The 56351-nt window shown below is 44.4% G+C and carries 62 protein-coding genes and 1 riboswitch (2 of these 63 cut by a window edge); of the genes, 41 read left to right on the forward strand and 21 right to left on the reverse strand.

Annotation, left to right across the window (positions count from 1 at the left end; all coding sequences use genetic code 11):
- Nucleotides 1–291 carry the 5' portion of a hypothetical protein gene (locus H9630_RS06955; protein WP_191714776.1) on the reverse strand. It extends 87 nt beyond the left edge of the window, so the window shows 291 of its 378 coding nt (coding positions 1–291); its start codon is at nt 289–291; the stop codon falls past the left edge of the window.
- Nucleotides 292–492: 201 nt separating this feature from the next.
- Here H9630_RS06955 and H9630_RS06960 point away from each other — a divergent pair, with 201 nt between their 5' ends.
- Nucleotides 493–897: a (deoxy)nucleoside triphosphate pyrophosphohydrolase gene (locus tag H9630_RS06960; RefSeq protein WP_191714777.1), complete on the forward strand. Its 405-nt coding sequence runs from the start codon at nt 493–495 to the stop codon at nt 895–897.
- Between the two features lie 33 nt (nt 898–930).
- Complete coding sequence (locus H9630_RS06965) at nt 931–3825, forward strand: DUF3427 domain-containing protein (RefSeq protein ID WP_191714778.1); 2895 nt, start codon at nt 931–933, stop codon at nt 3823–3825.
- Between the two features lie 109 nt (nt 3826–3934).
- Here H9630_RS06965 and H9630_RS06970 read toward each other — a convergent pair whose 3' ends face one another.
- Entirely contained in the window at nt 3935–4921 is a 987-nt protein-coding gene (locus tag H9630_RS06970; protein WP_191715082.1) for a YhdH/YhfP family quinone oxidoreductase, read from the reverse strand.
- 201 nt (nt 4922–5122) lie between these two features.
- Between H9630_RS06970 and H9630_RS06975 the strand changes: the two genes are divergently transcribed.
- Together H9630_RS06975 and H9630_RS06980 are read left to right on the forward strand one after the other, a co-directional pair.
- Complete coding sequence (locus H9630_RS06975) at nt 5123–5593, forward strand: peptide-methionine (S)-S-oxide reductase (RefSeq protein WP_191714779.1); 471 nt, start codon at nt 5123–5125, stop codon at nt 5591–5593.
- Between the two features lie 103 nt (nt 5594–5696).
- The gene (locus H9630_RS06980; RefSeq protein WP_191714780.1) at nt 5697–6413 is read left to right on the forward strand and encodes an FAD-dependent oxidoreductase; all 717 of its coding nucleotides are present in this window, start codon (nt 5697–5699) and stop codon (nt 6411–6413) included.
- Between the two features lie 76 nt (nt 6414–6489).
- Here H9630_RS06980 and H9630_RS06985 read toward each other — a convergent pair whose 3' ends face one another.
- A complete protein-coding gene (locus H9630_RS06985; protein WP_191714781.1) occupies nt 6490–7716 on the reverse strand; it encodes an AI-2E family transporter in 1227 nt (408 codons plus the stop codon).
- 353 nt (nt 7717–8069) lie between these two features.
- On the opposite strand from H9630_RS06985, the gene H9630_RS06990 reads away from it, so the two are divergent.
- On the forward strand, nt 8070–8435 hold the full coding sequence (locus tag H9630_RS06990; protein WP_191714782.1) for a DUF4181 domain-containing protein: 366 nt from the start codon (nt 8070–8072) through the stop codon (nt 8433–8435).
- 86 nt (nt 8436–8521) lie between these two features.
- On the opposite strand, the gene H9630_RS06995 is transcribed toward H9630_RS06990, so the two are convergent.
- Nucleotides 8522–9106 carry a TetR/AcrR family transcriptional regulator gene (locus H9630_RS06995; protein WP_191714783.1) on the reverse strand — a complete coding sequence of 195 codons (585 nt, stop codon included), beginning with the start codon at nt 9104–9106 and terminating at the stop codon, nt 8522–8524.
- 145 nt (nt 9107–9251) lie between these two features.
- On the opposite strand from H9630_RS06995, the gene H9630_RS07000 reads away from it, so the two are divergent.
- Nucleotides 9252–9986, forward strand: a complete 735-nt coding sequence (locus tag H9630_RS07000) for a glucose 1-dehydrogenase (protein ID WP_191714784.1) — start codon at nt 9252–9254, stop codon at nt 9984–9986.
- A 59-nt stretch (nt 9987–10045) separates the two neighbouring features.
- Here H9630_RS07000 and H9630_RS07005 read toward each other — a convergent pair whose 3' ends face one another.
- Nucleotides 10046–10570 carry a hypothetical protein gene (locus H9630_RS07005; protein ID WP_225218424.1) on the reverse strand — a complete coding sequence of 175 codons (525 nt, stop codon included), beginning with the start codon at nt 10568–10570 and terminating at the stop codon, nt 10046–10048.
- A gap of 319 nt (nt 10571–10889) precedes the next feature.
- Between H9630_RS07005 and H9630_RS07010 the strand changes: the two genes are divergently transcribed.
- Entirely contained in the window at nt 10890–11279 is a 390-nt protein-coding gene (locus H9630_RS07010) for a DUF4181 domain-containing protein (RefSeq protein WP_191714786.1), read from the forward strand.
- Between the two features lie 5 nt (nt 11280–11284).
- Nucleotides 11285–11677 carry an RDD family protein gene (locus tag H9630_RS07015; protein ID WP_191714787.1) on the forward strand — a complete coding sequence of 131 codons (393 nt, stop codon included), beginning with the start codon at nt 11285–11287 and terminating at the stop codon, nt 11675–11677.
- A 54-nt stretch (nt 11678–11731) separates the two neighbouring features.
- On the opposite strand, the gene H9630_RS07020 is transcribed toward H9630_RS07015, so the two are convergent.
- The 3 genes from H9630_RS07020 to H9630_RS07030 all read right to left on the reverse strand — a co-directional run bounded on the left by H9630_RS07020 (nt 11732) and on the right by H9630_RS07030 (nt 13705).
- A complete protein-coding gene (locus tag H9630_RS07020) occupies nt 11732–11959 on the reverse strand; it encodes a hypothetical protein (RefSeq protein WP_191714788.1) in 228 nt (75 codons plus the stop codon).
- Between the two features lie 79 nt (nt 11960–12038).
- The gene (locus H9630_RS07025) at nt 12039–13088 is read right to left on the reverse strand and encodes a beta-carotene 15,15'-monooxygenase (protein WP_191714789.1); all 1050 of its coding nucleotides are present in this window, start codon (nt 13086–13088) and stop codon (nt 12039–12041) included.
- A 5-nt stretch (nt 13089–13093) separates the two neighbouring features.
- Nucleotides 13094–13705 (reverse strand): hypothetical protein, encoded by a 612-nt coding sequence (locus H9630_RS07030; RefSeq protein ID WP_191714790.1) that lies wholly within the window; start codon nt 13703–13705, stop codon nt 13094–13096.
- A gap of 169 nt (nt 13706–13874) precedes the next feature.
- Between H9630_RS07030 and H9630_RS07035 the strand changes: the two genes are divergently transcribed.
- Nucleotides 13875–14600, forward strand: coding sequence for a class I SAM-dependent methyltransferase (locus H9630_RS07035; RefSeq protein WP_191714791.1), 726 nt, complete (start codon nt 13875–13877; stop codon nt 14598–14600).
- A 109-nt stretch (nt 14601–14709) separates the two neighbouring features.
- On the opposite strand, the gene H9630_RS07040 is transcribed toward H9630_RS07035, so the two are convergent.
- Together H9630_RS07040 and H9630_RS07045 are read right to left on the reverse strand one after the other, a co-directional pair.
- The gene (locus H9630_RS07040; RefSeq protein WP_191714792.1) at nt 14710–15381 is read right to left on the reverse strand and encodes an HAD family hydrolase; all 672 of its coding nucleotides are present in this window, start codon (nt 15379–15381) and stop codon (nt 14710–14712) included.
- A 103-nt stretch (nt 15382–15484) separates the two neighbouring features.
- Entirely contained in the window at nt 15485–16423 is a 939-nt protein-coding gene (locus H9630_RS07045; protein ID WP_191714793.1) for a Gfo/Idh/MocA family protein, read from the reverse strand.
- 185 nt (nt 16424–16608) lie between these two features.
- Between H9630_RS07045 and H9630_RS07050 the strand changes: the two genes are divergently transcribed.
- The 9 genes from H9630_RS07050 to H9630_RS07090 all read left to right on the forward strand — a co-directional run bounded on the left by H9630_RS07050 (nt 16609) and on the right by H9630_RS07090 (nt 25874).
- On the forward strand, nt 16609–16920 hold the full coding sequence (locus tag H9630_RS07050) for a PTS sugar transporter subunit IIB (RefSeq protein WP_191714794.1): 312 nt from the start codon (nt 16609–16611) through the stop codon (nt 16918–16920).
- A 19-nt stretch (nt 16921–16939) separates the two neighbouring features.
- Nucleotides 16940–18226 (forward strand): PTS cellobiose transporter subunit IIC, encoded by a 1287-nt coding sequence (gene celB / locus H9630_RS07055; RefSeq protein ID WP_191714795.1) that lies wholly within the window; start codon nt 16940–16942, stop codon nt 18224–18226.
- Between the two features lie 43 nt (nt 18227–18269).
- Nucleotides 18270–18575 (forward strand): PTS lactose/cellobiose transporter subunit IIA, encoded by a 306-nt coding sequence (locus tag H9630_RS07060; protein WP_191715083.1) that lies wholly within the window; start codon nt 18270–18272, stop codon nt 18573–18575.
- Between the two features lie 103 nt (nt 18576–18678).
- On the forward strand, nt 18679–20076 hold the full coding sequence (locus tag H9630_RS07065; protein ID WP_191714796.1) for a glycoside hydrolase family 1 protein: 1398 nt from the start codon (nt 18679–18681) through the stop codon (nt 20074–20076).
- An 18-nt stretch (nt 20077–20094) separates the two neighbouring features.
- Entirely contained in the window at nt 20095–21417 is a 1323-nt protein-coding gene (locus H9630_RS07070) for a 6-phospho-beta-glucosidase (protein WP_191714797.1), read from the forward strand.
- A gap of 176 nt (nt 21418–21593) precedes the next feature.
- On the forward strand, nt 21594–23525 hold the full coding sequence (locus H9630_RS07075; protein WP_191714798.1) for a BglG family transcription antiterminator: 1932 nt from the start codon (nt 21594–21596) through the stop codon (nt 23523–23525).
- A 70-nt stretch (nt 23526–23595) separates the two neighbouring features.
- Complete coding sequence (locus H9630_RS07080) at nt 23596–24519, forward strand: ROK family protein (RefSeq protein WP_191714799.1); 924 nt, start codon at nt 23596–23598, stop codon at nt 24517–24519.
- 22 nt (nt 24520–24541) lie between these two features.
- Entirely contained in the window at nt 24542–25495 is a 954-nt protein-coding gene (gene manA, locus H9630_RS07085; RefSeq protein WP_191714800.1) for a mannose-6-phosphate isomerase, class I, read from the forward strand.
- Nucleotides 25496–25607: 112 nt separating this feature from the next.
- A complete protein-coding gene (locus H9630_RS07090) occupies nt 25608–25874 on the forward strand; it encodes a phosphocarrier protein HPr (RefSeq protein ID WP_191714801.1) in 267 nt (88 codons plus the stop codon).
- A gap of 366 nt (nt 25875–26240) precedes the next feature.
- Here the strand turns inward: H9630_RS07090 and H9630_RS18870 are convergent, their stop codons facing one another.
- Nucleotides 26241–26372, reverse strand: coding sequence for a hypothetical protein (locus H9630_RS18870; RefSeq protein ID WP_263615945.1), 132 nt, complete (start codon nt 26370–26372; stop codon nt 26241–26243).
- 137 nt (nt 26373–26509) lie between these two features.
- On the opposite strand from H9630_RS18870, the gene H9630_RS07095 reads away from it, so the two are divergent.
- Entirely contained in the window at nt 26510–27226 is a 717-nt protein-coding gene (locus tag H9630_RS07095) for a GntR family transcriptional regulator (protein ID WP_112229723.1), read from the forward strand.
- 52 nt (nt 27227–27278) lie between these two features.
- Here the strand turns inward: H9630_RS07095 and H9630_RS07100 are convergent, their stop codons facing one another.
- Nucleotides 27279–28925, reverse strand: coding sequence for an SLC13 family permease (locus tag H9630_RS07100; protein WP_191714802.1), 1647 nt, complete (start codon nt 28923–28925; stop codon nt 27279–27281).
- 314 nt (nt 28926–29239) lie between these two features.
- Between H9630_RS07100 and H9630_RS07105 the strand changes: the two genes are divergently transcribed.
- The 3 genes from H9630_RS07105 (at nt 29240) to gap (ending at nt 32652) form a co-directional block, all read left to right on the forward strand.
- Complete coding sequence (locus tag H9630_RS07105) at nt 29240–30337, forward strand: tartrate dehydrogenase (protein ID WP_191714803.1); 1098 nt, start codon at nt 29240–29242, stop codon at nt 30335–30337.
- Nucleotides 30338–30408: 71 nt separating this feature from the next.
- Nucleotides 30409–31563 carry a glycerate kinase family protein gene (locus H9630_RS07110; RefSeq protein WP_191714804.1) on the forward strand — a complete coding sequence of 385 codons (1155 nt, stop codon included), beginning with the start codon at nt 30409–30411 and terminating at the stop codon, nt 31561–31563.
- A gap of 63 nt (nt 31564–31626) precedes the next feature.
- Nucleotides 31627–32652, forward strand: a complete 1026-nt coding sequence (gene gap, locus H9630_RS07115; protein ID WP_191714805.1) for a type I glyceraldehyde-3-phosphate dehydrogenase — start codon at nt 31627–31629, stop codon at nt 32650–32652.
- 272 nt (nt 32653–32924) lie between these two features.
- Here gap and H9630_RS07120 read toward each other — a convergent pair whose 3' ends face one another.
- A complete protein-coding gene (locus H9630_RS07120) occupies nt 32925–33617 on the reverse strand; it encodes a MerR family transcriptional regulator (protein WP_191714806.1) in 693 nt (230 codons plus the stop codon).
- Nucleotides 33618–33712: 95 nt separating this feature from the next.
- Nucleotides 33713–34573 carry an Hsp33 family molecular chaperone HslO gene (locus H9630_RS07125; RefSeq protein WP_191714807.1) on the reverse strand — a complete coding sequence of 287 codons (861 nt, stop codon included), beginning with the start codon at nt 34571–34573 and terminating at the stop codon, nt 33713–33715.
- A 493-nt stretch (nt 34574–35066) separates the two neighbouring features.
- Here H9630_RS07125 and H9630_RS07130 point away from each other — a divergent pair, with 493 nt between their 5' ends.
- The 5 genes from H9630_RS07130 to H9630_RS07150 all read left to right on the forward strand — a co-directional run bounded on the left by H9630_RS07130 (nt 35067) and on the right by H9630_RS07150 (nt 38305).
- Nucleotides 35067–35552 (forward strand): hypothetical protein, encoded by a 486-nt coding sequence (locus tag H9630_RS07130; RefSeq protein ID WP_191714808.1) that lies wholly within the window; start codon nt 35067–35069, stop codon nt 35550–35552.
- A 95-nt stretch (nt 35553–35647) separates the two neighbouring features.
- The gene (locus tag H9630_RS07135; RefSeq protein ID WP_191715084.1) at nt 35648–36316 is read left to right on the forward strand and encodes a DUF3885 domain-containing protein; all 669 of its coding nucleotides are present in this window, start codon (nt 35648–35650) and stop codon (nt 36314–36316) included.
- Nucleotides 36317–36833: 517 nt separating this feature from the next.
- Nucleotides 36834–37280: a DUF7878 domain-containing protein gene (locus H9630_RS07140; protein ID WP_191714809.1), complete on the forward strand. Its 447-nt coding sequence runs from the start codon at nt 36834–36836 to the stop codon at nt 37278–37280.
- Nucleotides 37281–37356: 76 nt separating this feature from the next.
- Nucleotides 37357–37821, forward strand: a complete 465-nt coding sequence (locus H9630_RS07145; RefSeq protein ID WP_191714810.1) for a hypothetical protein — start codon at nt 37357–37359, stop codon at nt 37819–37821.
- An 85-nt stretch (nt 37822–37906) separates the two neighbouring features.
- On the forward strand, nt 37907–38305 hold the full coding sequence (locus H9630_RS07150; RefSeq protein WP_191714811.1) for a hypothetical protein: 399 nt from the start codon (nt 37907–37909) through the stop codon (nt 38303–38305).
- A gap of 351 nt (nt 38306–38656) precedes the next feature.
- On the opposite strand, the gene H9630_RS07155 is transcribed toward H9630_RS07150, so the two are convergent.
- From H9630_RS07155 to H9630_RS07175, 5 genes are read right to left on the reverse strand one after another with little or no spacing between them, the layout of a single operon-like run.
- Entirely contained in the window at nt 38657–40210 is a 1554-nt protein-coding gene (locus tag H9630_RS07155) for a hypothetical protein (RefSeq protein ID WP_191714812.1), read from the reverse strand.
- Nucleotides 40203–40916: an ABC transporter ATP-binding protein gene (locus tag H9630_RS07160; protein WP_191714813.1), complete on the reverse strand. Its 714-nt coding sequence runs from the start codon at nt 40914–40916 to the stop codon at nt 40203–40205. Before H9630_RS07160 ends, H9630_RS07155 begins: the two co-directional genes overlap by 8 nt.
- 19 nt (nt 40917–40935) lie before the next feature.
- Nucleotides 40936–41703: an ABC transporter permease gene (locus H9630_RS07165; protein WP_154749360.1), complete on the reverse strand. Its 768-nt coding sequence runs from the start codon at nt 41701–41703 to the stop codon at nt 40936–40938.
- Nucleotides 41700–42590: an ABC transporter ATP-binding protein gene (locus tag H9630_RS07170; RefSeq protein ID WP_191714814.1), complete on the reverse strand. Its 891-nt coding sequence runs from the start codon at nt 42588–42590 to the stop codon at nt 41700–41702. Before H9630_RS07170 ends, H9630_RS07165 begins: the two co-directional genes overlap by 4 nt.
- The gene (locus tag H9630_RS07175; protein ID WP_154749358.1) at nt 42565–42816 is read right to left on the reverse strand and encodes a PLDc N-terminal domain-containing protein; all 252 of its coding nucleotides are present in this window, start codon (nt 42814–42816) and stop codon (nt 42565–42567) included. Before H9630_RS07175 ends, H9630_RS07170 begins: the two co-directional genes overlap by 26 nt.
- Before the next feature lie 212 nt (nt 42817–43028).
- Here H9630_RS07175 and H9630_RS07180 point away from each other — a divergent pair, with 212 nt between their 5' ends.
- Entirely contained in the window at nt 43029–43547 is a 519-nt protein-coding gene (locus H9630_RS07180; protein WP_154749357.1) for a helix-turn-helix domain-containing protein, read from the forward strand.
- A 225-nt stretch (nt 43548–43772) separates the two neighbouring features.
- Here H9630_RS07180 and H9630_RS07185 read toward each other — a convergent pair whose 3' ends face one another.
- The gene (locus H9630_RS07185; protein WP_191715085.1) at nt 43773–44435 is read right to left on the reverse strand and encodes a sulfite oxidase-like oxidoreductase; all 663 of its coding nucleotides are present in this window, start codon (nt 44433–44435) and stop codon (nt 43773–43775) included.
- Nucleotides 44436–44515: 80 nt separating this feature from the next.
- Nucleotides 44516–44626: riboswitch (SAM riboswitch) on the reverse strand.
- Nucleotides 44627–44794: 168 nt separating this feature from the next.
- On the opposite strand from H9630_RS07185, the gene modA reads away from it, so the two are divergent.
- The 5 genes from modA to H9630_RS07210 all read left to right on the forward strand — a co-directional run bounded on the left by modA (nt 44795) and on the right by H9630_RS07210 (nt 48534).
- Nucleotides 44795–45568, forward strand: a complete 774-nt coding sequence (gene modA, locus H9630_RS07190; protein WP_191714815.1) for a molybdate ABC transporter substrate-binding protein — start codon at nt 44795–44797, stop codon at nt 45566–45568.
- On the forward strand, nt 45565–46248 hold the full coding sequence (gene modB, locus H9630_RS07195; RefSeq protein WP_191714816.1) for a molybdate ABC transporter permease subunit: 684 nt from the start codon (nt 45565–45567) through the stop codon (nt 46246–46248). Before modA ends, modB begins: the two co-directional genes overlap by 4 nt.
- 4 nt (nt 46249–46252) lie before the next feature.
- Nucleotides 46253–46891 carry an ATP-binding cassette domain-containing protein gene (locus H9630_RS07200; RefSeq protein WP_191714817.1) on the forward strand — a complete coding sequence of 213 codons (639 nt, stop codon included), beginning with the start codon at nt 46253–46255 and terminating at the stop codon, nt 46889–46891.
- Nucleotides 46892–46981: 90 nt separating this feature from the next.
- Nucleotides 46982–48001: a ThiF family adenylyltransferase gene (locus H9630_RS07205; RefSeq protein ID WP_191714818.1), complete on the forward strand. Its 1020-nt coding sequence runs from the start codon at nt 46982–46984 to the stop codon at nt 47999–48001.
- A gap of 17 nt (nt 48002–48018) precedes the next feature.
- Nucleotides 48019–48534: a MogA/MoaB family molybdenum cofactor biosynthesis protein gene (locus H9630_RS07210; protein WP_191714819.1), complete on the forward strand. Its 516-nt coding sequence runs from the start codon at nt 48019–48021 to the stop codon at nt 48532–48534.
- Nucleotides 48535–48685: 151 nt separating this feature from the next.
- On the opposite strand, the gene moaC is transcribed toward H9630_RS07210, so the two are convergent.
- A complete protein-coding gene (gene moaC, locus H9630_RS07215; protein WP_191714820.1) occupies nt 48686–49174 on the reverse strand; it encodes a cyclic pyranopterin monophosphate synthase MoaC in 489 nt (162 codons plus the stop codon).
- Nucleotides 49175–49369: 195 nt separating this feature from the next.
- Between moaC and H9630_RS07220 the strand changes: the two genes are divergently transcribed.
- The 8 genes from H9630_RS07220 to dmpG form a co-directional block, all read left to right on the forward strand.
- A complete protein-coding gene (locus tag H9630_RS07220) occupies nt 49370–50002 on the forward strand; it encodes a GntR family transcriptional regulator (protein ID WP_191714821.1) in 633 nt (210 codons plus the stop codon).
- 345 nt (nt 50003–50347) lie between these two features.
- Entirely contained in the window at nt 50348–51205 is an 858-nt protein-coding gene (locus tag H9630_RS07225; RefSeq protein ID WP_191714822.1) for an alpha/beta fold hydrolase, read from the forward strand.
- A gap of 31 nt (nt 51206–51236) precedes the next feature.
- On the forward strand, nt 51237–52421 hold the full coding sequence (locus H9630_RS07230; protein ID WP_191715086.1) for an acyl-CoA dehydrogenase family protein: 1185 nt from the start codon (nt 51237–51239) through the stop codon (nt 52419–52421).
- A gap of 54 nt (nt 52422–52475) precedes the next feature.
- Nucleotides 52476–53429, forward strand: coding sequence for a VOC family protein (locus H9630_RS07235; protein ID WP_191714823.1), 954 nt, complete (start codon nt 52476–52478; stop codon nt 53427–53429).
- A gap of 82 nt (nt 53430–53511) precedes the next feature.
- Complete coding sequence (locus tag H9630_RS07240; protein WP_191714824.1) at nt 53512–53988, forward strand: flavin reductase family protein; 477 nt, start codon at nt 53512–53514, stop codon at nt 53986–53988.
- A gap of 16 nt (nt 53989–54004) precedes the next feature.
- Nucleotides 54005–54796 (forward strand): 2-keto-4-pentenoate hydratase, encoded by a 792-nt coding sequence (locus tag H9630_RS07245; RefSeq protein ID WP_191715087.1) that lies wholly within the window; start codon nt 54005–54007, stop codon nt 54794–54796.
- Nucleotides 54793–55671 carry an acetaldehyde dehydrogenase (acetylating) gene (locus tag H9630_RS07250; protein WP_191714825.1) on the forward strand — a complete coding sequence of 293 codons (879 nt, stop codon included), beginning with the start codon at nt 54793–54795 and terminating at the stop codon, nt 55669–55671. Before H9630_RS07245 ends, H9630_RS07250 begins: the two co-directional genes overlap by 4 nt.
- A gap of 12 nt (nt 55672–55683) precedes the next feature.
- Nucleotides 55684–56351 carry the 5' portion of a 4-hydroxy-2-oxovalerate aldolase gene (gene dmpG / locus H9630_RS07255; protein ID WP_191714826.1) on the forward strand. The gene runs 346 nt beyond the window's last position, so only the first 668 of its 1014 coding nucleotides appear in the window; the start codon lies at nt 55684–55686; the stop codon falls past the right edge of the window.

Below are 56351 nucleotides of genomic sequence, written 5' to 3' on the forward strand. Positions count from 1 at the left end.
AGGGTTTGTGAGCGAAATGCTGTTGCGGGATTCTCCGCCCAGTAATGTCAAGATGGCGAGCACAATCAACGGAACCACAATCATCAGAACAGGGAAGATAATCATGTAACGCTTCTTCTTTCGCTGCGGTTTAAGGGTCACGCCGCTCAGCACCACCATAAGTGCGATGACTGCGAAGAGAATCCACGGAGGTATGCCGAGCGCAGCCAGTGTTCCGGGAAAATAGTCATTGACCAAAAGAGTACATAAATTAACCAATAGGATGGCAACAACAAGCCAATAGATTTTCAAACTAAAAATCCTCTCGATGAAGGCATATTGGATCTGCCTTTTCTTAAGTGTACCAAAAAATATTGGCTAATACAGGTAATTGATTGATTGGAGCAAAATACAGTTTAGTTAATAATGGAAAGAAAATGATAGAATAAAGAAAATTGAGTGTTTAATTTTCAGGAATCACTTTAAATTTTGAGAAGCAGGTGAAGAGTTGTTATGAAGAAAAACATACGTGTAGTTGGAGCAGTAATTATAGATGGTGACAAAATTTTGTGTGCGCAGCGGGGAATGGAAAAAAGCTTGCCTGGCTTGTGGGAATTTCCTGGCGGGAAAATCGAAGAAACTGAAACGCCTCAATCAGCACTGCAAAGAGAAATTCAAGAAGAAATGCATTGTCGGGTGGAGATTGGCGAGCAGGTGGAACATACCGTGTACGAATACGATTTTGGTATCGTCCATTTGACCACATTTTATTGCCAACTAGTTGAAGGGACACCGGTGCTAACAGAACATATAGAAATTCAATGGTTGAAGGCGGATGAACTTGAACAATTGGAATGGGCGCCAGCAGACATACCGGCCATAGAGAAACTGAAACGGACATATCAAATTCAGAAATAAGAAGAGTAGTTAAAGGAAGAGCGGGGGACGGAAATGAACTTTCTGCAGAATTTAGAAGACTCTCTATACAAAGGTTTCATCGATCAAAGAAAACCAAGTGGTGGGCGCTTTAAACCCACTTTACTGATCAACAACACCAAGACAAATGAAACCGTATTGAATTCGATTATTGAGGAATTGGACAGCTGCCAATCATTTCTCTTTTCTGTAGCTTTCGTGACTGAAAGTGGCTTAGCGACTTTAAAAACGCATTTATCGGACCTTGAACGAAAAGGAATCAAAGGCAGAATTTTAACATCGACTTTTTTGAATTTCAATCAACCCAAAGTATTTAAAGAACTTATGAAAATCAATAATGTGGAAGTCCGATTATCAAGCATGAAAGGATTTCATTCAAAAGGCTATATTTTTTCGCATGAGACGCATCAAACCTTGATCGTGGGAAGTTCCAATTTAACGGCACAAGCTTTGAAAGTGAATTATGAGTGGAACGTCAAACTAAGCTCTCATGAAAATGGGGAATTGGTTTCTCATTTCTATCAGCAGTTCGAAGAGGTGTGGGAAAACGCGCAATCGCTGACTGAACAATGGATTACCAATTATGAGCAATCCTATGTTCCCATGGAATACCGAAAAGAATTAACCAATGTGGCTGAATTCCCGGAAGTGTACACAGAAAACCCATTAGAAGAAGCGGTCAACATCAAACCGAATAACATGCAAAAAGCCGCTTTGCAGGAAATCCAGGCGGTACGTGAATCAGGAAAGGACAAGGGGTTGGTTATTTCAGCGACAGGCACTGGGAAAACCTATCTATCTGCTTTTGATGTGCGGGACTTTGCGCCAAAAAGAATGCTGTTTATTGTTCATAGAGAACAAATTCTTCAAAAAGCGAAGTCTGATTTCATTCGAATTCTGGGTGGAATAGAAAAAGATTTTGGGATCTTGTCGGGCAACCTTCGCCAAACAGATGCACGTTATTTATTTGCGACAATCCAAACGATTTCAAAAGAAGAAACGCTCCAGCAATTAGACCCACAAGCGTTTGATTATATTTTGATTGATGAAGTGCATAAAGCGGGAGCCAAGTCGTATCAAAAAGTCATTGAGCATTTTCAGCCAAAGTTCCTAATGGGGATGACGGCAACGCCTGAACGGAGCGATGATTTTAATATCTACGAGTTATTCGATTATAATGTGGCTTATGAAATTCGCTTACAAGAAGCACTGGAAGAAGACATGCTTTGCCCATTTCATTATTTCGGGGTAACAGATGTTGAGTATGAAGAAGGTGTGATTGACGAAGCGACGGTTTTTACGAAGTTGATCACCGAAGAACGTGTGGATCACATTTTACAGAAAATCAATTATTATGGACATTCGGGTGACAAAGTGCGAGGCCTTATGTTTTGCAGCCGAAAAGAAGAAGCGATCAAACTTTCAGGAGAACTGAATCAGCGCGGATTAAAAACCGTTGCCTTGACTGGCCAACATTCGCAGGAAGAACGCGTTTTACAAGTAGACCGGTTAGAAAATGGCGTCATCGATTATATTTTGACTGTGGATATTTTCAATGAAGGCATCGATATTCCAAGCGTCAACCAAGTGGTCATGCTGAGACAAACGCAATCGAGCATTATCTTTATCCAGCAGCTTGGACGTGGACTTCGAAAGCATGGGTCTAAAGAGTTTGTGACAATCATCGATTTTATCGGAAACTACAAAAACAATTACCTCATTCCCGTAGCGTTGTCCGGGGAACGTTCGCAGAACAAAGACAATATCCGCCGGCGAATGAAAGACACGAGTTACATCAAAGGGATTTCCACTGTGAATTTTGAAGAAATCGCGAAAAATCGGGTCTTCTCCGCGATAAAACGAAGCAATTTAAACGATATGAAAATTCTTCGCGAAGCTTATGTAGAGTTGAAAAACAGAATCGGGCATATTCCGCAGCTCCAGGATTTTATCCATCACAATTCCATCGACCCGCTGGTGATTGTTCAAAAATACACGACCTACCACCAGTTTTTATTGAAGCTTAAAGAAATTGATCCCTTGGTAAATGGCTATGAAGAACAGGTGCTGACGATGCTGTCATTGGAAATTCTGAACGGCAAACGGCTGCATGAAATTCTGTTGCTCGAACTATTGCTGGAATACAAACAAGTCACGATGGAAGTCTATAGACAATACATAAGCTCTCATAACTGTTCTACCGATCCAAACACCTTGGCATCGGTGCAACGGGTTATGGACTTAAGCTTTTTCAATCAGGGACCTCGTAAAAAATACGGCAATAAACCACTTGTGGTCTTTGGAGCGGCGGGGATCCAACTGAATGAAGAAATTCAAGAAAGCCTTGAGCGGAATTCAAACTTTAAAGCAATGCTGGTTGATCTGGTTGTGAGCGCGAAAGAGTTAAGCAAAAGCTATGTATGCGATCAAGCTTTGACGCTCTATAAAAAATATACACGCAAAGATGCATGCCGTTTATTGAATTGGACAAGCGATGAAAGCTCTACAATCTATGGCTACAAAACGAAGCATGGCACCTGCCCGATTTTTGTTACGTACCATAAAGATGATGAAGTCGAATCGAGCGTGGCTTATACAGAGGGGTTTGTCAGTCCTGAAATTTTTAAATGGTCGACACGGAGTAACCGTACGTTAGCGTCTGCAGAAGTAAAGACTATCATAGACGCCACAGAAAATAACATTGACCTTCATCTATTTATCAAAAAAGATGACGATGAAGGTGGCGATTTTTATTATTTAGGACAGGCGCTTCCGGACAAAGAAAGTGTGGAGCAAGCGTTGATGAAAGATAAGAATTTAAGAGACATCCCGGTTGTTCATATGCATTTGGCTTTGGAAAATACGGTAGAAGGAAAGTTGTATCGTTACATCGCCAGTGAAGAAAGTTAAATAGAAAAACCGTATCTGCGGCTGGGTACACGGATTACACAATTGGAAAGAAACATGAAAAAAAAGCGGAAAGGCTAACATCAGCCTTTCCGCTTCTTCTTGTTTTTAGTTACAACTTAACAATCGTCCGCCCTAAATGCTGCCCATTCTTGATGGCGTCAATCGTCTCAGCCAATTCTTCAAGCGGAATTTCTTTCACCAGCGTCGTTTGGGTGATGTTCCAGTCTTTGGCCATCTTCTCCCAGATGCTGCCGCGTTTCTCGATTGGTACGTTAACCGAATCGATGCCGAGCAGGTTGACCGCTCTCAGGATAAACGGCAGCACCGTAGTGTTTACCGGAAGGCCGCCCGCGTTGCCGCACATGCTCATGCTGCCGCCGTAGGAAATCTGCGGAATCAATGCAGAAGCGACGTCTCCGCCGACTGTGTCCAAGACAAAGTCGAAGCGGGTCTTGGCGAGTGGTTTCTTAGCGTCTCCCAGTTCGTTCGCAAAAATGACCGTGTTTGCGCCGAGTGTTTTGGCGACGTCCACCTGATTCTCTTTGCGCACCAATGCGGAGACGTTTTTATAGCCGATTTTCGAGAGGATCTGCACAGCGATGCTGCCGACGCCGCCGGTTGAGCCCGTGACCAATATTTCCGGGTTGTCTGCAACATTCATTCCGTTTTTCTCAAGTGCAAGAATGGAAAGGGCCGCCGTGAAACCGGCCGTGCCGAACACCATGGCATCCTTTAAGCTTAAGTTCTCCGGCATCGGCACGATCCACTCCGCAGGGACGCGTGCATATTCCGAAAAGCCGCCGGTATGGCTCATGCCCATCGTAAAGCCGGTGACGATCACTTCCTGTCCTTCTGTGAAGCGCTCGTCTGTCGATTCGGCGACGGTACCGCTCAAATCGATTCCGGGAATCATCGGGTAGTTCCGGATAACGCCTGAATTTTTCTGGACTGCCAGCATATCTTTGTAGTTGATCGACGAATAGGCGACTTTGATCAGCACATCCCCTTCAGAAAGCTGATCGGTGTTGATCTCCTCCAAGCCATAGACGACCTGGTCTTCCTGTTCCTTTACTCTGACGGCTTTGAATGAATTCACCATAATTGCCCCTTCCCGTATCTTGGTTTTGCAGTGAAACTGCTGTAATACAAAATCTACCATTGTAAAGTGGACACCGTCAATTCAGAGGGACCGGACGACATTGCCTTTTCTGACTAGCACGGCATGAAAATGATAAGCTGTACACAAGGAAATGGTATATTTACATAAATTCAATTTACACAAAGAGGAGAGCCGATTATGGAAACAGTTTATTTGGCGGGCGGATGTTTATGGGGTGTCCAGGCGTTTGTGAAGACTTTGCCCGGAGTCAAATCCACAGAAGCGGGAAGAGCGAATGGAACGAGCCAGACGCTCGAAGCGGACTATGACGGATACGCTGAATGTGTGAAAACAGAATTTGATCCGTCAGTTGTCAGCATACACGAACTGATGGGGCACTTATTTGAAATCATTGACCCTTACAGTGTGAACAAGCAAGGGGAAGATGTTGGCAAGAAATACCGGACAGGCCTGTACAGCGAAAATCCCGTCCACTTAAAAGAAGCGCAGGCTTTTATTGATAAAAGAACTGATTCCGAGCGGATTGCTGTGGAAATCTTGCCTCTAACCAATTACGTGAAGAGTGCAGCGGAGCATCAGAATCGGCTGGCCAGATGTCCGGATGATTATTGCCACATCCCGGAAGAAATAATGAACCGTTATAAATAAAAAATTCTCCCTCACTTTAAAAAGAATATTTAATTGAGAACAATTATCATTTGTAGTATAGTAGATGAATACAGAGAACGATAATTGAGGGGGAAAATAAATCATGCAAATTTATTGGACAAAAATCAATAAAATCATTGAAGAAACACCTGAGGTCAGAACGTACCTGCTTGACCGACCGGAAGATTTTACTTGGCAGGAAGGTTCCCATACCCATTTTGCGCTGGAAGGCTTTAATGCGGGAGAAAAACCGAACCGCGGATTGATCCGCCACATGTCGATCTCCACGCTGCCGCATGAAAATTCAATCGGCATCACCACACGCATCAAAGAGCAATGTTCGGAGTTTAAAGCGACGTTGAGAAATCTGGAAGTCGGCCAGGAAGTGGCGATCTTTAAAACACATTCGAATGTGCCGCTGAAACGGGAAGACAAAAACGTTTACTTGCTGTCATCCGGTGTCGGCCTGGCAACGTTCAGACCATTAGTGCTTGATTATTTGGAGCGCGCTGACAACGTCAATCAAATCCATTCCCTGAATATCGATTCATCAAAACAGTTCTTGTTCACAAATGTCTTTGAATCCGCACCTGACAAGAAATTCACTTCGCAGTTTGTCGATAACCGCAAAGACTATTACGAAGAAGTGAAGAATCTTGCCGCAGACAAAGACGGATTGTTCTATATTGTCGGCAGTGATGAATTCCTTGTGCACAACATTAAAGCATTGCGTGAGCAGGGCATCCAGCCGGAACAGATTATGCTCGATAAGCGTGAACAGTCGATGGCAGAATTTCTGCCGGTTGAATTGGCAAATTAAGTACGGCTGAAGTAATTTTCAACTTTAACATCAAAAGCCTAATCCCATTTTGAAAGGGGATTAGGCTTTTTGGTTTTCATCTCAGTTTCTTCTTCAGGCTCAGCTGCTTCTTCTTTTTCTTCTCGGAAACGAGCGGCTTCGGAGCCGGATTGAAGTCATCGTCGTACAGGCCGGTGTAGGTCTGGTACCAGTTGAACAAATGTACCAGGATAACCTTGGCGACAGCGTAAGCGGGGATTCCGAGAATGACACCCGGTATGCCGAAGAGATTTCCAGCCGTCAACAGGACGGCGATGATGGTGACGGGATGGATGTTCAGGTTGCTGCCGAGAATGAGCGGTTGGATAACCCGCCCTTCAAGTGTCTGCTCGATGAAAAAAACCACCAGCACTTTGACGATCATGATGGGCGGATGCAGCACAATTGCGATAATGATAATCGGGAAGAACGCGATAAAGGTCCCGAGGAACGGAATCAGGTTCAAGGCGCCGGCTGTAATGGCGAGGATCAAGGCATATTCGAGGCCGATGATGCTGAAGCCGATCCAGAACAGCAGGCCGACGAAAAAGGCGACGAGCAGCTGGCCGCGGATATACTGGCTGATCTGCAGGTTCATTTCGCGCAGCAGCAGGTAAGTATGTTCCCGCATCTTGGAAGGCACCAGCTTCATGATGTGATAAGGCAGGTGATGGCCGTCTTTCAACAGGTAAAAAAGAATGAATGGTGTCGTAATGATTGCCAGCACAGTGGTCGACAGGATGCCGAAGACACTGCCGATGCCGGTAACGGTTGTATCAACAACGTCATCTGCCTGATCGGTAATGGAAGTGGATAAGCTGTCCTCTTCTCCGGTCAGCTGCATTTGCAGTTGTGACAGGATATCGCTCTGGAAAAAGTTGTCGATTTGCGAGATGAAGCTGGTCAAATAATTTTGCCAGTTGTCGAGCAGACTCAGGGACTGTTCGCGAATGATTGGAATCAGAGTCGCAATGCCCCAGGCCAGTAATCCGAGAATCACCACAAAGACGATGGAAATGCCGCCGGCACGTGAGATGTTCTTCGTTTCCATCCAGTCGATGAGCGGATTCAGCAGGTAATACAAGACGCCCGCCATAACCAGCGGCAGCCCCATGACGTTAAAAAAAGCGATAAAAGGCTGAAAGATGAAACTGACTTTCGGAAGCAGGAATAAATTCAGCAGAATCAACAAAATAATGAACAGTACGGATACCGCCTTGTTGTTCAGGACCCATTTCACAAACCAGGAAGCTGCATGGCTCAGTGCGCTTTTGTTCTGCTCCATCACGTGCACCTCTTTCCCCATATCAAACTGTTTCAGTGCCGATCAGATCGTCATTTCTTCTACAATTAAAATACCCCCGCCGTACATTTTTCACACCAGCCGCATTAAACTATGCGGTTGTGGATACGTTTTTTTATTTAAAATTTAAAATTATCTTATCCACATGTGGATAAGATAATAAGAGTGACGAAACGGCAAAGTTATCCCCGTTTCGGAGCCGAACCATCCACATATCCAAGATCTTGGGGGATAACCTGTTGAGTCCATCCAGTCGATTTGACGCCTTTTCAATAATCTTTTGGAACTTCTGCCTGGGATGACCGTAGAATAGATAAAGGCTTTGGAGGTGCGAAATGGAAGTTTTAATCATTTGGCTGGCCATTATTTTTGGTTTTGGATTTTTAAGGATGTTCTTGAGAAAGCGTTTTGGCATCGCTGAAGAAGAACGGGCGGGTATAAATGTAAGAAGATTTGAACGCTGGAACGGCTGGGTGATGCTGGCGGGAATTATTGTGTTGTTTTCGATTTTCCCGGACTCGCTGGAAGTGTTTTTCTCTTGGCTATTGATTGTTTTCTTGATAGTGAATGGGGTACAGGTCTTTCTGGAATGGAAATACTTGAAAGGATCCCGGAAATATCAGGTATCGCTTATCTATTTTGCCATCACTGCAGTGGCTGTCGTTTTATTCGTCAGCATTGCAAGTTGGCAGCTGGGATAGCAACAACTGCATTCTTATACACTACGTTAGGGTATCGGGTAAATTCGTCGAAAAAAGCATTCCTTAAGTGGAATGCTTTTTTGCCTCTATTCTTCTAAAACCACAGCGCCATCATACATTTTGCCGTGAAGCAACGCCAGTTTTCCGGCCATGGCTTCAGGAGAATCCTTGAAATCTTCTTTGGTCCAGTAAAGGAAGAAGCCGAGGCTTCCATATGTCATGAAATAATTGAGCGTGGGAATTTCGATATCACTGTCTTCCTCCAGTCGCAGCTCGGTTGCGGCCACTTGAGCGAGGCTTTCGCAAAATTGATTCTGCGATCCCGGCAGCACTTCACCTGTAATAATCAATCGGAAGATGAACTGATGCTGATGGATGTATTCAAAGATAGGCAGGTGACGCTGTACGTCCGTTGAGGAAAAGCGTTCCATGCCTTGAAAACTTTTGCGGAAATAGCTGACCAGTCCATCGAGGTGTTCTTCAACGACAGCCGCCAACAGTTCGTTTAAATCTTTGTAATGGGAGTAGAAGGTAACGCGGTTGCAATCTGCCTGTTTGGTGACTTCCGTGATGGTCAACTCTGTCAGGGATTTTTCTTTCAAGAGATCAACTAATGCGGTTTTCAGTTTTTTTTGTGTCCGCAAAATGCGGCGATCTTCGGTGCCTTTCATCGCGATATCCTCCTGTATGTCCGAAATATGGACAAGCTTGTGAATTAAGTATGACATGAATCCTTTTCGATGGACAAACAGAATGGTTTTCTGTTAATTTACATATGTAGTTTATTTATGGGCAGAATTTTAGGAGGAACAGAAAATGGCACGTTTAGCAGAAAAAGTGGCAATCATTACAGGGGCAGCTCAAGGCATGGGAGCGTCACACGCGAAAAAATTCATCGATGAAGGCGCGAAGGTCATTTTGACGGATTTGAATGAAGAAAAAGGGCAGGCGCTGGCTTCAGAACTTGGAGAACATGCTGCATTCGTCAAACACAATGTAACCAGTGCAGAAGATTGGGCAAATGTAGTAGCGCGGGCTGAAGAGAAGTTCGGTCCGGTCAACGTATTGGTCAACAATGCAGGCATTACGATGGCAAAATCGATCTTGCAGACGACGGAAGAAGAATACCGCCGCATCGTTGACATCAATCAAGTTTCGGTATTTTTGGGCATGAAGGCAATCATCCCATCCATGCAAAAAGCAGGTGGCGGATCGATCGTCAACATTTCTTCCATGAATGGCTTGGTGGCTGGGGCAATCGGCTATACGGATACGAAATTTGCGGTCCGCGGCATGACAAAAGCAGCAGCAATGGAGTGCGCCAACTACGGCATCCGCGTAAATTCTGTGCATCCAGGTGTCATCGCAACGCCGATGGTTGTTCAGGAAGATACCAAAGCGGCAGTCGAGGAATTCTCCAAACATATTCCCATGAAGCGCGTTGCACAATCTGAGGAAGTCTCCAATATGGTCTTGTTCCTGGCGTCTGACGAAGCCAGCTATTCTACGGGCTCGGAGTTCGTGGTAGACGGCGGATTGACGGCTCAATAAGCATTATAAAAACGGCCATTACGCAATTTTCAGCGTAATGGCCGTTTTTTTTGTTGGATTCAACGTGTCTGATAGTTTTTGTTAACAAACAGCACCAGTACCGGTCCGATAATCGGAATCCAGGCGAGCGCTTTGAGTTTGACCTGTGGGTAAAAGCGGTAAGTCGTGTAAACGGATAATCCCCATAGCACAAACCAGTCGACGGTCATGACGGATACGAGGCCAGATGCGAAAAAGGCTTCGCGATAGGCGGCGAATGAAAAACCCTGCAGCAGCGTCAGCCCATTGACGGCCCACGACAGCATCAGGAGGATCAGCCAAAAGCGGGAACTGAGAAAACGTATGAGCCAGTGAGGCGTCCGCAACTTTCTGTCAGCCTTCCGGTCGCCGAAAGCAAAATAGAGCAGCAGTGAGAAAGCTCCGACAACGAAAGACAGAAGCGCGAACGGCCAGGCCGGCCATTTCTGCCGGTCATTCAACAGCAGCAACGTCAGAAACACCATCGGAAACAGACCGAGCGAATTGAAGACGGCGAGCACCAATGGATCGATCGCTCCAAGATTGCCGCTGAATATGTTTGACAAGATGGGGTCGGCCTCGCCGCCGGGTGCCAGAAACACGGCGTAGCCAACCAACAGCAGCCACACGATAAAAAAGATCACAGTCATTCCCCCTTTTTCAACTTATTCCATTACCTCATGGGTTCCCTGAAGGATGCACCGGCAAACCGTTAGCTGACCGCTTGAAAAATCATAAAACTTAATAACGCGAACGTAATCAAGCTTTTGATTTTACTGGTCTTCCATATAGAGCCCGTTGAAAGATTCTGCTTAGTTTCCAATGTTGACTAAAGAAGGGGAATAAGTCCAAAATGGAGAGGTAAACTATTCTGGAGGTTGTTCCATGCATTCAGTCACGATCATCGGATTCATCGCAATTTTTGTGGCTTATTTCCTTTTTATCGGAATCTACCTCAGAAAACATCGCGGCATCAAAGGCTTGGGAGGAAGCGTTTTCCTGAAGGACAGAAACCTTTTGGGGATCGCACTTGAGGTGGCGCTTTTTATCGGCTTTGTGTTTGCCTTGATCGCTATCAACATGAAAGATGACGGCGCCGGGATTTCGTTGATTGCCCGTCTCAGTCCTTTTGCGGCGCTGTTTTTCCTGCAGACCTTATTTCGGGGAATCGGGGAATGGCGTGCGCACCGGGAAGAACGACGCTACTGGTATGAATGGTCAGCATCTTTGACCATCCTGTCAGCTTTTACTTTATTACTCATTTTGGAAGGATGAATCAGATGAATGAATTGATGAAAAAACGCACGAAGGCACTCCTGATCGACACAGCCATTTCCACAGCCGTATCGTTTGCTGTTGAACCTTTATTAAAAAGAAAAACGAAAAGCAGCTTTGTGTACACGGTAGTGTCCCCAACCGTGATTTTCTGGGGCTTGGAATATGCGCAAATGCGGCTGAAAGGCCAGACCATCGGACATAGAATGATGGGCATCGAAGTTCAAAACGAAGCGGGCGGCGAACCGACGCCTGAACAAATTTTGGAGCGCATGGTACACCGCGACACAGTCAGCCCGTTCATCTATTTGAAAGACCGCGCCCAGTACGATGCGTACGAAGGCGACAGATTCCCACACGATCTGTATTCGTACACAGTCGTTAAAGAAGTCGAATGAAAACAGCCCTCCTTGAGATAAGGAGGGCTGTTCTTATGTAAGGCAGTGGGAAATCTAGACAAGGCTAAAAGCCAAAAAGAGCCCCATGATAACGACCGCGCTGAGTATCGCGATTCCGTTTCCCACATTCTTTTTCACGTTGAGTTCTTCGTAACCCAGAACAGTAAACAACAGGGCCATTGTTCCAAGGGCATAGATCATTAAATTAAAGTTCTCAGAGACAAGAATAACTGTGAAAAAGGTCAGTGAGACGATTTGCAGAAACACTTTGAGTATCCCCAATCCGATTTTATCCCCCTCCTTTTATTGATTAGACTAAATTTTTTCGTTTTCAGCGGTAGAGTACTTGCTTGGATCTTGCTTATTGATGAGCATCGATTGCTGCCGCGCCGTTCTCTTTAAACAATTCTTTAAGTTCGCTTGGCGAATCGGATTTGATTGCAACGAAATTATATTCTTTTTCAATTCCCATAAACAAAACGACTTTTTGCGGTGTCTTCATTTTCAAAATAAAATCCGGATAGACTTTTTCGAAATCCCGTACGGCAAAGTCGATGGTGTCTTTGGAAAGCTTTTGTTCAAGGATCGATGCGTCCTCAATGATAGATTCCACGTTCGAATAATCGATTTGTGCCCGTTTCATTAAACCAAGTGACAAATAGACTGCGTCTTTATCGGAATGAATCGGGTTCAATCGCAGAGCCTGGATATCGGCTAAGAAGAAAATGACCGAGTAAATATTCAGCAGCAACAAAATAATCGAGAGGATCGGTGCTTTGTCATGGAGCCAATAATGAATGGCGATCGTTTCGATGACGATGGCGTGGATCATCATAATCTGTAAGGCGATATAGCTCGATTTCTTGTACAGGGTGATTCCGGAGCGTGGTGCCTTTTTCCAGCTCGCGAATGCGTAATAAAACATCAGCGATTCGGAACAGACCACTTGAATAATGGGATGGGTGCGCACGTACCGATCAACGGCCTGTGAAAATGAAAATACAACCGGAAGCGGGCTTTTCTTGACATCAGCTGTAATTTTAGGCATATACCGGACAAAAGCGACAATCAGCAACAGTTCCAGGAGAACAAGGCTGCCTTCTGCCAGAATCCCGATCCAGGTGATGGTTTCAAATGGTTCCAGCAATGAAGAAGGGATAAGGAATCGGAGCAGCACACAACCGAGTGCAGAAAGCGCAATCGTTGTTTTTAAGGTGAATTTATTGAGGTAAAGCATTGTGAAAAGAGGCGCCAGGATAACGAGGTCCAACAGGGAACCCAGCACAACATATTGGGTTTCTTCAGGCATGATCGTAAGCCCGAAGGAAGTCTGGTACAACAAGAAATTACCGGTGAAAATACCAACAAGCATCAAAAGCCAAATGGGTTTTGCTTTCTCTATCCAAGTCATTTTATTCACTCCTTGTCTGTAGTAACATCTTCATTTGCATGAAATTCTTCTATCGTATACTCATTTTGAATTTCCTCAATTACCGCTTCATTTTCATCCAGAAAGTAGAAGGAAGACTGAAGGGTGTCCTTTTCCAGCTCTTGAGGGAAGTCCCAGAGAATAAGATCTTCAAAAGTAGATTCGGAAAAATAATCTGCCAAAGAGTGGACTGGATAGGGAGCTTCATATTCCAACGGCCATGAATTTGTTAAATGTTCTACCTCTTCACTTTTCAGGAGACCGTAAGCATGCTCCCACTTCCCAGGTGCGTTTAGAAAAGCGATATTTTGGTCAAGGTCCACATCAAAGACATTCAGATTAGTAGGCGAAATTTCAAAGTCTGTGTAAAGGGTGGTGATCAAGAAGCCGCGTTCGGGAATCATGAGCGCAAGGGAAAGTTCGCCGTTTTTATCAATCAGGACAACATGACTCTCATCCACCATCGGTATAAGCGTCGCATCTGTTGATTGCTGCAGTTCCTCGAATGCGCCTTCCGGAGTGGTATGGTATCCGGTTGCGAGCCAGATAACGACTAAAATTAGGGCAATACCGGTGATCCACAGAAGAGTCTTTTTCATTTTCCAGCTCCTTTTTCAAATCATCCAATCATTTTCCAGTTACCTTTATTTTAGTTTAAAAGACCTACTTTTACTAGTCGCTATTTTCTCTTAAATCCATAAACCCCTTCCTATCATTCTTACAGCCATCCGCTATATAATAAAAGAAAAATCGGAAGGGTGAGTCCGCATGAAGCTGTACAAGGAACTGGCAACATGGTGGCCGTTATTGTCTCCGCATACGGAATACGAGGAAGAAGCCCATCTTTTTCTGAAAATCATCCGACAGTATCATCCTGCAGTCAAAGAAGCGTTGGAATTTGGTTCGGGAGGAGGCAGCAATGCCTTTTACCTGAAAAAGTATTTTTCGATGACGTTGACGGACTTGTCGCCGGACATCCTGGAAGTCAGCCGCGAGCTCAATCCGGATTGTCCGCATATGCAAGGGGACATGCGAACAATCGAGGTTGGCCGCCAGTTTGATTTGGTGTTCATTCACGATGCGATTACGTATTTTACGGATAAGGCCGATTTGCTGGCCATCATGAAAAACGCCAAGAAGCATCTGAAACCGGATGGCCTGTTGTTCATCATGCCGGACGAGTACACGGAAACGTTTGAACCCCGGACGGATCATGGAGGAGTCGACAAGGGTGGACGGGGCATGCGGTATTTGGAGTGGACCTATGACAGCGACCCCGAAGATCATATGCTGGAAACGGAATATGCATACGTTATGCGGGACAGGGACGGAAAAGTGACCCATGAGCATGACAGCATGAAAGGCGGCTTGTTTTCCATGCCGGAATGGGAAGAGCTGCTTAGGGAAGCGGGATTTCAGGCTCATTTCGAACGGGTGGTGTTTTCGGACGATCCCCGTTCCTTTTTCGGAATTGCCGCGACACAACCCCATTAAAAGAGTGGAGAGTGTATCAGACTGTTCGAATTGCTTGGGTGCGAAGAAGAAATTTTGATGAAAATAGAAAAAGAGGGTTCTGGCATCCAGCCAGAACCCTCTTTTCACTTTAACGATTTATTTTCACTGAAGCCACATACTCAAGAAGCTCCGTCAAAGGCATATCCGCCATCGAATCCAGCCGGTGCTCGACTTCACAGAAATCCATCGTGCTGGTGATTTTGTTCGGTACGATGACGCATCCCATGCCAGCCCGTTTGGCGGCCGTCGCGCCGTGAGCCGAATCTTCGAAAACCAGGCAGTTTTCCGGAGCCAGTTCCAAACATTGCGCCGCTTGGATATACAATGCGGGATCAGGCTTCACTTTTTCCACATGATCGGAAGTCCGGATGCACTGGAAGTAATCGAACAATCCTAGGTTCTTTAAATGGCCCGAAACCCAGCGGTAGCTAGAACTGGAAGCCAAACCGATTTTTAATTCCATCTCTTGTGCCATCCGCAGGTAATCTTCCACGCCGTCACGCGCTTTCTCCTGCGCCAATGTCGAAAGGAACTTTTCTTTGTACTGTTTTTCAAGCAAGGCATGCTCGACTTGTTTCCCGATTTGTTCCTCCATATAATGGAACGGCGAGAATCCACTGTCGGTGCCAACTTCGTTTTGCCATAACGCCAGCGGCAATTCACTGCCATGCTGGCCAAACATTTCCTGGAGAATATGGTATTGATGCGTTTCCGTGTCAAAAATCAAACCGTCAAAATCGAATATGATTCCTTTTATCATAAAACATGCACTTCCTTTGCTGTTCAATTGGATAAGTTGAGTGATCGAGCTGATCTTACATACCTATTTTATCAGGGCAGGAACGTTTCTTTAAAACGATCGTTCACACCAGTAGTTCCATTACTTCCCGTGAAATGGCATGGGTGTTAATGGATGATTCCAATTGTCCGTTTTTCACACAGTTGATGAACTCGGCCAATTCGTAATACATCGTATCGAATTCATGCGCTACAGACAAATCTTCTGTCCGGCCGTCTCTGTAGTTGATGGTGATGTTTTTCGGGTCACTGATCCGGTCGATTTGAATCGTCCCGTTCTCGCCCTGTATTTCACTTGGTAAAAACGAATCCGAAATCTTCGAATACATAATGATGGCTTCCATGCCATTATAGTTCAAGATCATGCTGCCTTGTCCATCGGCACCTGTCGACAATAAATAATTGTTCTTCATGGCAGACTCAGGTGCTCCTGCTAAATGAACGACCGGCGCGATGCCGTAGACACCAAGGTCCATTTTGGCGCCGTTGCCGAGTTCCGGTTTAAAGGCATTTTCAATGATGCCGTTCTTGTAATTGTCGTAGCGTGATGAGTATTGATTGTAATGGAAGATGAAACGGCGGATCGGTCCAATCTTGTCCAAGTTCTTTTTCAAATTCAGGAAAGAAGGAGTCACCGTTGATTTCATCGCTTCCATAAAGGTTGTGTTGTGCAGGCGGGAAGCTTCGATGACGCGGTCCATTTCCTCAACGGACGTGACCGCCGGCTTTTCACATAGGACATGGATGCCATGTTCCATAGCCAAAACGCTTTGCTCGGCATGGAAGGCGTTGGGGGAGGCGATATAAACAGCATCGATGTCACCGCTGCTGAACAGCGCTGTTAAATCCGTGTAAACTTTCTCCACTCCGTATTTTTCCGCAAATGCGCTGCCGGTCTCTGTCGAACGGGAATAAACTGCGCCGATTGTAAATTCAGGATGCTGATTGGCCGCTTTGATAAAGCGGTCGGTAATCCAATTCGTTCCGATGATGCCAAATCTCATTGTGATTCCTCCTATTGACTGATGGTATGCTTATCTTCTATTCTAACGCAGATTTCCAAAAAATGAGTGGTTACTCTTTTCCTCCATGAAGCGGAAAATTAATGAGTAGAGTTGTAAGCGGTTTCAATCTAAACTGAGTTTGTAGTCGAATATTTCAGAAAACTAAAGGGAGAGGGGTTATACAAATGAAGAATATTTTATTGGCGTGTTCAGCAGGAATGTCCACCAGTCTACTGGTTACCAAAATGGAGGAAGCGGCGAAAACAAAAGGACTTGAGGTGACCATCTGGGCGGTTTCACAGGACAAAGCAACGAAAGACATGGAAAAGGCGGACGTTCTGCTGATCGGTCCGCAAATGAGATTTCTGAAAAAGAAATTCGCAAAAGTGGCGGAAGAAGTCGGTATCCCGTTGGAAGTTATTGACTCAATGGCTTATGGCAGACTGGACGGCGAATCCGTATTGAATAGAGCAATGGAATTAATCGAAACCTATTAACAGGAGCGGAGGAAAGAAAATGGAAAACAATAAATTCATGCAGTTTCTGGAAAGCTTCTTGCTGCCATTGGCGGATGCACTGAACAACAACCGTTACCTGACTGCTTTGCGTGATGGCTTCATGGTTGCTTTGCCTTTAATTATTTTTGGTTCCATCTTTGTGGTGATCGCCAACCTGCCATTCCTGGATCGTGTCATCAGTCCGGAAGCTTATACAGCCTATCAAAATGCGTTGGGTCCGGCATCTGCTGCAACGCTCAGTATCATGGGGATGTTCGTCATCATTGGCATCGGCTACAAGCTGACGGCCCATTATGGACAGGACGCCATCTATGGCGGAGTTGTCGCCCTGGCGGCTTTCCTGATTTTGACACCGCAGATTTTGGAAGATGTACCAGGCGTGATTCCAACTTCAGCTCTTGGCGCACAAGGGATGTTCCTTGGGATTTTCACCGCATTTCTTTCGGCAGAGCTTAACCGCTTTTTCATCGAGCGTGGCTGGACCATCAAGATGCCGGCCGGTGTACCTGCAGCGGTATCGAAATCATTCAGTGCCTTGATCCCGATCACGTTAACCTTATCGGTTTTTCTGCTCATCCGGGTACTGTTCAGCTTTACTTCATTTGAAACGATGCAAAACTTCATTTTCACGATTATCCAACAGCCGTTGACGATTCTCGGAAGCGGTTTGCCGGCAACGATCATCATCGTCCTGTTGACGCAGGTTTTCTGGTTTTTCGGTTTGCACGGGCAAATCATCATCAACTCGGTATTCGATCCGATCTGGTTTACACTCAATGACCAGAACTTGGTAGCTTTCCAATCAGGAGAAGCACTTCCGAACATCGTGACCAAACAATTCATCGATTCGTTCCTTGTCGGAATGGGTGGAACAGGAATGACGCTTGCTGTCATCGTATTGATTTTTGCCATCGGAAAAAGCCGTCAGCTCAAAGAATTGGGGAAACTTGGCGCACCGGCAGGCGTTTTCAATGTCAACGAACCGATCATTTTCGGTTTGCCGATCATCATGAATCCGTTGATCATCATTCCATGGATGCTGGCACCGGTTGCAGTCACAGTCATCACTTACTACTCGATGGCGGCAGGGCTTGTTCCAAGACCGGCAGGCATTATCGTGCCTTGGACGACACCACCCATCCTCAATGGTTTCCTGGCGACAGGAAATGCATGGCAGGGCGGGGTGCTTCAGGCAGTTAACATGCTTGTCGTCATGATGATCTGGTGGCCGTTCCTGCGGATTCTGGACAAAAATTATTACGAAACTGAACGGGAAGAAGCTTGATCATTTTCCAGAAAACTATTAGTAGAGGTGACAGCACATGCAAATGGACACAATCACAGAAATTGCTTTTCAGATAATCTTGAATGCCGGCAATGGCAAATCAACCGCAATGGAAGCAATACAGGCTGCAAAAGCCAATGATTTTGAAGAAGCTGACAGGCTGTTGGCTGAGGCGGGCGAAGAACTGGGTAAAGCCCATGCATACCAGACCCAATTGCTGCAAAAAGAAGCCAGCGGAGAAGAAAACACCATTACGGTCATGCTCATCCATTCTCAGGATCATCTGATGACTTCGATGACTGTCCGGGACCTGGCTGTCGAAATCGTTGAAATCTACCGGAATAAATAAAAAAATGCACTCAGTGGGATGTTTAGATCTACTGAGTGTTAACTGAACTAATCGGACTTTTACGGACCGTTAAAGCGGAATAGAACCCAATGGAGGTTGCAGAATGGCTTTACAGTATAAGTTTCCAAAAGGATTTTGGTGGGGGAGCGCGACTTCTGCCACCCAGATAGAAGGTGCTGCAGATGAAGGCGGAAAAGGCCGGAACATATGGGATCAATGGCATGAAAATGAACCCAATCGTTTTTTTGATGGCGTAGGCCCGGCATCCACTTCTGATTTTTATCATCTATATAAAGAAGATATTGGGTTAATGAAGGAAATCGGCCACAATACATTCCGGCTGTCTATTTCCTGGTCCCGCCTCATTCCAGGAGGACGAGGGGAGATCAATCCCGAAGCGGTGGATTTCTATAACAATGTCATCAATGAATTGATTGCACAGGAAATCGAGCCCTTCGTCACGCTGTACCATTTTGACATGCCGTTTGAACTGCAAGAGGAAGGCGGATGGGAAAACCGGGAAGTAGTAGAGGCTTACGCGAAGTATGCCGGAGAATGCTTCCGCTTGTTCGGTGACCGGGTGAAGAAATGGTTTACGTTCAACGAACCGATTGTACCGGTCGAAGGCGGCTACCTGTACGATTTCCACTATCCGAACGTCGTCGACGCGAGACGCGCTGTGCAAGTGGCCTATCACACCATGATTGCCCATGCCAGAGCGGTTGATGTGTTTCGGGCAGCCGGAATTGAAGGAGGCCAGATTGGCATCATCCTGAACTTGACGCCTTCCTATCCAAGAAGTCAGCATCCGGCCGATCTGAAGGCTTCCAACGCCGCCGATCTGTTTTTCAATAGAAGTTTTCTGGATCCGGCGGTTTTAGGAGAGTATCCGGAAGAGCTGGTGGAACTGCTGAGGGAGCATGGCCAGTTGCCGCATGCCGAAAAAGGCGATCAGGAGCTGGTGAAATCAGGAATTGTCGATATTTTGGGCGTCAATTACTATCAGCCGCGACGTGTCAAAGCCAAAGAACATCTGCCGAATCCATATGGGCCGTTCATGCCCGACTGGTATTTCGATAATTACGAAATGCCCGGCAGGAAAATGAACCCGTACCGGGGCTGGGAAATCTATGAAAAAGGCATCTATGACATCATGATCAACCTGCGGGACAACTACGGAAACATCCAGTCGTATATTGCTGAAAACGGCATGGGGGTCGAAGATGAGTCGCGTTTTATTGAAAATGGTGAAATCCAGGACGATTACCGCATCGAATTTATCAGCGGGCATTTAACCTGGCTGCATCAAGCGATTGAAGAAGGCTGCAATGTCAAAGGCTATCACTTATGGTCGTTCATGGACAATTGGTCGTGGATGAATGCCTATAAAAATCGCTATGGCTTCTTTTCAGTCGATATTGAAACAAAAAAACGGACACCGAAGAAAAGTGCCCATTGGATCAAAGAGGTAGCTGAACAAAATGGCTTCAACAGGACTTGAAACGGGAGGAGTGAATAGATGGAAGGCATTAAAATAGTGACAATCGGCGGTGGCTCCAGCTACACGCCCGAGTTGATCGAAGGCTTCATTAAACGCTACCCTGAATTACCGGTCCGGGAATTATGGCTCGTCGATATTCCGGAAGGACGGAAAAAGCTCGAGGTCGTCTCAGCGCTTGCCAAACGGATGGTGGAGAAAGCAGGAGTGCCGATTGAAATCCATACGACGCTTGACCGCCGGGAAGCATTGCCGGGAGCGGATTTTGTCACCACACAAATTCGCGTCGGCCATTTGGAGGCCCGTGCCAAAGATGAACGGATTCCATTGAAATACGGAGTGATTGGCCAGGAAACCAATGGTCCGGGCGGCTTATTCAAAGGGTTGCGTACCATACCGGTCATTTTGGAAATCTGCAGGGACATCGAAGAGCTTTGCCCGGAAGCCTGGTTCATCAACTTCTCGAATCCTGCCGGAATGGTGACAGAAGCTGTCTTGCGCTACAGCGGAATTACGAAAACAATCGGCTTGTGCAATGTGCCGATTGGGATGCACATGGCTGTGGCGGAAATGCTGGAAGTTGAACAAAGCCGCATCCACATCGATTTTGCTGGATTGAACCACATGGTCTTCGGTCTGGAAGTCTATTTGGACGGCAAAGCGGTTATGGGCGAGGTGCTGGATAAACTGGCAAGCGGGCCGTCGATGACCATGAAAAATATTGTCGATGTCGGTTGGGAAAAGGATTTCATCAAAGCTTTGAACCTGCTGCCCTGTCCGTACCACCGCTATTACTACCAGACGGAGAAAATGCTTGAGCAGGAACAGCAGGCGCTGCAGGACAAAGGAACGCGTGCTGAAGTGGTGCAGGACCTGGAAAAAGAATTATTCACTTTATACAGCGATGAAAGTCTGGCGGTCAAACCGAAACAATTAGAAGAGCGGGGCGGTGCATTTTACAGCGATGCGGCCTGCAACCTCATCAACTCCATCTATAACAACAAACAGGATATCCAGGTGGTCAATGTCCGGAATAATGGAGCGATTTCCAGTCTTCCGGCGGATTCGGCAGTAGAAGTCAGCTGCATCATCACAAATGAGGGGCCAAAACCGATCGCTATGGGCGGCATGCCGGTTGCAGTCAGCGGCCTGGTCCAGCAAATCAAATCATTTGAGCGCCTGGCTGCTGAAGCGGCTGTGACGGGAAGCTACCATACCGCTTTGCTGGCAATGGCCATCAACCCTCTTGTTTCATCGGACAGCACCGCCAAACAAATTCTGGACGAAATGCTGGAAGCGCATAAAGAATACTTGCCTCAGTTTGAAAAGTCTTATGCAGGTTGAAGCGATTTAGGGAAATGATTTTAACCTAGCGCATTTCTTGTGAAAGCAGAAATTTATGTAGATATGAATTAAATGTAAGTAAAAAGAATCATTAATAATTGATTAATTAAGGTATATTAGACTTAAAGTAACAGAGGGAAATGGATTGAAAAGCGATTGTAAGGAGAAGTGGTGATATGTTGACCTCGCGAATGAAGAATATTTTCCGTGAATTGATGGCTGCGGAAACGCCGATTACAGGGAAATACCTGGCCGTGCTCAATCAGGTATCTTCACGGACCATCCGTGAAGATATAAAAGCCCTGGATTCGCTGCTGATTGATCACGGGGCTTATATCGATTCGGTCATGGGGCAAGGCTACAAACTGGGAATCATGGAAGAGCCGCTTTTCCGCAGCTATTTGAAAAAGCTGTCGACAGAAGATGCGGAACTGGAAACCATCATCCCGAAAATGCCCGAGGAACGCATCGCTTATTTGGTCAAACGGTTTTTATTGAGCGACGGTTATATCAAGCTTGAGGAATTGGCCGACGAAATGTATATAAGCAAATCGACTCTCCAAAATGATTTGAACCAGGTGAAAAAAATGCTGGCGGTCTATGATATCCGACTGGAATCGCGTCCGAATTACGGATTGCGCGTCAATGCCGATGAACTGAAGCGCCGCTTTTGTATGGCGGAATATATATTTGTCCGCGAAGAGCCGGTAAATGAATTGTTCAAGCCCCATTTCTCCTCACTGTCACAGGAGGAACTGGATTCCATTCTGGCGGTCGTCATGGAGCAGATTCAGGAAAATAAGGTCTTGGTATCTGACATCGCCATCAATAATTTGGTGATTCACCTGGCAATTGCCTATAAACGAATCAAGGAAGGCTATAACGTTACGTTACACTCATCCGATATTGATGAAATCTTGGAGCAGAAGGAATACAAAGTAGCCCAAAAAATCGTCCGGAAAGTACAGGAGAAATTTGCCGTTCATTTTCCTTTGGAAGAAGTGGCTTACATTGCGATGCATTTGCTGGGCACTAAAATAGCCGCGCATCCCGAAGCCGGCGAAAAAGCGGTCCAGCAAGTGATCCAAAAAGAGATCTCTGGATTGGTGGTCAAGGCATTGGAGCGGATTGAGTCTAAGCTGAATCTGGGCATTCAGAATGACCAGGAATTGATCATTGCCTTGAGCCTGCATTTAAAGCCCGCCGTCAACCGGTACCGATACGGAATGAACATCAGAAATCCCATGCTTGAGGACATCAAAGTGAATTACCCCGTCGCGTTTGAAGCAGGAATCCTGGCAGGAATGACGATCAATGAAGCAATTGGAGCAGTGATCGATGAAAATGAAATCGGGTACTTGGCGCTTCATATAGCCGCTGCCATTGAACGAAAAAAATCCATATCCGTTCCGAAAAGGTGCCTGATCGTTTGTGCATCCGGATTGGGAACGGCCCAATTGATTTACTACAAATTAAAATCCCAATTCGGCGATAGCCTGGAAGTGGCCGGCACGACCGAATACTATAAGCTGAAGAATTGTGAACTGGCCGGCATTGATTTCATCATCAGTTCCATTCCCATCCAGGAAGAGCTGGCAGTGCCGGTGATTGTGGTCAATGCTATTTTGGGAGAGTCCGATATCCGGAAAATCGAAAAATACATCTTGAAGGAACAGCAGCATATTTCCGCCTATTTCCAAGAAGAGCTGATCTTCCTGGGGCAGGAGCTGCGCACAAAAGAGCAGGTGCTGGAATTTCTTCATGAAAAGTTAATCGAACGCGGGCTGGTGGATGAAGGCTGCCTTCAGGCTGTATACGAACGGGAAAGAGTGGCACCGACATCCTTTGGCAACCTGGTGGCGATTCCGCATCCCATTACACCGCATTCAACAACGACTTTTTTAACGGTCTGCACACTGAAAAAGCCAATTATGTGGAAAGAAAAGCCGGTTCAGTTTGTCTGCCTGCTGAATGTCATGAAAGACAGCCAGGAAGATCTGCAGGTCATGTACGACCTGCTCGGCAGAATCATCCACGACAGCGCAATTGTGGAACGGCTGACCAAAGCCAAAACCTATGAGGAATTTATGAAAGTGATTGCTTTGTAGAATGGTTCGACTTCTCTATTTATCCGGTATCTGACGAAGGTGCCGACTCTTCAAGTCAGGAAGTGAAAAGATGAACTATGCCATTGGTGTTGATATTGGCGGAACAAAGGTGGCCGTTGCGGCCGTGAATGAGCAAGGGACCATCATCAGCCGGTCAGTCATTCCGACAAACCTGGACATTGCACCCGAAGCGATGATTGCTGAAATTCAACAGGAAATCAGAAGAATCATCGAAAGGTCAGGTGTTCACATGGACCAGGTGGTGGGAATCGGCATAGGCGCACCGGGTCCGCTGGACAGCAAAAACGGGCTCATCTCCTGCCCGCCCAATTTGCCGGCATGGGTGGATATTCCGATTCGGGACTTGATCGGGCGTGTTTTCCCCGTTCCGGTTCTGTTGGAAAACGATGCGAATGCTGCGGCTCTTGCCGAGAAATGGATCGGTGCCGCAACCGAAACCGACAACTTCATCTATATTACGGTCAGTACAGGAATCGGTGCTGGAATTATTTCAGAAGGACAGCTTCTCAAAGGGATGAAGGGGAACGCTGGAGATATTGGCCATGCAGTCATCGATCCTTCTTTTGGAGAATGTGTCTGTGGGCAATCAGGTTGCCTGGAATCAATCGCCTCCGGAACGGCCATTGCGAAGAGAGCTTCAGCAATCGTCGGCAGGGAGGTAACGGCGAAAGATGTTTTTCACCTTTATAAAGAAGGACATCCCGACATAACAGCTTACATGAAAGATGTGTTCAACGTGCTTGGGGTGGCTTCTGTCAGTATGATCAATACCTTCGATCCCGAGAAGATCGTTTTTGGCGGGGGTGTTTCTGAATTCGGAGAGCCGATGTTTGAAGCGATTCAGCAGTATGTCCGCCGCTATGCCTTGAATCCGACTGGTCGAAAAACAGAAATTGCTGCGGCCAAACTTGGCCAAAATGCAGGTGTCATCGGAGCAGCAGCCCTCTGTTTTCACAATGGATCATTTCAATAAACAGGAATCGGAGGAACTTCAGATGTACGAAGAACCTATATTTTTGGAACCGGTCTTCCAAGACCGAATCTGGGGAGGAAAGAAACTCCATACCCTGTTTGGCTACGATATCCCTTCTGATAAAACGGGGGAAGCATGGGTGATATCAGCCCATGAAAAAGGTCCGTCCATCATCGCTAACGGTCTATTGAAAGGAAGGAATCTGTTGGAAGCCTGGAGTGACAATCCGACACTATTCGGCAAAAAGCAGAGATCGGGAGATTTTCCGCTGCTGGTGAAAATATTGGATGCCAATGAAAGCTTATCGGTCCAAGTCCATCCGGATGCCGGTTACGCTCAGGAAATGGAAAACGTTCCGTGTGGAAAAGCGGAATGCTGGTATGTATTGGATTGTGAACCGAACAGCCAAATCATTTTGGGGCACCGGGCGGAGAGCCGCGAAGACTTCCGAAAACGCGTGGATGCAGAGCAATGGGATGAACTGTTGTTGCCGGTGCCGGTTAAAAAAGGAGATTTCTTTTACATTCCGAGCTGGACAGTCCATGCTATTGGAAACGGGATTATGGTCTTGGAAATCCAGCAAAGTTCCGATATCACCTATCGTGTTTATGATTATGGCCGGAAGACCAGGGAAGGAAAGACGCGCGAACTTCATATTCAATCAGCAATCGATGTCATCAATTTTCCTCATCATTCTGTCCGTCTTTCCCAAAATGCAATGAACAGAGGGGATTTAGCCAGTACGCAATTAATCAAAGAACTTTACTTTACTGTCTATCACTGGGACATCAAAGGAAAGGTGGAAACGCCATTGAAAATGGATTATCTGCTGGTCAGTGTGATTGACGGATCAGGAGAAATCTCAGTAAACGGGAAAACTTTTCCGTTGGCGAAAGGAAGCCATTTCATTTTGCCCGCCATGGTGGAGTCATATGGAATCGAAGGCGATCTTGAACTTATGGTCACCCACGAATAAGCTGGCCTGTATAAGTTACAAGTACAGCAGCAAAGAACGGAATAAATCCGCTTTTATAAGACTGATTATTCAGTCTAAGTTAATTAGTTAATTGATAGAGGAGCTGGTCAGAATGGTTGAAAAACAATTTACGATTACAGATACAGCAGGAATCCATGCCCGCCCGGCAGCAATTTTAGTAAACCTGGCAAGTAAATTCGATTCAGAAGTAAACATTGTCCATCAAGAGAAGAAAGTGAATTTGAAATCCATTTTAGGGGTCATGTCATTAGGGATTGCCTATGGCACCGAGTTTAAAGTAAATATCGAAGGAACAGATGAAGAAGACGCCCTGAGAGAACTTGAGAGCATGATGCAAAAAGAAGGATTGGCTAAATAACGCATTTCTAAAAAGGGCAGTCCAACAAGTCCCACAAAAAACGGACGGAGAAAAGTATTCTTTTTCTCCGTCCGTTTTTTTGAATGGGAATGTTTCTCTGAAAAAAATTGGCGGGAGGGGAAAGGTGATGTTTTCGTGTCTCCCATTTACCCAAAAAGCGTTCGTAAATATGTATGTAATTTCGCGAACGTTCGTAATGTGTTTTTACACGTATACGAACGTTCCTTTATACAGGTTTTTATCCTTTTTTAAAGCGTTCGTAAAGGTGTACTTTTACGAACGCTTTTAATCATTAACAAGTAAACATGAAAAAGCAGTGGTGAAAATATTGAAGTTGCACCTCTGTTTTAATTAGAAATGATTAACTTATAGATGTGACGCTGTTTCTTTCACTAGTTTTAACCCTGTGGAAATGATCGTTGCTACGTTTTCGGAACCTTGGACATGGCCTTCTACAATCACTTCGTCTATGATTTCAAAACTGAAATAGTTTTGCATTACAGCACGCATAGATATTTTTATAATTAATTTTATGAAGCTTTTTGCAGACATTATTACTTTATTTGTATAAGAATCATGTATCATAATATAATAGTAAAGAAATAGAATCAGGAAAATTGGGGGGTGATTTAAGTATGAACTTAGAAGAAGAACTCCAATTATTCATCCATAATTTAGAAGGAATGGATAAATACCGATTGCCACAAAGAGCATATCATACGATTCGGCTGGCCATCCGTGACTTAATTCTACCACCTGGAACAACCCTCCTTGAACGTGAAATCAGTGAAACGCTTCAAATGAGTCGTACGCCTGTCAGAGAGGCACTGGTTCGATTGGAGATAGAAGGTGTTGTTCGACTGGTTCCCAGACGGGGATTTATCGTAGAGCCGATCGAGCAGCATGATCTAAAAGAAGTTTATGAAATTATCACCACATTGGACAGCCTTGCCATCGAAACAGCCACTGCTAATGCCACTATTGGAGAACTGGATTATCTGGAAACCATTATCGAGGAACAGCAAGCCGCACTGATAAAAGAGGATTTGAAGCAGTGGTCGGTACTGGATGATTTGTTCCATACGACAATCACTGAGTATGCACAAAATAAGCGCTTGAAAGCGGCGATTGACAGCTATGCTGATCAATCGTACCGGGCGAGATTGTTCACAATCAAAGAACGGCCCATTCCACAGCGGTCGATCATCGAACATAAAGCCATTGTTTTCTGTATGCGTGCAAAAGATGGCAAGGCGGCTAGTATGCTGATTCAATCCCACCGGAGGCGTGCTCAGAAAGAAATACTGGAAGTGCTGGATAACATCAATCAAATTAGAATCGCAAGCAACTAAAAAGCGGCCTTCTCTATCAAAGAGGAGACCGCTTTTTTATTGCATCATCAGTTTACATCAAATGCCCAAAAATGATTGGCACGTAGAAGTAGGCGATGATAACAGAGAAAACTATGGAGAATAAATTAAGCCAAACACCGGTTAAGGCCATAGTGCTCATTTTTACATAACCGGTTCCAAACACAATCGCATTTGGCGGAGCGGCAACAGGGAACATATAGGCAAATGTAGCGCCCATATTGGCTGCAACCATAAGGATGATTGGATCAGTCCCAAGCGTTGTAGCAGCAACAGCAACAATCGGATAAACCATCGTCGCAGTAGCTGTATTTGAAGTAAACTCGGTCATGATAGTGATGGTCCCGACAATTAAAGCGATAGTAACAAAAAGCGGGATGTTTCCGAATCCGGTCAACTGTCCGCCAATCCATTGATCAAGCCCCGATTCCATAATGCCGGCCGCTAGTGCAAGACCACCGCCAAAGAGCCATAATATTCCCCATGGAAGCTTTAAAATCGTATCCCAGTCTAAAATATTTCCATCTTTATTCTTGGCCGGAATGGCAAATAAGAGAATCCCTGCGATTAAAGCAATTAAGGTATCGTCCAATCCAGGAATAAACTTGTTAAGGATAAAGCTACGAGTAATCCAAGCCACACCTGTTAGAGTGAAAACTGTTAAAATGACTTTTTCTTCATAACTCATTTTTCCTAGACCAACCAATTCTTTCTTAACGATTTCCCTGCCACCTGGCATACTTTGCAATTTCATTGGAAAAGCAATTTTTGTCAGGTAAAGCCAAATAAGTGGAATTAGAATAGCCACCATCGGAAGTCCGAAAAGGAACCAGCGGGCAAAAGTGATTTCAACGTCATATAAGCTTTTGACTGTGGCGGCTAAGATGATATTAGCTGGAGCTCCTACCAAAGAGCCAAACCCACCAATAGTTGCGGCGTAAGCGGTCCCAAGCATTAATGCAGTTCCGAATGGGAATTTTCCGGGAGTAGTATCGACTTCAGTTTTACCTTTAAGTGAATCGGCAACGTGCTTTGCAACAGCCAGACTTATAGGAACCATCATCATGGTTGTAGCGGTATTTGAAATGAACATAGATAAAAATGCTGTAGCTACCATAAAACCGAGAATAAGCATATTTGGATTGGTACCGACAAATGAAATGATGGATAAAGCAATACGCTTGTGTAAATTCCATTTCTCCATTGATAACGCTATCATAAAACTTCCAGCAAACAAGAAAATTAACGGATCTCCATAATTTGCGGAAACAACACCCGTCTCCATCACTCCGAGAAGCGGGAATAGTAATAATGGAAGCAAGGAAGTGATTGGAATCGGCATGGCTTCCGTAACCCACCACGTAGCTACCCAGGCAACGATTGCCAAAACGGTTACTGCTGTTGCTGACATATCAGCGGGAGAAACCAGTAACTTTATCAGGAGAAAAAGAATCGGGCCAAGTAACAAACCGATTAACTGAGGCTTAGTATAACTGGTCGATCGATCATGGGGTTCTTTTGAATTCGCGTATTTCGTCTTTTCTTCTTTAGAAAGATCGGCAGTTGAGCGAGCGGCCGTACTCATAGCTAGGACATTGAGTGTTAGAATTGCTTTCATCATTGCTTTGGCCTGGTCATTCCAAGCCCACATTTGAACCCACCATTTTTTTGCAACTGTCATAAATACTTCCCTTCTTTCTTCTTAAATATTATCGAAAAATGATACCGCTTACACAATTGGGGAAGAGCTTTTAAAAATGCTGTTAACGTCTTGCTTAAGTAGAATTCTAACTTTATGTATACATTAATGTCAATACAAAAATAAAAATATTCAAAAAACTTAATTAAAAGCTCATATTTAAGGGTTAAAACAATTACTATTAAATTATTTTTTAAAATTAAAATATTTAATTGACATTAATGCATACGTTAATATAATATACAGCTTAACACTAATAAATATGCCAGTGATGGCAACTATAGGAGGAATTGCAGATGAGTGAAACTAAAAAATTTAGATTGGCGGTTATCCCAGGTGATGGAATAGGGAAAGAGGTAGTTAGAGAAGGAATGCGTGTATTGCAGCATATGGCGGAAGAGTCTGATGGTAAGTTTTCTTTTGAAAGCGATTACTTTCCGTGGGGTTGTGAATATTATTTAGAACATGGCAAAATGATGGACGAAGACGGCGTGGAGAAAATCAAAGATCATGATGCGATTTACTTTGGAGCAGTTGGATTCCCGGGCGTGCCAGATCATGTTAGTTTATGGGGATTGCGCTTGGCAATCTGCCAAGGTTTCGATCAATGGGCAAATATTCGGCCGGTTGAATTCTTACCGGGAGTACCCAGAAGATTAAATCATCCGAATGTTGATGATTTAAATTGGATATTGGTACGTGAAAACTCTGAAGGAGAATATTCAGGAATTGGTGGTCGCAATTTTGCTGGTCGCGGCACTGGAAATGAAGTTGCTGTTCAATCGTCTTTATTCACGGAAAAAGGCTGCGAACGAATTATCCGCTTTGCATTTGATTTGGCCCGCACACGGGATAGAAAAAAAGTGACAAGTGTGACGAAGAGTAATGCACAGCAATACGGCATGGTATTATGGGACGAAGTCTTTGCTCGGGTCAGCAAAGACTACCCGGATGTTGAAACAGATCAGTGGCTCGTTGATGCTATGGCCGCTCAGTTCGTATTGCATCCCGAAGAACTGGAAGTAGTAGTGGCATCCAATTTATTTGCCGATATTTTGTCGGATCTGGGAAGTGCTCTCGCTGGAAGCTTGGGAATCGCTGCAAGCGCGAACTTGAACCCGGAAAGAAGAACGCCAAGCATGTTCGAATCTGTCCATGGATCTGCCCCGGATATTGCGGGGAAAGGCGTAGCCAATCCAATTGGCACTATTGGAAGCGCGGCATTGATGCTTGATCACTTAGGATTGAAAGACGAAGCAGTCCAGTTGAATAAAGCAATTGAAGAAACTACGAGACAAGGCATCCTGCCCCGTGATTTAGGCGGTTCATTTGATACAGTAGATGTGACAGATGCCATCATTAAAAATTTAGCAAAAGTGAAGACAGAAGCTTAATTTAAAGAATGTCGTAATCGATTCAGTTCGATTGCGACTTTTTTCTAAGTCGGAAAAGGCAGGTGTGAACTATGAAGGTATTAATTGCAATGGATTCATTTAAAGGAAGTTTATCTTCTATAGAGAGCAGTACAGCAATTGCGGCGGGAATTAAAGAAGTTTATCCACATGCCGATATCGAAGTGCTTCCATTGGCTGACGGGGGCGAAGGGACTGTGGAAGCGCTTGTAAATGCAACGGCTGGAACTCTTGTTACGATTCCAGTAACAGGACCACTTAATGAAACAGTAAAAGCAACCTATGGGATTCTTGGAGATGGGAAGACAGCGGTAATTGAAGTGGCTGAAGCTTGTGGATTGCCACTTGTTCCTTACGGTGAGCGCAATCCATTAAAAGCAACCTCTTATGGGGTCGGGGAAATCATTTCTGATGCCATCGAGAAAGGGTCTCGCGAGTTTGTCATTGGACTTGGAGGCAGTGCGACAAACGATGCGGGCATTGGGATGCTCCAAGCATTAGGCTTTTGCTTTTACGACATGAACGGTGAAAAAGTAGGAATAGATGGCCAATCGCTAACCGATATCTGGAGCATAGACTTGAAGCAGGTAAATCCTATGTTGAAAGAGTGTAGATTCAGAGTCGCTTGTGATGTAAAAAATCCTCTTTACGGGCCGGAAGGCGCAGCTCATATTTTTGGGCCGCAAAAAGGAGCGACGCCTGAAATGGTGGAACAATTGGATAAGGGACTTAAACATATCGCAGAGATTGTCCTTTATACCCTTCAGACCGAAATCAATCAGATTGAGGGAGCTGGAGCTGCCGGAGGATTGGGTGCTGCTTTTTCAAGCTTCTTGCATGCCGATCTCCAATCTGGAATCGAATTGGTGATGGAAATTATTGAAATGGAAAAGAGCATGCAAGGGGCAGACTTCGTCATTACGGGCGAAGGGAAGTTAGATGGACAAACCTCTATGGGAAAGGCGCCGCTTGGCGTAGCAGAGCTAGCTCAGATGCATAACATTCCGGTCATTGCCCTTGCGGGGGGGATTACGGAAGAAACGGCAGTTCTAAACAAGCTGGGGATCACTTCTTATTTTTCCATCTTGAATCAGCCGATGACGCTGGAAGAAGCTATGGATTCGAAGATGGCCTACAACAACTTACGCGCAACAACAAATCAATTATTCCGGTTGATTCAAGCAGTTCGCGCTACTGTGAAGATATAAGTGGTTATTCCTTTTTCTTGGTTAGCTAAAAGACAAGTTTAGAAACGAAAGGGGGGCAATGCGATGAAAAGAAAAGTGGGCGTTAGCGGCACGGGAAGAATCGGACGCTTAGTGATCAGGCAAATTTTATCTGATGCAAACAGCCAATTGGAGTTAGAAGCTATCAACTCTACTGCCCCTACAGAAACTGTGGCTCATTTATTAAAATACGATACTGTCCATGGAACATGGAATACAGAGATCTCCGTGGAACACGGGAATCTATTAATTGATGGCCAGCTCATTCAAGTGGTGTCTGAACGCGAACCTGAGAACATCCCATGGGAATCTTTAAACGTAGAGATTGTGATAGATGCCACCGGTAAATTCAATCACCGTCAGGGCGCACAAAAACATCTGGCAGCAGGGGCATCTTATGTAATCATAACCGCACCTGGAAAAGGGATGGACTTAACCGTCGTAATGGGTGTAAATGATCACCTATTGGATCTTTCGAAGCATACACTTTTATCAGCTGCTTCTTGCACGACAAACTGTGTTGCCCCTGTGTTAAGTATATTGGATCAGGCTTTTAGAGTAAAAAGAAGTTGGATGACGACCGTTCATTCCTTTACTTCTGACCAAAGACACATGGATAATCCCCATAAGGATTTGAGAAGGGCAAGAGCTTGTATGCAATCCATTATTCCAACCACAACAGGAGTAGGCAAAGCACTTCGGGATGTGCTTCCTCATCTCGCGCCTTACGTTGAAGGACTCTCACTGCGTGTTCCCACCCAGGATGTTTCTTTGGCTGATTTTACTGTTGAGGTGCCACGTCAGGTATCGATAGATGAAGTGAGGTCGGTTTTTAAAACAGCTGCGCACGAAAACCGTTATGTCGGTTATACAGAAGAACCTTTAGTATCGGCCGATTTCATTGGCTGTGATAAATCAGCAATTGTTGATGGGCTTTCAATCATGGTTGCAGGAAATCAAATTAAAGTACTTGCCTGGTATGACAACGAATGGGCTTATGCCAACCGGGTCATCAATTTGGCTCAAGCAATCCAACAAAGAATAGAGAAAGCAAAGTCGCTTCAGTTATAGAGTTAACATTACCGACTCTTATAAACTTCTGTTTTTACAGTCTCATTCAATTTTAAAGTTTGATTTACAGCTTGATAGGGCCTAGGGTTAGTATCCAGAGTCATTAAATTGATACTAGTTTACGTCACTCATATCAATAACTTAGCACTATCAAAATTTGAACTCCCTTTGAGTTTACATATCATGAATTTATCGGAAGTTTCTTTTAAAAAAATACAAGAAAGGAAGAGGGAAGCCAACTTATCAGCTTTTCCTCTTCCTTTCATTTAAAATCACTTATGATTCAAAGCTTGATTGATAAATTGGTATAGCTCGCCATCTATTTCATATTGCAGTTCGTTCCCTGGGTTTTCGGCGTGGAAATGTTCGGCTTGCTTGCGGAAAGTCCTATCGTCTTCGGAAAAGGCATTCACGATGTCATTCCATTTTTTCGCTAAATCTTGTACTTTTTCATCGGAAGGAGAAGCGCCTTTTTCTTTTTCCAAACGTATTTCCTTGATAAGATCGTTAAACTCTTGCTCGGCCTGCTTTAAGAGTTGTTTATCAGCATTTTCATATCGGCTTTCCATGGTATCCAATTGCTGCTTCGTAAAGTATTTTTCCTTATTCATTTTCAGCGCCTCCATTAATTTAGTAAGTTCTGAAATCGAGAGGGTCCGATTGCTGTGTGCAGCCAATAACGCATTTTCCAACTCGGCTACTAGTTTTTGCTGAACCTCTATCTTTTTCTTGACGCGAGAAATTTGGGTTTGCAAAATCTCCGTAACGGTTTGTTCTTCCGGATTAGACAACAGAAGCTGTATTTCTTCTAATGACATTCCCATCTGCTTTAAAGACAAAATGGGCTGAAGACGGACCAAATCTGCTTTCGTGTAAAGCCGATGCCCTGACTCCGTATACTGAGAAGGTGAAAATAAACAGATTTGATCGTAATAGCGTAAGGTTCGAATCGTTAAACCCGCCAATTCTGCAACTTCTCCGACTTTCCAATGTTCCTTCATTCGCTTAGCCTCCATTTAACAACATTTCTATTCACCAACTAAAAACGAGAAATTCGAAGTTAGAAGAGTTGCTGCATCTCCTTTTGCTCAAACGCATAGGTTTTTCCGCAAATATGACAAAAAGCTTCAATGTCCTCATTTTGTTCAATGCTCCGTTTGATTTCCTCTTCACTCAATGAATAAAGCATGCCATAGAACATTTCTTTACTGCATCCGCAGAAAAATTGACTGGAGCTATGGCCGATGATTTTTGCATCTCCAAACAACTGGGTTAACGCTTCTTCGCTGTCACTCGCTTTTTCAGCGTTTAGTTTACTGAAAATATCCGGATTGGCTTTTATAATCATTTTCACTTCTGAAAGCAGGTGTGGTGGTGCACCGGGAAGCAGTTGTGCATATAGTGCATGGCTGGAAAGAAGGGAAGCTCCATTATCCAACTGAATGTCGGAATAAAGATAGGTCGGCGTCTGATCACTCTGCACAAAATAGTTGGCGATATCATCCGTGATATGTTGATTTGGCATATCGGTAATGCTGGTGAATTGATTCATCTCAGAACCCTTTATGACACGGATCATCCCAGAAGGTCCAATCAAATCTTGCATCGACTTTTCTTCTGTATTAGAAGATCTCAAAAGTTCTTCGTTCAGGTATCCTCTGACATTTCCATTCGCTTCGGCTTCCGCAAAAATTTTATGGAGAGGATTGCTCAACGTTATCTGGAGGCTCATTCGCTGGTTTCCTTTGAGCGTGCCGGAAAGTATGCTCATCGCGGATACCGTTTTGCCCAACATCAGTTTAAGCGATTCAGGCAGTTCTTGGTTTAAAGCAAAGATATCGCGAAGCAGCTGGGTATTATCAATAAAATAGAGACGAATCTGTTCTTCATTAATTAATGTCTTAACAATGGCATTTTGCACAACGATTCCCCCTTTGCAAAAGTAAGCTAGTTTCACTATAAAACATTACCCTACGTAAGGTTCAAGGGGAAAATAAAATTTTCACGATATTTATTTTTAGTTAACATATGAGGGCTTATCAGAAGTTTTTATATACGAAGTAAAGAATTCGAAAGACCAGTGACCTCTTTATTTAAGGTTACTGGTCTTTTAAAATTTTATGCAAAATAAAACTTGAATTGGTGCAATTTATCTCTAAAAGTGACAACGTTATTATTATTTGTTTATATTTTATTCATTTTGAGTGTACTTTTACGAACGCTATTACTTCCAAAATTATCTAGCTATTATTTTTAGTTCTGAGTATATTTAGTATATGAATTTCAATTTTAATTACATGAGACAAAATTTCAACAATACATGAAGCAAGTGAGTAGAGAAAGACCATTATTCTAACATAACTTATGTGCAGTTAAGTTATATTCACTAAGTGATGAATAGGGGCGGGGTAGAAATGAAAAGAGAAGACAGAAACTTCGCAGAGAGAGTTTTAAAAAAACTGCTTATTGGAAGTCAACTTGATGGTTTCCAATTTGGTATTGGTCCAGGGGGAGTGCGTGTCTGTTTTTCCCATTATTCTAAACAAGGTCCAGACCAATTATGGTTGAACATCGAAGTAAAGAAAATTGCGATTATTGCTAGTGATGAGCAATTAACCACAGTTACTAAAGAAACCTTAGAAGAACTCGACGATGAAGAGTCGTTTCAGCTGCTGTTGAGAAATCGGAGAGATAAAGTGAAAGATATTTGGCTCGGAGAAGATTCACCACATTTATATATATCGCTTGAGTCCGGAAAAGTATTGTATGTAAATGGACATGATGAAAACTATGAGTGTTGGCAAGTTGGAGATAATCATGGATATGGGGATGGTGACTGGTTGATTGTGGCTGTTCCAGGTAATGAAATCGCCATATGGAGTCCTGAAGAGTTTAAATAGGATCAGCTAGGAAGAGAAAGTGATAGTAACTAAATGTGAATTAAGTTACTATCACTTTTAAGAAATTTCTTTTCAAAAGAGGAGCATATAAATTGATGAATCTACAAGATTATTTGCATACTACTTTTCCAGGACTGGTTTTAAGACCAAGCCTTTATCTTCAATGGAAAATAGGCATTCATTTCGAACTGGGATTAGGGATTTATCAGTTTGAAGAAGGGGACAAACTGAATATGCATCGGTTTGAAAATGCATACAAGCAAACTTTGGCAATCTTTAATGACCTTTTTTCTGAAGAGGATGAATTGGTTTTAGTAACGAATGTTTATCACCAAAAAAACGCCAATGGAAGAACAAAGCCGTTCAAGGTATACAAAAATGGCGTCAAAAATAAAAAGTTGACCTTACAATTAAAGCTGAACACACTTCCCTATGTTTTCGATGAGGAAGAAGAAGCGGACGACTATTATACGGCGCAGTATCAATTGAAATGCAAGAAACATGATTTACGTTACCATCAGCTGATCCAGGCTGCCTGTAACGAAGATTTTCCCTTGAAGCCCAAATTCAGAAGAGAAAAGGGAATGTATTATCCTGATACTTTTTTCATCAACCTCACCAAGAATACGATCTTCTTTATTTACGATGATCGAGGCTGTGAAGTAATTGCCGCGGATAAAGAGACATTGCGTCCGTTGTATGAAAAATACGCTGAGTGGCTCTATGAATATAACCGTGACGATATGAAACAGTTATTTTCGTAACCAGTTACATTCCATAAGACCAGACAAATGAAAAATCCCTACCTGGTCTTTATTGTTATTCTGATACTCACAAGACCGATAATGAAATGATCAACTACCGGTAGTTTAAAAATATGAGTAGTCTCAACAGCAATCCCAAAGCGATTTTTCTTACTTTATCTGTCGAATTCATGTAGTAGTTAACGGTTATTTTATAGCATTAAATCGTTAGAAGTACTGATATATAAGGATTTCCGAAAAATGTTGGCTGGGATAAGGAACATCTACTTTAAATCCTGCATATGCTGAATCGTCTATATTTTTACCGCGATTTTATAATAATTACGCCTAATACAAAAACCACTTGTGGTTCTAAAAGTGATTCTCCTGAATACAACTTAACTACCAGTAGCTAAATAAACATAAATTTTATTAGACTATTGGTAATCGTTTTATTGATTCTGAATGTAACCTAAGTACAGTTAAGTTACATTCACACTGAAAAATTCCAGTAGAAACGCACTGAAGGAGTGATGGCATGGAGAATCTGGCTATTGATTTTGAATTGGATCCGTTATTGAAATTAGATAAAAAGCTAATTCGACAGAAAAACGGAAAATTATTGATTGATGTGCAAGGGGAATTAACCATTCATATCGGTCATTCGTGTTTCTTTCATGAACAGTCCTTAGCGTTGCTTGAACTGGGAATTGCTTTAAAAAAGTGGAGAGTGAAAGATTCCGAAGGAGAAAATGATTTTTATTACTTTACGATGGAACATGATGAAAGAGAAGGACCCATCTTAGCTTTTGTTAGAAAAAGCGAAAATGAATGGCAGCTGTTTTCAATTTGGCAAGAATTTGAACACAAAAGCACAATAGCTTCTGATGTGTTGTTAAAAGCAGTAGACCGATATTTAACTAAACTAGAAGATACTTTGTTGAGGAAGTTCAATATCAAGTATTCATACTTCACTCGATTCTGATAAATTGAATGTAACTTATTGTGAATTAAGTTACATTCAAAACCCCAGAAACTGAAAGCTTAAGGAGGGATGATAGATGAGTCTAGAACATGAATTTTTCTTAGTGCCCAATACAGTGGCCTATCCAGAGTTGATGAAACGCAATGAACAAAATGTAGACATTATTGACTCTATAGATATACCAGATGATTTGATTCAATACATAGCCGATTCTTTGAACTGGATTCCATGTAAAAATCCAGCGATATCGATGACGAAAGAAGACACAGGAATAAATTATTATGGGGTGACTCTTTTTGATCAAACGTCAGCAGCAACTTTGAAAAGTATCATCACGGCATGGCACTCTTTATTTATGAATTTCCCTGAAAAGCTGGAGCTGACTGGGGAATTCGTGTATTCTTCCAATAAAAAAGTGTTGGGCGGGCGTGAACGTCTAGTATTTTTTAGAAATGAGGTGCTTGAATTATTGAAAAGGCTGCTGTCAATGATTGAGAGATTGGAAGAAGAGAGCCTCTATCTTTACCATTTGGGAATATGAAAAACGAATGTAACTTATTAGCAATTAAGTTACATTCAGTTTGTTTACCAAACACTTTTATGAATTTAAAAGGGGGAATAATTAAGTGGCTGAATTTGAAAATTATTCTTTTTCTCGATTATATAGAGACGAAAATATTGAATTCTTTTTTATTGTAGGAGTAAATGATTCGGATGATTTTGATGAATATTGGGATGGGAGATTAACGGAAGTTGTAGGATACGCTGTGATTTATCTGGACTATAAAACAGAGAAACAAAAAAACTTTATCTTTTTAATTGATAAGACGAATAGAGAATATGACAACATAGTCAGATATGCAAAGCGATTTATTCAACAGATGAGTCTATCCGAAGAAATTTCAGATAGAGAAAACTTTAAAATCTTAAAAACCGAAGTAAAAAAGAGAGTTTTGGAATACCCCTATAATGCTTTTATAAAGATGGTTGTAAAAAGTGAAATTCCAGAATACGACGCTAAATAATTTTTTGTTGAATGTAACATAATACTAATTAAGTTACATTCAAAAGGCTATTCTGTCCGACATTAAAGTTGGAATTGTGAAGGACATAGTTTACATATCAATGAGTTATCGGAAGCTGCAAAATAGAAGGGAGACATTTGGTGATTTCTGAATGTCTCCCTTCTATTTAGTACACACCAACAATGAGTGTAACCAATGCCTGTAACCATTCGATTAATGGGAAGAAAGAAGAAACAACAAATTCAAAATCCATCTTCCAAGAGCTGCATTAACAGGAAAACGACGCCAAAGCTTCTGGTGCCAACTGTTCAAGAGATGTTGTTTAATTCATACTTGGCGGAGCTCATTGCTTTAATCCATAATTAACGAGCTTTCCCTTAGTTTATAAATTAGGAATGTAATTATGGAGACATTGACCAATAAAAGAAGATGAAATGTGAAACTGAAATCCAGTATGATTAAAATCCCGGTAATAGAGAGGAGACATGTACTGAGAATAGCGGTGATTATAGTGGATTTACCCTGCTTGATTACTTCCATCTCACTGGACCAGTTATAATTAGGGAATTTCAAATTGACAAAGAAGCCCACAATGCTGACAAGAAGTAAACTAGTGATGGTAAAAGAAATGAAGAGCAGTGAATCCAATAACGATGAACTGAAATTTTGAGTATAGACCAAAATAGCACAAGCTAATCCCGGCACAAATAGCAGCACGTTTAATGCGATCTTGGCTTTTGCAAGGTCCATCAAAGAGAGCGGAGACGTCAACAAAATCCAGATGCTTTGGCCTTCAAAAGATAGGCTTGATGAAGTTGTTGTGGTCAAAAGAATGCATACAGTAGTAAATAGTATGAAGATATACTTGCTTGATAACGTGATAATTGACAGTTCCAAGGTATAGTCATACAACAGAGGGGAAATATTGAACAAGTAAGCCAGGCTGCCAATTAGTAATAGCGCAGGTGTTAGTACCGTATTGCTGACATAGGTGATAGATGATAGATAAAGTTTCAGCTCTTTTGAGAATAGATTTTTAAATAAACTATTGGAAGAAAGTGTGCTAGAATCACGAGTTTTCCTTTTTGACGAAGTAGAGTAGCTTGCAACTAAGAAAGCATATCTTTTAGTAAATACGTAGCCGGTTATGAGAACAAGAGCGAGAGTTATTCCTAGTAAGCACACTAAATTGAAGAAGCCAACTTCTGATGTAGAATTGCTAATGATGCCGAATAAGTAGAGTGGAGAACTATTGGAAAAAATGTCTTTGTAATTTAATGAAGCAGAGTTGTACGTGTTGTATAAAAGAGGTGAAAGGAATAAAAAGAATGTAAGCAAAGCTTCGATCACATTACTATGGATTCTTAAAAAATTAAGGAGAACTTTTACTGCTAATGAAATGATGAATGTTGTTGCGATAACTAGTAAAGGGAGGATCACAACAAGAAGAAGACTGGATAATAGTACGAACCAGAAGTCGGGAAGAATGAACATATGCAACAAGATGCCAGCAAAAACGGCTATTGCAGCAATGAGTAAATAAAGGATCAGGAGTTTGATTACATTAAATAGCTTGGCTTGCCACAATGGCATGGGCAGGCTGAAAATAAGTTCAGTATCTGAAGAAAAAATCAATTTTTTAAGGCCGCTTAAGATGGTCCAGAACCCCAAGGCCCAAAACAAAATGGACGAAAGAATCGGAAAAAACAACATGGATTCTTCGCGGATGTACAAATCAAAGGCGATATAGACAATATAGCCAATGGCCATGACAACAGCGGCACAATAGCCCGCCAACGTAAGAACAGCATGCTTTCGGTCGTCCTGATTAGTGGATGATCCCAATCTGTAAAACTGAAAATCATTTGCTAAGCTATACTTTTGCAATTGGATGAGCTTACTCATGTGCTGTGATGCTCCTGAATTTTTCACTTAAGCTACTTTCGGACAATAGATTGATCATCGTATCATTGACGACCACTTCGCCGTTGTGGATCATGACCACTTTGTTGCAGAGCTTTTCCGCTACTTCTAAAACATGAGTCGAATACAACACAATGGATCCTTCAGCTGCCCGTTTCTTCATTTCTTCCTGTAAAAAATAAGTGGCGTTCGGATCCAATCCGACAAAGGGTTCATCCAATATGATCAGTTTTGGATTGTGCATAAGGATGGAAATGAGCACCAGTCTTTGTTTCATGCCATGCGAATAGGTAGAAATCAACTCATGGATAGCACTGCCGAAATTGAGCTTTTTCAGCAAAGTGTTCAATTGCTCGTTTATCGTCGCGTTATCAATTTGATAAATGCTTCCAATGAGTTCCAAGTACGAATACCCCGTCATGTTTCCGTAGAGTACAGGAGTGTCGGGCGAATATCCGACCATCTGTTTAAATTCTTGTGGGTTTTTCTTTATACTCACGCCATCTAATTCAATATCTCCTTGATCGAAGCCATGAATGCCCACGATGGATTTTATGGAAGTCGTTTTTCCTGCCCCGTTCATGCCGATGAAAGCGCAAATATCGCCTTTAACCAAATCTAAGGTTAAGTTCTTAATGCCTTTTTCAGATCCTTTGTATAACTTGGTCAAGTTGTTAATCGATAACATTTGAACCAGCCTCCTTCAATTATGCCTTTTTCAGATTCCTACTGGCCCATGAGAGATTCAGTGAAATGAATGCCAAACAAGTTGCAATACTGAAGTAATTCAAGTCGTGGACCGACAGCAACTGGTTCTCCGCCAGATTTAAGATGCCGCCTGGGGATAGCTGGAACAAGAGGTGGTTGAACCCCTTGATCAGAATAAAGAAAATAGAAGCAGCGATTGTTGTGACGGCGATCAGGATGGGGCTCTTCACAAAGGTACTGATCAAGATGGCAAGACTCACGACGAAAAGGATCCACAAACTGTACAACAGCAGAAACAGCACAAAGTTTGAAAAAGAGAAAGAACCGAATAAGAAGATGGTGTAAACATAGGAAACGACTGCCCCTATGGAGATGCTGAACATGCTGATTATCCAATGGCCAGCCAGCTTTGACACTAGGTAGGAGCGCAGTGAAACAGGGCGGGTCAATATGAAATCTTGCATACCGCTATTGCGGTCGGCTGCAATCAGCCCCATTAAGCTAATAATCAGGATGATGAGCCCGATTTGATTGAATTGGCCGGAAATGGTGGACAGTAGAACTTCAGCAGAACTTGGTACCGGCCGGTTCGGATCGATGGTGATGCCATCTGCGCCGCCAACATTTTCAAGTATAACGTCCATGTATTTAGTGATCAGCGGTTGAGTAAGGCCCAAAATCACGAAAAACAGCGTTAACCAGATGAACTTAAATTCTTTTGCGGCTTCTACTAGTTCAGTGCGCGTTAATGTATAAAAGTTTGTCATGTGTCCGACACCATCTCCAGGAAAATTTCTTCTATCCCTCTTTCATAAAACTCAATGGACGTAATATCCATTTCTTTTGCAGCGAAGTCGTTTACGACTTTATTTAAATGCAATTCTTTAGCTCCTGTTAAAAGAAAGGTGTTCGGTGATAGGCATTCAACGCCTTCAACCTCAGAGCTTTTCAAAGCTTCACTTGTTTTTGGGACATTCCCCATCTTCACAAGGATTTGTTTACGCTCTGTTTTCTGAAAATCGTCATTTATGTTTCCGACAATCCTTCCATTTTTAATGATGATAAACCGGTCGCAAAATTCGCTGGCGTCATCCAATATATGGGTCGAAATGATGACGGTCGTCCGCTTCTTTAAGCGAGCAATCAATTTTTTTACTTCATTCCGGCCGATCGGATCCAACGCAGAAACCGGTTCATCCAAAATCAGCAGCAGCGGCTGGTGCAAAATGGCCTGGGCGATCCCTAGCCGCTGCTTCATGCCGCCGGATAATTGTTCCACTTTGTAATGTCCCTTTTCCTCAAGCCCGACTTCTTTTAAAACCGCTGAAATATTCCCCTGTAAAAACTCCTTATCCAAGCCCGACAATTTTCCGAAGAAAAAGAGCGATTCTTCACAGGTCATCCACGGCTTGAAGTCCGTCTGCTGGGACAAATAGCCAATGCTTTTCTTGTGCTGCACGATGGGTGTGGAATTGAACGTGATGGCTCCTTGTTCATGTTGCAGAATGCCGGTCATGCATTTAATGAGCGTCGTTTTTCCGGCTCCGTTCGGTCCCAACAAGCCCACACACTCGCCTTCGGCAATTGAGAAGGTGACATCGCTTAAAATTTTTCTTTTTTTGATGGTCTTATGAAGCTTCTCGACTGTAATCATTTCGGATCATTCTCCTTCCAATCACTAAATACAGTATCGGTCCGAGCAATTGGAGCAATAGAATGATGACCAGCCAAATATAGGGGGAGACAATCAGCACTTTTCTTTTGTACCAATCATAGAGTGCAACTCCAATCAGTAATAAGTTGAAGAAAATAATTGGCAAGGCAAAAGGCAAAATCTGTGGCCAGTCAATTTCCAGTAGAGCAGACATATCTGTATTCATCTGAATCACTCCTTCAATTATCATTATCAATAATGATAATTGAAAAGTCAACCATATTATTGTATTTTAGATACAGACTCAAAATACATTAAAGAGTAATATCATTTTTTATTGTAAGAAAATCCTGATATAAATGGTGACAAGAAGTTGGTAATCCCGAAGAAAGTCTATATAACAGCTCACTATCATGAATAAAAAGGGGATTGAAATAGATGGAATTTGATTTATTTAAAAACCAGGTCAGGTTTAAAATCGCTTTGGAATTAATAGATGTCGATGAAGGATACTCGATTATGCAACTGAATAAACTATTGAAAGAAGTATCGCAAGCAACATTATACAGACATGTGAACTCAATGGTTGATGACGATTTATTGAAAGTCGTTGGCATAAATCGAATTGGAAAAGTTGAAGAAAAGCTGTATGCGCTGAATACCCAAGCCTATAAGATCAGTGAAGAAGATTGGCAGTCTGCAACATACAGCGATAAAATAAAATTTGTAACTTACTTTTTTATGTATATTCTTCAGAACTACAAAGACTATCATGAGAACAGAGTTGGCGAAGGTACTCAAGATCAAGCGACATTTTCCTTAGTGAAATTGAACTTAACAGATAACTCATTCGAAGATTTTCAGTCGGAGTTAAGTACGTTAATGGAAAAATACTATAATAGAAAAGAAGATAAAGATGGAACAGATCGTACGATTTCGATGGTGATTATTCCGTAATTTCTCTTCTTTGAGAAGAAAATGTGCTTTAATTAATTTTGTTTACATATGAGGGCTTATCGGTAGCTGCCATTCATTCTATATATGATTTAAAAAACCCATCAACCTTCACGTGAAAGGTTGATGGGTTCTTTGAAATAATACGAAATATAAAGTTCTAAATTGATGCAAGTTATCTCTTAAAGTGACAGTTCAATTATCCTGGAATCATAAGACTGGACGGAGTCAGTCAAAATCTTTTTTCTCCCATTCGTCCTCAGGAATTTCCAAGTCTTCGCCGGAAAAACGCTCTTCCTGAAACGGGTCGCCGTTCATGTGGAAACCGTTCTGCTCCCAAAAGCCCGGCTGGTTTTCATCGATGAATTCGATGCCTCGGACCCATTTGACACTTTTCCAGAAATACAGATGGGGTACGATAAAACGCAGCGGGTAACCATGCTTGGCGGTCAACGGTTCGCCGTCAAGTGAATGGGCAAGCAGCACGTCTTCCCGGTCCAAATCGGATAATGCAAGATTGGTGGTGTAATCGTAGTCGCCGTGAAGCATCACATAGCCGCTTTTCGGCGTTACACCCAATTCTTTTATCAGGTCAATAAAACGGACGCCGGTAAAGGTATTGTCGAAGCGGGACCAGCGTGTCACGCAGTGAATGTCGCGTGTTATTGTCGTTTGCGGCAATTTCAGCAGATCCTCGTAATGCAGCGTGATTTCCTTATCAACCTGGCCAAAGATTTTCAATGTCCAAGTGGCCATATCGTAAACCGGCACTTCGCCTTCGTGCAGGACCGGAAAGCGCTCGGTCAGCACCTGTCCAGGCGGCAGGCGTTCAACCAGGGAAGGATCCACTACAGGGACCCGCGTACGTTTGATTCGTTCGGCTTTGCTCAGCTTCATGTGATCACTCCTTAAAATAAATAAAACTCTTCCACTGAAAAAGGGAAGAGTTGGGTCTGCTGGTGAAATTCTCTTCCTCATCTTTCAGAACATCGTGGTTCTGTTGGATTTGGCACCATTCCAGTTTGTGAACTGGCGGTTGCCGGGCGTCATCGGGCCATTCCCTCTGCCTCTCTTGATAAGGATAAAGCGTATTTAATTTTTGGTATGACTTATTTTACCGAAACCGCTTATTTCCTGCAAGATTATTCGGAAAATAATTCAGCTTCTCTCCGGCTGGCGTTATACTGATAGTACGTGGAGAATCACGTGCATAGCAAGCGTCACTTTCTGTTTATAAGGAGTCCTGCAAAATGAAAAAAATGATCGGCATGATAGGAATGGCCGTACTGTTGAGCGGCTGCACCAACACAACAGCAGAAAACGGCGATGAGCTGCTGGTATCGACGGCTTCAAGCCTGACGGAAGTCATGAAAAAAATGGAAGAGGAATTTCATCATGTGGAGCCGGACATCGAGCTGTCATTCAATTATGGATCATCGAGCAAGCTGCGAAGCCAAATTGAACAAGGCGCACCGGCAGATTTATTTTTATCGGCCAGTGAAAAGGATATGGAGCAGCTGGAATCCGAGCAACTGGTGAAAGCCGAAACTGTGGTGCCTTTTGCTGAAAATCGCCTGGTGCTTGCTTCCTTAGAGGAATTTCCGAAAACTGCAGATTTTACAGAAACAGTGATGACTGCAGAAGAAACCATTGCGATCGGGGAGCCGGACAGCGTACCGGTTGGAAATTTCACAAAGCAGGCGCTGGACAGCCAAGGGTTATGGCAGCCGCTTGAAGGGCGCCTTATCTATGCAAAAGATGCACGGCAAGTGGTGACGTATATCGAAAGCGGAAATGCCGGACTTGGCATCGTCTATTCCTCGGATGCGGTTATTTCCCAGGAAATAAAAGGGGCGCTCGAAGTGCCGGGGCAAGAAAATCCTGTCGTCTATCCGGGAGCGGTCGTAGCGGATTCAGAAAACCAGCAGGCCGCTTTGGCTTTTCTGGATTTTATAACGGGTCCCAAAGGACAGGCTATCCTCGGACAATATGGCTTCTTGCCGGCAAATGAGGCAACGCCATGATGCCGTATGATTTGTCGCCGCTTTGGCTGTCGCTGAGAGTTGCGGTTATTTCCACTCTATTTGTGTTTTTGGCTAGCTTGGCGCTTGCACGGTTGATGAGCAGACGTGAATTTTTCGGCAAAAGCCTGGTGGAAGCGTTGATTTTGCTGCCATTGGTCTTGCCGCCGACTGTCATCGGCTTCGGCTTGATCGTCTTGTTTGGCGCCAATGGACCGCTTGGGATTCTGCTTGAACAATGGTTTGGATTTCGCGTGGTCTTTACCTGGATCGGGGCAGCGATCGCTTCATTCGTCGTGTCACTGCCGCTGATGTATCAAAGCGTTATGGCTGCTTTTGATAAAGTGGATCCGCGCTGGGAGAATGTGGCGCGGACGATGGGCGTATCCGAATGGCGGATTTTCCGGACCATCACCTTTCCGCTTGCCTGGTCAGGTATTCTGGCAGGTTTGATTTTGGCCTTTGCCCGTGGCATCGGTGAATTCGGAGCCACATTGATGATTGCCGGTTACATTCCGGGCGTTACAGAGACCGTGCCGCTAGCGATTTACTTTGCTTATGAAGCAGGGGATATGGAAAAAGCCCTGTTTTGGGTGCTGATCATATCGTCGCTTGGAGTAGCTGCCATCACATGGGTCAATTATTGGCGAAAAAAGAATGCTGTACGTATTGGAAGGGAGTAAGCGGATGCTGAAAGTGAATTTTCAAAAACAATTGGATCATTTCAATTTGGAAATGCAATTCGAATTGAATAAAGAAATTCTGGCATTGGTCGGCTCTTCCGGTTCGGGCAAAACAACTTTATTGAACTGCCTGGCAGGCATTGTCCATCCGGATAACGGAACGATTCTGTTAAACGGCCGGCATTTTTACAAAGACGGACAAAAGCCGTTGAAAATCCAAAAGAGGAAAGTCGGTTATTTATTTCAGGATTATGCGCTGTTTCCGCATCTCACTGCCGAACAAAATATTCTCTATGGACAGCCAAGAGGAACGGATGTATCGCATATCACGGAACTGACCAAAATCCTTGGCATTACCGGTTTGCTTGGCAAATACCCGCACCAGATTTCGGGGGGCGAAAAGCAACGCGTTGCGTTGACGCGGGCATTGGCTGCACAGCCGGGTATCCTATTGCTGGACGAGCCGTTTTCGGCTTTGGATGATGCCAATCGAGACCGTTGCCAAGAGGAATTGCTGCGGATTCATGAACAATGGCAAATCCCTATCATTTTTGTGACACATCGGATTGCGGATGCTGAAAAATTGGCAGACCGCATCATCCGTGTTGAAAAAGGGCTAATGGCTGAAGAAACTGTGGTTTGATGCCTGCTGCAGTTTGAGAAAAGCAATGGTACAGTGATAGTAACGAAGAAACCGTTTGACACACTAAGCGGATGGAAAAGGGGAACCAATGTGGATGAACGCTATTCAAGGCAGGTCTTATTCAAACCGCTCGGCCAAACAGGCCAGCACAAGCTGAAATCATCGACCGTCACCATCGTCGGCTGTGGCGCTTTAGGTTCCGCTATTGCTGAAACACTGACACGCGCGGGCATCGGGACCATCCACTTGGTCGACCGCGACTATGTTGAGCTGTCGAATCTGCAACGCCAACAGCTTTTCACCGAAACAGATGCCCAGCAGATGCTGCCGAAAGTCGCAGCCGCCGAACAAAGGCTGAAAGCGATCCGAAGCGATCTTCAGTTATTCACGTATTTGGAGCATTTGGATGCAGCAGGGATGGAAAAACTGGCGGCTGTCAGCGACTTGATCCTGGATGCCACCGATAATTTTGAAACGCGCTTGTTGATCAACGACGCTTCTGTGAAATTTGGTGTGCCGTGGATCTACGGCGCCTGTGTCGGCAGTTCAGGAGTGGTTTTTCCATTCATACCGGGAGAAAGTTCATGTTTCCGCTGCCTGCTGCCGGTGCTTCCAGCAATCAATGAAACCTGTGATACGGTCGGCATCATCTCGCCGGCTGTCCAAGTGACGGCGGCGCTTCAATGTACGGAAGCCTTGAAATGGCTGAGCGGCAGCCGCGAGGCAATGCGGAAAAAGATCCATCATTTCAATCTTTGGGACAACAGCCAATTGGATATCGGCGTGTCGCGCATCAAAGATCCTTCCTGCAAAACCTGCGGACCGGCTGCCGTGTTCCCGTCACTCAATGAAACAGGTGCGAGTTCCTATGCCGTTCTATGCGGTAGGGACGCGGTGCAGATTCTGCCCGATCCGAACCGTCCCATCACATTGGACGATGCTGAAAAAGTCGGTGCCCGTTTGGAAGCTGGAGTAAAACGGACGCCTTATTTCGTTGAACTGAAGGTCTTCAATCACCGCATGGTGCTGTTCGGAAATGGCCGGTTGCTGATACACGGAGTCCATAACGTGGCAGCCGGCCGGAAATTGTATCATCAAGTATTCGGTTAATCAAAGGGGGAAGTTAGATGTCGGAATCATTCAAAGGGGATCATCAGGTTCGTGTCGCGGTACTGACGATCAGTGATACACGGACAAAAGAAACGGATACGGGAGGCCAGCTCGTGCAGCGGCTTGCCCGAAATGAAGGGCTGGAACTTGTGGATTACGATGTTGTGGAAGATGACATCGCGTCTATTCGCGTCATCCTGTCGGAATGGTTGGAGAATGAGGAAGTGGATGTAATTATTACAACGGGAGGGACAGGAATCGCCAAACGCGATGTCACACTCGAGGCGGTCAAACCGTTTTTCGAAAAGGAAATTGACGGCTTCGGCGAGCTCTTCCGTTACGTCAGTTTTTTAGAGGACATCGGCACAAAAGCGCTGTTAAGCCGTGCTGCAGCGGGTATTGCCAACGACAAAGCCATCTTTGTCCTGCCAGGTTCCCGTGGAGCTGTAAAACTGGCGATGGAACGATTGATCTTGCCGGAAATCCAGCATATTCGCTCCGAATTGACCAAGCATCAGCAATTGGATCGTTAAGTGGTTGACGAGTGCTAAAATCATCCATCTATAAAATATAAAAGCCTCCGGATCCGTCAGCTTATGACAGGTTCGGAGGCTTTTTTACGTTTGGGATAGCCCAGCTGCTTACCATGTGGCCAGTTGGCTGCTTTCAGTAAACCGAATACCGTCAGCTGCGCTCGTAATCGCCTGATTTTCCGCCGGTTTTCTGGAGCAGCAGGGTTGGGCCGATGACCATGTCCTTACCGGCTGCTTTGCACATATCGTAGATGGTTAAAGCAGCAGCTGATGCGGCCGTGAGAGCTTCCATTTCGACGCCGGTTGGCCCTTTTGTTTTGACTTCGGCAGTTAACAGCACTTCAAAATGATTGGCGTCTTCATCGACGTTCCATTGAAATTCAATATCGACACCGCTCAGCGCCAAAGGATGGCACATCGGAATGATTTGCGCAGTATTTTTGGCAGCCATGATGCCGGCAACTTGTGCCACGGCAAAGACATCGCCTTTTTTATTGGTGCCTTCTTTGATCTGCTGGTAGATTGCTTTGTTCAGCAGTACCGAAGTGGTGGCACGGGCTGTACGGACACTGTCCTGTTTGTCAGAGACGTCGACCATTTTGGCGCGGCCCTGGGCATTGAAATGAGTTAGTTCAGACAAAGAAATCATCCTTTCGTTATTGAATGATTTCAGTATAGCACGGCAAAGAGGTGCCTCCCTTTTGGGCAATTAACCCGTTTCTTTTAAATTTTCGCCTGTGCTCAATGAAAAGCTTTATTGACAAGCAGAAGAACTGCCGACTATAGTTCAATTTAAAGTCTGAACATTACATAAATAAAGTGAGGAGCAATAAATATGAAAGAAGAGCAGGCCTATAAACAAATAAAGCAAATGATCATCGATGGAAAATTTTCCGTCAAAGAAGCAATCAGCATCAATCGCCTGGCAGAGAAGTTTGTCATGAGCCGCACGCCGATTCACCGGGCATTGTCCCGTTTGGAGCGGGAAGGCTATATCACCATTACACCGCAGGTCGGTGTTTTTGTGCGGCGGCCAGATGCCCGGGAAGTGCAGGAAAGGCTGCTCCTTTGTGTCAATATTGATGTGTTCCTGGCAGAGCAGGCGGCTAAGTCCATCAATGAGCTTCAGCTTGAGGAATTGAAAAAACTGCTGGAGGCGATGGAGAAACCTTCGATTGAACCCGCTGATTACGAAAACTTGAACCGGAATTTCCATACAATAATTTGCCGTGCAGCCAATAACAGCTATGCATTTCAGACCAATAAAATCAATTGGGATTACTTGAACTACCTTAATGCTTCAGAAACTCTATTCCGGGGAACTAACCGTGATCAGTCGCAAGCTGAACACCGTATGATTTATTATGCGTTGCGTGATGGGGATCCGAAGCTGACAGAGCTGCTGATGAAAAAGCATTTGATGCGGGTTGCGCAATTTATTATTGGTAAATACGGATATATGGATTGATTTCAGTAGAGATTTGGAGCATTTTCAGTAGGTTATATACAGAAAACAGAATGGAATTAGATAACTATTTATTGAGTTTTCAAATATCATTGAAAGTTTAGTTTATTCAGCATAGAATCAGTAGCAAGAACAATGTAAGCGTTTTACTGACACACAGAAACACAGTGGACGAAAGATGAAGGAGAGGGTGTAAGCGGCAAATACGAGCTCTGGAATTTGTGGGAGAAGGCTTTCATATACACATACTGAAATATTAGTTCAATGATTTAAAGGTCGAAATCGACGTTTTTGATTGAATAATAGAGATTAATTGAATATCTAAAATTTTACTAAGGAGCGGATAGAATGACGATCACGAAAAGGAAAGTACAGACAGGCGCATACGAAACATTCATACATGAAGGGGGCGCCGGCAATAGCGAGACGATTCTCTTCTTGCACGGCAGCGGCCCAGGAGCCAGTGCAAGTTCGAACTGGCAAGGTGTCTTGGCGGAATACGCTGAGAACTTCCATGTTATAGCACCTGATATTTTAGGATTTGGCGAAACGGATCATCCGACAGAGTATCCGGCCAACGGAGCGCAGTGGATGAACTGGCGAATCGAGCAAGTGTTGAATTTGATGGATGCACTGGACCTGGAGAAGGTTCATCTGGTCGGCAACTCACTGGGGGGCGTCATTTCCCTGTTTCTGGCTATGGATACGCCGGACCGTTTCGACCGCATTGTCCTGATGGGTGCTGGCGGCGGTTTGACTGAACCGACACCGGAACTCGGCAAATTGGCTAACTTCCACAAAGATCCGACTGCCAAAGCTTTGCGCAACTTATTGAGCTGGTTCTTATATGATATGACGGGCATGGAAGACAAGCTGGACAGCATTGTGGAAGAACGCATGGAACTGTTCAATCGTCCGGAAGTGCGTAAATCTTATGAAGAGAACTTCAGCAAGACGCAATTGTCGGATATGCTGGTTCCGCCTTCCGCACTTAAACGCATGAAACACGAATTCTTCCTGATTCACGGACACCAGGATCGTTTCGTTCCATTGGCAAGCAGCCTTTATGTGATGGATTACCTGGAAAATGCTGAACTGCATGTCTTTAAACAATGCGGCCATTGGGCACAGATTGAACAAAGGGAGAATTTCATCAAACTGACTCAGGATTTCTTTAACCGCAATAAAGTATTAAACCGCGTCTAACAAATGATAAGGGGTGTTTATATTGACTCAAATGGCGACAGATACGAAGAAGATGTTAGTGGAAAGCGGCACAGCGTTAATTCCGAAGTTAAGAGACCTGAGTTTGGAAATCGACCGTAATAGCGAATTGTCCGACGAAGTGATCGAAGACTTGCGAAGCAATGGCTTACTGAAGGTTTTGCGTCCTGAAATCTTCGGAGGCTATCAGACGAATATGCGCACCTATACAGAAGTGGTGACAGAAATTTCCCGCGGCAACGGTTCAGCAGGCTGGTTCGTTTCCTTGAGCAATATTCGGGATTATATGATCTCTTACGCATTCGGCCAAAAAGCATTAGATGAAATTTTCGAGGAAGGCCAGGACGTTATCTTGGCAGGGAATTTCAAGCCGATTAAATGTGACATTGAAAAAGCAGAAGGCGGCTACTTGATTAAAGAAGCGCAATGGCCATTTGTTTCCGGCAGCCCGCATGCCGACTGGTTCTACTTCGGTTTTCCGGTAGACGATGGCAAAGGCGGAATGGAAATGGCGATCATGGTATTGCCGAGACACGAAGTAACGGTCTTGAATGACTGGAACGTAATGGGCTTGAGAGGATCAGGAAGCAACAGCGTCAAAGTAGAAAATGTCTTTCTTCCGGAACACCGTGTATCGCTGGATCGCCTGGCAAGACAAGGAGAATACATGATTGAACCGCTGCGCGACATTCCTTTATACCAGACGCCATTTGTTCCTTCATTGACTTTGTCCATCGTGGCTCCTGCACTTGGGTTGGCACAGGCGGCAATGGATCTGCATATGGAACGCGTCGAAAAAGCAGGCATCGGCAATACTTTTTACGCAAAAATGAGCGAAGCGCCAATCACTCATATGCAAGTAGCGCAAGCGCAGTTGAAGATCGATTCTGCCGAGCTCCATTTGTACCGTGCCGTCGATATGCTGGATGACTATTCTGTCAGAGGGCTGCAATTGTCGATGGAAGAAGGCATCCGCATGAAAGCTGATTTCGGTTACGTTAACCAGCTTTGCAAAGAAGCGATCGACTTGCTGACAGAAGGTGCCGGATCGGTGTTTTCTTATAACAATAACCTGTTCCAATTGGTCTACCGTGATTTTCTGTCGATGCACCTGCACGGCTTTATCACCCCATCAAGTTTAATCGAGACATACGGCAGAGTGATGTGTGGCCAAGAGCCGAATACGTATTTCGTCTAACGTAAAAAGATTGAAATTTCAGTATATAAAGATAGTCAAGAGGAGGAATTTGGGATGAGCAAACCGGAAATCGCAAAATTGGGGCATTTTGGATTGGTATCTACGGATTTAGAGAAGTCATTGTGGTTTTTTAAGGAAATACTGGGGTTGGAAGAAACAGAAGAGCGGGACGGCGTCCATTACTTGCGTGCATGGGGGGATTTCGAGCATCACACCCTAACCATTCGTCAGGGAGATGAAGCGAAGCTGGACCATATCGCATGGCGTACGAAAAAGCCGGAAGATGTAGAAGGATTCGCGAAGATTCTGGAAGAGTCAGGAACTCCTGTTACTTGGAACGAAGAAGGCATCGAAGCCGGGCAAGGGAAAGCATTCCGCTTCCAGATGCCAAGCGGCCATACATTGGAGATCTATTACGAAATGGAAAAAACGCTGGCGGATCCGAAGAGCCGTTCTGTCCTGAAAAATCAGTCGCATAAATCATGGGCGCGCGGTGTTTCCCCTAGACGGATTGATCATGTCAACTTGCTGTCTTCATTGCCGGCTAACGAACTGGCAGACTTCCTGATGGACAAATTGGGCTTCCAGATGCGTGAATGCGTGCAGGCTCCAGATGGCAGTTTGGTTGGCGCTTGGTTGAGCGTTACGGCATTGGTGCATGATATCGCCATCAGCCATGACCCGAATGCTGCTTCAACAAATGAAGTGCACCACATTTCCTATTGGTTGGATAATGCCCAGGACCTGTTGCGGGCAGCAGATATCCTGAAAGAGAACGGCATTCATTTTGTAGGGCCAGGAAAGCACGGAATTTCGCAGGCGATGTATATTTACGCCATCGATCCAGGCAGCGGTGTCCGTGTTGAAATCTTCACCAATGGCTACTTGATCTTTGAACCGGACTGGGAGCCGATCGTTTGGACATTGGATGAAATGGATGTTGGATTCACTTACTGGGGAGACCAGACGGATACGAAAACAGAAAACAATCCAACCATTAAAGCATAGAACAATTGGAGTCGGCAGGGGATTTCCATTCCCTGCCGGATCTATAAAACAGCTTAAAACCGAAAATAGAGGAGGAATCATCATGGACGATCGTTTATTCCGAGATGCAATGGGCAAATTTACAACAGGAGTTACCGTATTGACGACAGAGTTTGAAAATGAGCCTGCAGGCATGACCGCGAATGCGTTTATGTCGGTTTCATTGACACCTAAGCTGGTGGTAGTATCGATTGGCCATAAAGCACGTTTTCTGGCGAAAGTACAGGATTCCCGGAAATTTGCAGTGAATATCCTGGCTGCAGACCAAGAAAACTATTCCCGTATGTTTGCCGGACAGGCAACAGACGACAGCAAAGTCGCATTCGGTGAATTGGCAGGCAATCCGGTCATCCCGAAAGCATTGGCGCAAGTCAGCTGTAAGCTGGTGGCAGAACACGTAGAAGGGGATCATACGCTATTGATCGGCGAAGTGCTGGACATCAAATTAGAAGAAGGCAACCCATTGATTTTCTTTAGCGGCCAATATCATGCATTAGCCGAAAAGGCACCAGTCGTATAAAGGAGAGGGGAATTTGATGGATATTCAAGCAGCAGTAGAAAAGCTGGCGCAAGCTGAAAAAAACAAAGCGCCGATTGCTCCATTTACGTCTTCGGCAGAAGCGATTTCTGTTGGGGATGCCTATCAGATCCAGTTGCTTCAAATACAGGAGAAAGTAAAACAAGGTGCAGAAATCAAAGGCATGAAAGTCGGATTGACCAGTAAAGTCATGCAGGACATGTTCAACGTGGATACGCCGGATTACGGCCATATCCTAGATTCAATGATTTACGGCCAAGGCAGCTCTATCAATGTAGAGCAGTTTATTCAGCCTAAAGTCGAGTTTGAAATCGCGTTTGTGCTGAAGAAAGATTTGGAAGGGCCGAATGTTACAGTGGAAGACGTTCTGGCGGCAACTGATTATGTCGTGCCGGCCATCGAAATCATAGACAGCCGTATTGAAGATTGGAAATTCAAATTCGAGGATACCGTGGCGGATAATGGCTCTTCAGCTGGAGCGGTGTTCGGCAGCAAACGGACCTATGCAAAAGATGTAGATCTGGCAGCTGTTGAAATGAATGCTTACCGAAACGGCGAATGGTTTGATTCGGCGACAGGCGAAGCAGTGATGGGGCATCCTGCAAAAGCGGTAGCCTGGCTTGCCAATGCAGTAGCGGAATACGGGATCACATTGCGTGCAGGGTATTTTATCTTGGCAGGTGCATTGTCAAAAGCGGTTCCATTTGAGGCAGATGAAGATTTCAAAGCGGATTTCGGTGAACTCGGCGATGTGTCGGTATCGTTTGTAAGGGAAGGTGAACGGGTGTGAAAAAACTGAAAGTAGGCATCATCGGTTCTGGCAATATCGGGACGGACCTAATGTACAAAATCGAACGCAGTGATGCACTTCAGATGAGTGTCATGGTGGGCATCGATCCCGATTCGGAAGGATTGAAGCGGGCAGCTGAGCGCGGTTATGAAGTGGTGGCGAACGGCATTGATGGCCTGATGGAAAAACTGGAGCTGGTCGACATCGTCTTTGATGCAACGTCTGCGAAAGCACATCAACACCATAGTGATTTGCTGGTGGCGGCAGGCAAAAAAGTCATCGATTTGACGCCTGCAGCCATCGGTCCGTTCACGGTTCCGACCGTCAATTTAAACGAGCATTTTGAAAAACCAAACTTGAATATGGTGACGTGCGGCGGACAGGCGACGATTCCAATCGTCAATGCCATCAGCCGTGTAGTGGAAGTTGAATACGCAGAAATTGTCGCAACCGTCGCCAGCAAAAGTGCCGGACCAGGGACGCGCGCCAATATCGATGAGTTCACGCACACTACTTCCAAAGCGATCGAGCAGGTTGGGGGAGCGAAAAAAGGAAAAGCGATCATCATCCTGAATCCGGCTGAACCGCCGATCCTGATGCGGGATACGGTCCATGCATTAATGGCTGCTGATGGGCAGGAGCAAGCGGTCATCACGTCGATCAACGAAATGGTCAAGGAAGTCCAAAGCTATGTGCCCGGTTATCGTCTGCGCGGAGAACCGCAATTTGATGGACGCAAAGTTTCGGTCTTTTTGGAAGTGGAAGGGGCTGGGGATTTCTTCCCGCCTTATTCAGGAAATCTGGACATCATGACCGCAGCAGCGGCGAAAGTGGCAAATGAAATGGCGAAGCAGCTGATGGCTGCAGAGGTTTAGGAGGAGAAGGCAATGACGCAACGGTCATTTGAAATACTCGACGTGACGCTGCGCGACGGCAGTCACGCAATGAAGCACGCATTTACGGAACAGCATGTCCACGACACGGCCAAAGGGCTGGATCTGGCGGGCGTCAATTATTTTGAAGTCTCGCACGGAGATGGCCTTGGCGGCTCGTCCCTGCAATATGGATTGTCGAAAGTGGATGAACTGAAACTGATTGAAGCGGCAGCCGATGTTTGCAAGTCATCAAAAGTATCTGTTTTGCTGATTCCAGGGATTGGCATTAAAGAAGACTTGCAGGACGCTGTGAAAGCTGGAGCGAAGATGGTCCGCGTAGCGACGCATGTCACGGAAGCTGACGTTGCAGCCCAGCACATTGCACTCGGACGTGAGCTCGGATTGAAGACAGTCGGATTCCTTATGATGGCCCATATGGCGAGTGTCGAGAAAATTGTTGAACAAGCCAAGCTTTTTGAAAGTTATGGAGCTGAAGTTGTATACGTCACTGATTCGGCTGGCTATATGCTGCCGCATGAAGTAACGGAACGCATCACGGCATTGAAGCAATCGGTGGGCTGTGAAATCGGCTTCCATGGCCATAACAATCTGTCGATGGCGATGGCCAATACCGTTGCTGCAGTTGAAGCAGGAGCTACTTATATCGACGGCAGCCTTCG

Origin of the sequence: Planococcus wigleyi, assembly GCF_014836985.1 — a bacterium.
GTDB classification, from domain to species: Bacteria; Bacillota; Bacilli; order Bacillales_A; family Planococcaceae; genus Planococcus; species Planococcus notacanthi.

Excerpts from the sequence above, each read along its gene's own strand:
- H9630_RS06960 (WP_191714777.1), top strand. The coding sequence starts at position 493 with ATGAAGAAAAACATACGTGTAGTTGGAGCAGTAATTATAGATGGTGAC.
- H9630_RS06965 (WP_191714778.1), top strand. The coding sequence starts at position 931 with ATGAACTTTCTGCAGAATTTAGAAGACTCTCTATACAAAGGTTTCATC.
- H9630_RS06975 (WP_191714779.1), top strand. The coding sequence starts at position 5,123 with ATGGAAACAGTTTATTTGGCGGGCGGATGTTTATGGGGTGTCCAGGCG.
- H9630_RS06980 (WP_191714780.1), top strand. The coding sequence starts at position 5,697 with ATGCAAATTTATTGGACAAAAATCAATAAAATCATTGAAGAAACACCT.
- H9630_RS06985 (WP_191714781.1), bottom strand. The coding sequence starts at position 7,716 with ATGGAGCAGAACAAAAGCGCACTGAGCCATGCAGCTTCCTGGTTTGTG.
- H9630_RS06990 (WP_191714782.1), top strand. The coding sequence starts at position 8,070 with ATGGAAGTTTTAATCATTTGGCTGGCCATTATTTTTGGTTTTGGATTT.
- H9630_RS06995 (WP_191714783.1), bottom strand. The coding sequence starts at position 9,106 with ATGAAAGGCACCGAAGATCGCCGCATTTTGCGGACACAAAAAAAACTG.
- H9630_RS07000 (WP_191714784.1), top strand. The coding sequence starts at position 9,252 with ATGGCACGTTTAGCAGAAAAAGTGGCAATCATTACAGGGGCAGCTCAA.
- H9630_RS07010 (WP_191714786.1), top strand. The coding sequence starts at position 10,890 with ATGCATTCAGTCACGATCATCGGATTCATCGCAATTTTTGTGGCTTAT.
- H9630_RS07015 (WP_191714787.1), top strand. The coding sequence starts at position 11,285 with ATGAATGAATTGATGAAAAAACGCACGAAGGCACTCCTGATCGACACA.
- H9630_RS07025 (WP_191714789.1), bottom strand. The coding sequence starts at position 13,088 with ATGACTTGGATAGAGAAAGCAAAACCCATTTGGCTTTTGATGCTTGTT.
- H9630_RS07030 (WP_191714790.1), bottom strand. The coding sequence starts at position 13,705 with ATGAAAAAGACTCTTCTGTGGATCACCGGTATTGCCCTAATTTTAGTC.
- H9630_RS07035 (WP_191714791.1), top strand. The coding sequence starts at position 13,875 with ATGAAGCTGTACAAGGAACTGGCAACATGGTGGCCGTTATTGTCTCCG.
- H9630_RS07040 (WP_191714792.1), bottom strand. The coding sequence starts at position 15,381 with ATGATAAAAGGAATCATATTCGATTTTGACGGTTTGATTTTTGACACG.
- H9630_RS07045 (WP_191714793.1), bottom strand. The coding sequence starts at position 16,423 with ATGAGATTTGGCATCATCGGAACGAATTGGATTACCGACCGCTTTATC.
- H9630_RS07050 (WP_191714794.1), top strand. The coding sequence starts at position 16,609 with ATGAAGAATATTTTATTGGCGTGTTCAGCAGGAATGTCCACCAGTCTA.
- celB (WP_191714795.1), top strand. The coding sequence starts at position 16,940 with ATGGAAAACAATAAATTCATGCAGTTTCTGGAAAGCTTCTTGCTGCCA.
- H9630_RS07060 (WP_191715083.1), top strand. The coding sequence starts at position 18,270 with ATGGACACAATCACAGAAATTGCTTTTCAGATAATCTTGAATGCCGGC.
- H9630_RS07065 (WP_191714796.1), top strand. The coding sequence starts at position 18,679 with ATGGCTTTACAGTATAAGTTTCCAAAAGGATTTTGGTGGGGGAGCGCG.
- H9630_RS07070 (WP_191714797.1), top strand. The coding sequence starts at position 20,095 with ATGGAAGGCATTAAAATAGTGACAATCGGCGGTGGCTCCAGCTACACG.
- H9630_RS07075 (WP_191714798.1), top strand. The coding sequence starts at position 21,594 with ATGTTGACCTCGCGAATGAAGAATATTTTCCGTGAATTGATGGCTGCG.
- H9630_RS07080 (WP_191714799.1), top strand. The coding sequence starts at position 23,596 with ATGAACTATGCCATTGGTGTTGATATTGGCGGAACAAAGGTGGCCGTT.
- manA (WP_191714800.1), top strand. The coding sequence starts at position 24,542 with ATGTACGAAGAACCTATATTTTTGGAACCGGTCTTCCAAGACCGAATC.
- H9630_RS07090 (WP_191714801.1), top strand. The coding sequence starts at position 25,608 with ATGGTTGAAAAACAATTTACGATTACAGATACAGCAGGAATCCATGCC.
- H9630_RS18870 (WP_263615945.1), bottom strand. The coding sequence starts at position 26,372 with ATGCAAAACTATTTCAGTTTTGAAATCATAGACGAAGTGATTGTAGAA.
- H9630_RS07095 (WP_112229723.1), top strand. The coding sequence starts at position 26,510 with ATGAACTTAGAAGAAGAACTCCAATTATTCATCCATAATTTAGAAGGA.
- H9630_RS07100 (WP_191714802.1), bottom strand. The coding sequence starts at position 28,925 with ATGACAGTTGCAAAAAAATGGTGGGTTCAAATGTGGGCTTGGAATGAC.
- H9630_RS07105 (WP_191714803.1), top strand. The coding sequence starts at position 29,240 with ATGAGTGAAACTAAAAAATTTAGATTGGCGGTTATCCCAGGTGATGGA.
- H9630_RS07110 (WP_191714804.1), top strand. The coding sequence starts at position 30,409 with ATGAAGGTATTAATTGCAATGGATTCATTTAAAGGAAGTTTATCTTCT.
- gap (WP_191714805.1), top strand. The coding sequence starts at position 31,627 with ATGAAAAGAAAAGTGGGCGTTAGCGGCACGGGAAGAATCGGACGCTTA.
- H9630_RS07130 (WP_191714808.1), top strand. The coding sequence starts at position 35,067 with ATGAAAAGAGAAGACAGAAACTTCGCAGAGAGAGTTTTAAAAAAACTG.
- H9630_RS07135 (WP_191715084.1), top strand. The coding sequence starts at position 35,648 with ATGAATCTACAAGATTATTTGCATACTACTTTTCCAGGACTGGTTTTA.
- H9630_RS07140 (WP_191714809.1), top strand. The coding sequence starts at position 36,834 with ATGGAGAATCTGGCTATTGATTTTGAATTGGATCCGTTATTGAAATTA.
- H9630_RS07145 (WP_191714810.1), top strand. The coding sequence starts at position 37,357 with ATGAGTCTAGAACATGAATTTTTCTTAGTGCCCAATACAGTGGCCTAT.
- H9630_RS07155 (WP_191714812.1), bottom strand. The coding sequence starts at position 40,210 with ATGAGTAAGCTCATCCAATTGCAAAAGTATAGCTTAGCAAATGATTTT.
- H9630_RS07160 (WP_191714813.1), bottom strand. The coding sequence starts at position 40,916 with ATGTTATCGATTAACAACTTGACCAAGTTATACAAAGGATCTGAAAAA.
- H9630_RS07165 (WP_154749360.1), bottom strand. The coding sequence starts at position 41,703 with ATGACAAACTTTTATACATTAACGCGCACTGAACTAGTAGAAGCCGCA.
- H9630_RS07170 (WP_191714814.1), bottom strand. The coding sequence starts at position 42,590 with ATGATTACAGTCGAGAAGCTTCATAAGACCATCAAAAAAAGAAAAATT.
- H9630_RS07175 (WP_154749358.1), bottom strand. The coding sequence starts at position 42,816 with ATGAATACAGATATGTCTGCTCTACTGGAAATTGACTGGCCACAGATT.
- H9630_RS07180 (WP_154749357.1), top strand. The coding sequence starts at position 43,029 with ATGGAATTTGATTTATTTAAAAACCAGGTCAGGTTTAAAATCGCTTTG.
- modA (WP_191714815.1), top strand. The coding sequence starts at position 44,795 with ATGAAAAAAATGATCGGCATGATAGGAATGGCCGTACTGTTGAGCGGC.
- modB (WP_191714816.1), top strand. The coding sequence starts at position 45,565 with ATGATGCCGTATGATTTGTCGCCGCTTTGGCTGTCGCTGAGAGTTGCG.
- H9630_RS07200 (WP_191714817.1), top strand. The coding sequence starts at position 46,253 with ATGCTGAAAGTGAATTTTCAAAAACAATTGGATCATTTCAATTTGGAA.
- H9630_RS07210 (WP_191714819.1), top strand. The coding sequence starts at position 48,019 with ATGTCGGAATCATTCAAAGGGGATCATCAGGTTCGTGTCGCGGTACTG.
- H9630_RS07220 (WP_191714821.1), top strand. The coding sequence starts at position 49,370 with ATGAAAGAAGAGCAGGCCTATAAACAAATAAAGCAAATGATCATCGAT.
- H9630_RS07225 (WP_191714822.1), top strand. The coding sequence starts at position 50,348 with ATGACGATCACGAAAAGGAAAGTACAGACAGGCGCATACGAAACATTC.
- H9630_RS07230 (WP_191715086.1), top strand. The coding sequence starts at position 51,237 with ATGGCGACAGATACGAAGAAGATGTTAGTGGAAAGCGGCACAGCGTTA.
- H9630_RS07235 (WP_191714823.1), top strand. The coding sequence starts at position 52,476 with ATGAGCAAACCGGAAATCGCAAAATTGGGGCATTTTGGATTGGTATCT.
- H9630_RS07240 (WP_191714824.1), top strand. The coding sequence starts at position 53,512 with ATGGACGATCGTTTATTCCGAGATGCAATGGGCAAATTTACAACAGGA.
- H9630_RS07245 (WP_191715087.1), top strand. The coding sequence starts at position 54,005 with ATGGATATTCAAGCAGCAGTAGAAAAGCTGGCGCAAGCTGAAAAAAAC.